Raw genomic sequence first — 55596 nt, 5'->3', positions numbered from 1 at the left:
CCGAATGCCGCCGTGCTCAGCCCCACGCCCACCATCGAGATCATCAGCGCACGCTTGCGGCCGTGCTTGTCGGCATAGGCGCCGAACACGGCCGACCCCAGGGGCCGCACCAGCAGCGCCACCGCGAACGAGGCATAGACCGCGGCCAGCGACAGGGTGGGCTTGTCCGAAGGAAAGAACAGCCGCCCGATGATGGGCGCCACATACAGCAGGATGAACAGGTCGAACAGGTCCAGCGCCCATCCGAAGGTGGACGCCAGGCCCGCCATGAAGGCCTTGCGCGACTGCGCGGGGTCGGCGGCCGAGTCGCGCGGTCCCGCGCCCGGAACGGTATCCGTGGTCGTATTCATGATGTCTCCGTTATTGGAATCGTGCAGCGTTCCGGCTTAGCGGCCCGTCCACTGCGGTTTACGCTTGGCGTGGAATGCCTCGACGCCTTCGCGGAAATCCTCGGATGTGCGCAGGCGGCTGTAGCAGTGCCCCTCGAGCTCGATGGCGATGGACACCGGCGAGTCCTCCGAATCGTTCAGCAGCTTCTTGACCGTGCGCTGGGCCAGCGGCGAGAAACCACGCAGTTCGTCCACCAGCCTGTCGGTGGCGGCCTCGAGCTGGTCATCGGCCACGCACTCGACCACGAAGCCCCAGTCGTAGGCCTGCTGGCCCGGAATGCGGCGCGAGCGCATCACGACGTCCTTGGTGCGGGCGATGCCGATCATGCTTTGCAGGCGCGCCGATCCCCCCGATCCGGGAATCTGCCCCAGCTTCTGCTCGGGCAGCGCGTACTGCGCCGTGACGCTGGCGATACGGAAATCGCAGGCAAGCGAGATCTCGAATCCCACGCCGAAGCAGTAGCCCCGGTTGGCGGCGATCACCGGCTTGGAGCAGCGGGCCGGCGCGGCGATGTTCCAGGCCAGCTTGGAAACGTGTTCGGGGCTGGCCTCCAGGAAGCCGCGGATGTCGCCGCCGCTGGAGAAGTGCTCGCCTTCGGCGCGCAGCACGATCACGCGCACGCGCGGGTCCTCGTCCAGCGCCTCGAACACCAGGCGCAGTTGTTCGCGCTCGTGCATGGTGATGATGTTGAACGGAGGACGCTTCAGGACAATGTCGGCGCGCTCGCGCTCCGCGTCGACGATGACGTCGAAGCCATCGAGTTGTTCGAGCAGGCTGTGGGCCGGATGATTGAGCTTGGGCATGGAGATATCCTTCATTGGGTCATGCACGGGATTTCGGAATCAGGAACGGTCCGGCTCGAATTCGCCGGCCGTCAGCTTGCGGCGCAGGATCTTCCCCACGGGGGACTTGGGAATCTCGCTGACGAAGACGTATTCCCGCGGACGCTTGAAATTGGCGAGATCGGTGCCGCGGCAATACGCATCCAGCGTCTCGCCGTCGACGGCCTCCTTGCGCTTGATGAAGGCGACGACGCGTTGGCCCCAGCGCTCGTCGCGCAGGCCCGCGACGGCGACCTCGTCCACGCCGGGATGCAGGGACAACACCGACTCGATGTCGACCGGCGAGATGTTCTCGCCGCCGCTGATGATCATGTCGTCCACCCGCCCGGTCACGTGCAGTTCGCCGTCCTCGTCCAGATAGCCCGTGTCGCCGGTGAAATACCAGCCGCCGTGCAGCGACTTGGCGTTGGCGTCGGGCCGGTTCCAATAGCCTTCGAACGCCTCGTCCCCGGCCAGGTCGGCGATGATCTGCCCCTCCGTTCCACGCGGCGCGAAATCGTCGGGATCGGTCGTCTCCAGCCGCACCAGGCGCAGGCGCGTGTTGATGCCCGCGCGTCCGGCGCTGCCGGGCTTGCGGCGCGCATCGGGGTTGACCGCCATGGTGTAGACCTCGGAGCTGCCGTAGTGATTGACGAACAGCTCGGGCCGGAACGCCTCGTCCAGGCGCAGCAGCAGCGCGTCGTGCATGGGCGCGCCGGCGAAGCCGAGCTTGCGGACGCTGGAGATGTCGGTGCTTGCGAAATCGGCGTGCGCCAGCAGGTCGTGGTAGAGCGTCGGCACCAGGTACAGGTTGCTGACCCGCTCACGCTGGATCAGCGCCAGCGCGGTTGCCGGCGAGAAGCGCGGCAGGCACACGAAACACCCGTCCACCAGCGCCATGGCCAGCAACGACCGCACTCCCATGGTGTGATAGAGCGGCATCACGCCCAGCGTGCGCTCGCCTATCCCGTACTGGTTCTGCGCCACGTGGCCCAGCGCGGCCGCGCGCTCCTGGCGATGCCGGCGCGGCACGCCCTTGGGCTTGCCGGTCGTCCCCGACGTGTAGAGCATCAGCGAGATGTCGTCCGCCGTGGCGCGCGGGCCGGCCGTCCAGGGCCGGGCGGCAAGCAGGCCGTCGTATGCATGGGTCGCGTGGGCGTCCGCGCCGACCACGATGCGCGGCACGCCGGCGGCCTCGGCGGCCTGCGCCACGGCTTGCGCGCTGGCCTCTTCGTAGACGATGGCCCTGGCCGAGGCGTCGACCAGGCAGTAGTCGATTTCCTCGGGCTTGGCGCGCCAGTTCAGGGGCGTGACGATCACCCCGAGGAACTGGCAGGCCCAGTGCAGCGTCGCCATTTCCAGGCGGTTCTGCAGGACCACGAGCAGATGGTCGCCATGCCCGAGCCCCAGGTCATCCAGCCCTTGCGCCACGCGCAGGATCTGCCCCAGCCACTCGGCGTAGGTCAGGCGGATCTCGCCTTCCACGGCCGCGATCGCCTCCGGGTTGCGCTCCACGCTCTGCAAGAATGTACGTCCCAAATCCAGCATCAGATGCCTCCTTCTATGTGTTCTTGTTGCGCGAGGCGGCCACGTCCAGGACGGCCTGCACGATGGGGGTGTAGCCCGTGCACCGGCACAGGTGCCCCGAAAGCATGTCCCGCACCTGCTGCTCGGTCGGATCGGGCACGCGCTCCAGGAAATCGGCGCACGACATCAGGATTCCCGCCGTACAGAAACCGCATTGCAGCGCGTGGTGCCGCCGGAAGGCCTGTTGCAGATCGCCCAGTTCGCCGTCCCGCGCCAGGCCTTCGACCGTATCCACTCCGCGGCCGTCCACCTGGACCGCCAGCGTCAGGCAGGAGCGGCTGGCCACCCCGTCGATGCGCACGGTGCAGGCGCCGCACACCCCGTGCTCGCATCCCACGTGGGTGCCGGTGGCGCCCAGCTCGTGCCGCAGGAAGTCCGACAGCAGCATGCGGCTCTCGGCCGTGCCCTCGCGCCGCCGGCCGTTCAAGGTGCAGCGGATGCGATGGGTCTTTTCCGTGCTCATGCGGTGTCTCCTTGCGCCCGGGCAGCGGCCGTGGCGATGGCCCGGGCCGCCAGTTGCCGCACCAGCCGCCGGCGGTACGCGGCACTGGCGTGCGCGTCGTCCTGCGCGCCCAGCGTCCAGGCAAAGTCATTGATGGCGATTTCCAGTTCCCGCTGCGGCAGGCGCGGCCATTGCAAGACGGTCGGCCGGTCCGCCACGCCACCCACGCCCAGGCGTATCGCATCCTTGCCGACGGCGGCCGCGCAGGCGGCGATGGCGAAATCCCCATGGCGCAGCGAAAACTCCTCGAACGCGTAGCCCGTGCCCGCCGCACGCAGCGGATAGCGCACGCAGGCGATCAATTCGTCGCTGGCGCGGGCCGTCGTCAACATGCCCTGGAAGAAATCCCGCGCCGGCAAGGTGCGGCGGCCGCGCCTGGATGACAGCACCACTTCGCCACCCAGCAGCGCCAGGCACAGCGGCAGCTCCGCACTGGGGTCGGCGTGCGCCACCGAGCCGCACACGGTGCCCCGGTTGCGCACCTGGAAATGCGAGATATAGGGAAACGCACAGGCCAGCAGAGGCACTTCGCCGGCCAGGCCCGGCCGCCACTCCACGCTGGCCTGGGTGGCCGCGGCCCCCACTTCCAGCATTCCGCCCGCCACCTTCACGTAGTCCAGCGCCTCGCAGCGCGAGACATCCAATAGCACCGATGGCTGCGCCAGGCGCATGTTCAGCACCGTGATCAGCGACTGCCCTCCCGCCAGGATGCGGGCCTCCTCGCCATGGCGAGCGAGCAGCTCGCAAGCCTGCGCCTCGTCCTCCAGGCGCACGTAATCGAAAGCCGCGGGCTTCATGCCGCCCCCTTCCATCCAAACAGCGCCAGCAGCTTGCGCCACCAGCGGCGCGGCGCGGCGGGCGTAGGCTGCCCGCTGGCCTGCCGGCCGAGTTGTTCAAACAATTGCGCCAGGACGATCTTGGCCGCCCCTTCCAGCATGCGGCTGCCGACCGCGGCCACCTTGCCGCTGACCTCGGCGCTGTAGTCGTAGACCAGGCGCGTGCCGCCTTCGCTGGGCTCGAGCCGAACCTTGCCACTGCCACGCGCGGCGCCCAGCGACGAACTGCCCGAACCGGCCAGGCGCAGGGAATGCGGCGGATCCAGCTCCGACAGCTCGATGTGTGCCGCGTAGCGGGCCTTGATCATGCCCACGCCCACCGTCACGTCGGCGCGATAGCGGTTCTCGCCCACCGCTTCCAGCGAATGGCAGCCGGGTACCACCTTGGCCAATGCCTGCGGATCAAGCAGCACGTTGAAGACGACCTCGGGCGCCGCGGCGATCTGCACGCTGCCCGTGGCGGACAAGGCCTTGCCCGATCCGCCGCCCGGCGTCGCGGCGCTCGCGGGCGGTGCCGAAGCCGCTTGCGCGCCGGCGCTGGGCGGCGGATCGTCGAACCCGATCAGTTCCATGATCTTGAGCGGTGTCAGCGGCAGCCTGACGTCGCAGGCGCCCCGGATGGGCGCCAGGGCATCGGCGACGGCATTGGCCACGCATACCGGCGTACTCATGTTGTTGCCCTCGCCCAGGCCCTTGGCCCCCAGCGGCGTGAACGGCGACGGCGTCTCCAGGTGGACGATGACCGGGTCGGGCACCTCGCAGGTCGTCGGCACCAGATAGTCGGCGAAGGTGCCGGACTGGAAGCTGCCGTCGCCCGCATAGCGGAACTCCTCCATCAGCGCAGCGCCCAGCCCCTGGGCGAAGGCTCCGCGGATCTGGCCGTCCGCCAGCGCCGGGTTGAGCAGCTTGCCCGCATCGTGCGTGGTGACGTAGCGGTCGATGCGTACGCGTCCGGTATCGCGGTCGATCTCGACCGCGCAGATGTCGAAGGCGAACCCGTAGGCCGCCGACGTATTGACGCGGTCCTGCTCGTCCGGGGCGGTCAACTCGGGCGGGGTCCAGAATTCGGTCACCCGCAGGCTGGGCGACTCCCCTTCCGGCAACTGTCCCGGCGCCCAATGCGCGCTGCTGGCCGCGCGTGCGAATGGCAGCATCTTGCCCGGCGCGTCCGGCAGCCCCACCTTGCCTCCCGCGAACACCACGTCGGCCGGATCGCACCTGAGCTGATGCGCCACGATGCGCGCCACCTTGTCGCGCAGCCGGCTGGCCGCCAGGTGCACGGTGCCTGCCACCGCGCCGGCAAAGCGGCTGGAGTAATTGCCCGCGGCGACCGACCAGGCATCCTTCTGCGTATCGACATCCACATTCACGGCCACCTGCTGCGGCAAGAGGCCGAACACGTCCGCGACGACCTGGGCGCATACGGTCATGTGCCCTTGCCCGGCAGGCGACGAAGCCACGACCACCGTCACCCCGCCCAGCGGATCGATGCCGACGGTGGCGCTGGCGATGGCGCCGTTCTTGGGTCCGGCCTTGGCGCGCTGCTCCGCCGTCATGACCGTGCTGATGTAGCCCATGTTGGAAATGGACGGCTCCACGATCGCGGCATAGCCGATGCCATACAGCCGCCCCTCGGCCCTGGCCACGTCGCGCCGCCGCAGGAGTTCCTCCAGCCCGCCTTGCCGTTCGGCCATCTCCAGGGCCAGCGGATAGTTGCCGGAATCCAGCAAGGCGCCGGCCGCGGCGCGGTACGGAAACGCCTCGGGCGGCACGAAGTTGCGCCGGTACACCGTCAGCGGATCGATTCCCAGTTGCTGCGCGATGCGCTGCATCAGCCGCTCCAGCGCGAAATACACCTGGGGGCCGCCGAAGCCGCGCACCAGCCCGGCGGGCGTGCGGTTGGTCAGCACCACGCGGTTGCGCACCTTCAGGTTGGGGATGGCATAGGCACCCGTCAGGCAGCCGTGCATGCGATAGAACGTGGCTGGCTCGGGGGCGCGCAGATAACCGCCCACGTCGTCGAACTGGTCGTAGGACAGCGCGCTGATCCGCCCCTCGCCATCCACGGCGGCCTCGATCGTGCACAGGCGGGAGGTCGCGGACGTCGCGGCCACCAGGTGCTCCAGACGGTCCTCCACCCACTTCACCGGCGCGCCCGCCTTGCGCGACGCCAGGCACATCAGCACCACGTAGGGAAACACGCTTTGCTTGACGCCGAAGCTGCCGCCCGAATCACGAGGCAGCTTGTGGCGCAGGCGCGTGCCCGGGATCTTCAGCGCCAGCGCCATGACCGAATGCAGCGAATACGGCCCCATGAAGTTGGAGCTGACCTCGTAGCCATCGTCGCCCGCCAGGTGCTCGGCGATCACCACCGCCCCTTCGATGGGCGTACACGAATTGCGAGGGTAGTGGACGGTCAGCTGGACGCGGTGCTCGGCCGAGGCGAAGGCGGCGTCCGGCTCGCCATAGCTGAAACTGCGGTCGCTGACGATGTTGCTGCCCACCGCCGGATGCAGCACCGGCGCATCCCCGGCGATGGCCGCCTCGATCTCCACGGCCACCGGCAGCACCTCGTAGTCGACGCGGATCAGTTCCAGCGCATCCTCGGCGACATAGCGGTCCTCGGCCACCACGACGGCGACCGGCTCGCCAACATAGCGCACGCGGTCCTGGGCCAGCGACCAATGCTCCATGGGCGACTTCACGCCCACGACGAAGGGCTGCGACCAGCGCTTCACGTCGGCGCCCGTCAGTACCGCCCTGACGCCCGGATGGGCTTCGGCGGCCCCCGTGTCCATGCCAAGCACCCGGGCATGGGCGTGGGGGGATCTCAGGATGGCCGCGTGCAGCGTGCCCGGCTTGACCGGGAGATCGTCGCCATAGGCGCCGCGCCCCGACAGCAGCGCCGCGTCCTCGACCCGTTCCTGCCGGCGCCCGACGAACGGCGCATCGGCCGTGGCCAGAACGCTCGCGTCACTCATGCAAGCACCCCATGTTCCCTGCATGCCGCCTTCAGGCGGTCTGCGCGAGGAGAAAGATAAGCGGCGCCCTGCCCGCGGCCGTTACCGCCGCATCGGCTCACTTACCATAGAGTCTGATTTTTCTGTTTTCCGGCGGGAAATCGGTCCACGGGCCGGTGGTCAGCGCCCGTCCCGGCCGGCGTCGAACACGTCCACCACGCGGCGGTACTCGGTGGGCGTGGTGCCCAGGTGCTCGCGGAAGAAACGGGTGAAATGGCCCGGAGCGGAAAAACCCATGTCGTAGGCCAGGTCGGCGACCGGCGTCTGGCCCGCGGTCAACGCGGTGATGGCCGCTTCCATGCGCAGCACGTTGGCGTACACGCGCGGCGTCAGCTTGGTGGTCTTGCGGAAAAGCTCGAAGAAATGCGCGCGCGACAGCCCGCATTCGGCCGCCAGCGCATCCATGTCCAGCGACTGCCCGATGTTCTCGCGCATGCGGCCGATGGCCCTGCGGATGCGCACGTCGCCATGGTGCTGCCGCAGACTGCCCAGCAGCGACTGGTAGCTGCGCCACTCGGAATGGTGCTCGATCGTGGCGATCATCAGCTGGAAAAGACGCTCTTCCAATTGGCCGGCGGGCAGTTCCGCCGTCAGCAGCATGTCCCGCGCCAGCGCATCGGCCAGCTTGCGCGCCGCCGGCGACAACGCGACGCAGGGCTGCTGGAAGAAATGGGGGTGCGCGCTGACCGTCAGGGCCTGCTGGATGCCGGCCAGCCAGCCGGGCTCGATGTACAGGGCCAGGATCACCGTGCGCTGCACTTCCGCGCCGTTATGGCTGTAGGAATGGGGCTCCCAGGCATTGACCAGGACCGCGCTGTCGTCCGTCAGCGGCTGCGGCTGGCCGCGCACCGAAAAATACGTATCGGCGCCGAAGGCCTTGATCAGCACGTGGCAATGGTGATGCGCATGCGACACCAGGAGCATGTTCATGTCGAGCAGCGCGACACGCCCGAACTTGCCTTGCAGGATCCTGATTGCAGCTGACATGGTGGGAATGCTCCACGTACCCGTATACGACAAGAGCCCCGGGCGCTCCTTGTGTTGCCCGGAAGGTGCCGCGCAATGGAATATTCACGGCGCGCAGACGCGCGGCGAGTCTTGGGATTTTAATATATCCCGTTGAAATCCCTGCCCGCGCCGCCGGTCGCCCGGAACGCACATCCATGCCTCATCTGAACTTGCGCCCGCCACGCCGGACGACGCCCCCATCGTCGTCCTGGCCTTGCTGCCCGGCTACGAGGGCCGGGGCATCGGCAAGAAGCTGCTCGGAATCGTGACCTAGGCATGGCGCACCGCGACGCCTGCCACCGGAGCGAACATTTTGTAATGAATTCGTCCGCGTTGTGCAATCGACATCCCGTCCAGGCACCGCGTCCATTCCGGCCAATTGCTTATCATAGAGGCCGTTCCCGGCATCACAACGACAACAACTCATGGGCCAAGCATTCCAGGAGCTTTCGGCATCGCAGGTCATGCTGGCAGGCCTGCTGTTTTTCGGTGGTATCTACCTGCTGTTCGGCGCCGCGACCTGGCTGCTTACCCGCCACGTCCTGCCCGCACTGGGCGTGGGGCGCCCGCTGGACCCCCGTCCGCTCGCGCCGGGCCAGTTGCGCCGCGAACTCCTCCAGTCGGGCATGTCCATCCTGCTGTTCGGCACCGGCATGATCTTTCCGTGGGGCCTGCTGCAGCTCGGATGGGCCAGGCTGGATCCGGCCGCAGGCGGCTGGAAGATCGCGCTGGAAATCCTGGCCCTGGTGGCCTGGAACGACGTGCACTTCTGGATCAATCACCGCCTGCTGCACACGAAGCCGCTGCGCCGCTTCCACCTGCCCCACCACCGCTCCATCGTCACCACGCCGTTCTCGACCTACAGCTTCCACCCGGTCGAGGCCCTGATGCTGGGCAACGTGATCCTGCTGCCCATGGTGGTGCACGACTTCAGCTTCTGGTCGCTGGCCTCGGTGCCGCTGTTCAGCCTGTTCTTCAACTGCATCGGCCACGCCAACTACGACTTCTTTCCGCGCGTGTCCTACGCCCACTGGTTCGCCGCCAGCCGCCGGCATCACCTGCACCATGCCTGTTTCAACGGAAACTACGGGTTCCAGTTCACCTTCATGGACCGGCTGTTCCACACGCGCCTGCAGGCGGACGCTGCGGCGCTCCTGTTGCAGGCCCACGACCGCAGGACCGCGGCGGGCCATGAATAGCGGGCGCGCTTTCCTGCCCACGCTGCGCAACCGCCGCGACTGGCAGAGCCTGCTGTATCTGGCCGCCTTGCCGGCACTTGCCGCGTGGCAGTGGCACCACGGCTTTTCGCTGCCCCTCTACGCGCTGATGCTGTTCCTGACCCTGGGCATAGGCGTCATCCACCACAACCACACCCACGTGCGGATGTGGCGCGGCCGCAGGGCCAACCGCGCCACCGATTTCTGGATCACCCTGCTGCAGGGGCACCCCACGTTCGTGTTCTATCCCGCGCACGTCGCCAACCATCATCGCCACCGGCACGGTCCGCGGGACATCGCTCGCACCTACCGCTTCGGGGGCGATACCAACCACCTGTGGGGCTACCTGATCCATCCGGTGCAGGCGGCATGGGTCCTCTACCCCGCCTTCGTCCGCTGGCTGCGCCGCCTGTACCGGCACTGGCCCGGCGCCTGGCGCTACTGCATGGCCCAGTACGCCGCGTGGCTGGGCTTGTGGGCCGGGCTGCTGGCGCTGAACCCGGCCAAGGCATTGTTGTTCGTGATCGTGCCGCAGTTGCACGGCCTGCACTGGCTGCTGGCCACCAACTACCTGCAACATGCCCACGCCGACGGCGGCCCCACGCGCAGCCATACATTGGGCTATGCCCGCAATTTCGAAGGGCTGGTCAACCCGCTGCTGTTCAACATCGGCCTGCACACCGCCCACCACGAGCACTCGCGCGCCCACTGGTCCGAACTGACCCGCCTGCACTACCGGCGCTACCGGCATCGCGTGCCGGCCGCGCTGAACGAACCCGGCCTCGTGCCCTACATGTTCCGCGTCTTCGTCCTGGGAAGCTTCAGCGCGCGCTTTCGCACGCGCTCCCTGACGACCCGGACCACCCCACGCTAGGCCGCCGCGCTCCCTCGAGAGAACCCCATGCCCATCGCCTTCGACCGCGTCTACCTGCAAAGCGCCGGCTACTTCATGCCTGGCCAGCCGGTGTCCAACGACGAACTGGACCGCTACATCGCGCCCTTGAACCGCATCTCCGGACGCATCAAGCAGCGCATCCTGGCCGAGAACGGCATCAAGCAGCGCTACTACGCCATCGACGCCGAAGGCGGCACCGTGTACAGCAATGCCAGGATGGCCGCCCATGCCATCCGGGACTGCCTGCGGCGTGCCGACGCCCGGCTGGACGACGTATCGCTGCTGGCCAGCGGCAGTTCGGGCGGCGACGCCCTGATGCCCGGCTTCGCCAACATGATCCAGGGCGAACTGGCCGCCCACCCCATGGAGACCCTGTCGGTGCACGGCATCTGCGCCGCCGGCGTCTCGGCCATCCAGGCCGCGGCCCAGGCCGTGGAAATGGGCGGCCACGACCGCGCCCTGGCCGTGGCCAGCGAACTGCCCTCGCGGCTGTTCAAGCGGTCGCGCTTCACCGCGCGCGGCTACGATGCCGACTTCGATTCCCACTTCCTGCGGTGGATGCTGTCCGACGGCGCCGGCGCGTTGCTGCTGGGCAATGCGGGATCGGCGCTGCCCGGCGCCTCGCAAGGCGTGCGCCTGAAACTGAAATGGGTGCACCAGCGCTCGTTCTCGGGCGACTATCCGGTGTGCATGCAACTGGGCCTGTCCGCGGACCGCGAGCGCGTGCACCTGGACTATCCTTCCTGGACCGACGCGGAAGCCGACGGCGCGCTGGCGCTGCGCCAGGACATCCGCCTGCTGCCCCACCTGTTCGACATCGGCATCCACGAATACGCCGGGCTCGCGCGGGACGGCTGGGTCCGGTCCGACCGGATCGACCATTTCCTGTGCCACTACTCGTCCGAGAAATTCATCCCCGTCGTCAAGGACCTGCTGGAGAAGGCCGGCCTGGAGATCCCGCAGGAACGCTGGTACAGCAACCTGGCCTGGCGCGGCAATACCGGCGCCGCGTCCATCCTGATCATGCTGGCCGAATTCCTGGAGACGCGCGCCGTCGAGCCCGGCCAGCAGATCCTTTGCTACATCCCCGAGTCCGGGCGCTTCACCACCGCCTACATGCTGTGGGAAGTCGAAAGCCTGGATGCCGCGCCCGCCGCGGCCGCCACCCCGCCCGCGGCGCGCGTGGCCGACACGGCCGGCAACGATCTCATCGCCCCGCCCCATGATCCGGCCACCGCGTCGCCCGAACTGGGGCCGCTGCTGACCGAACTGGCCTCCATCTGGCACGACTACCGCTCGCGCGTCTGGCGCACTCCCCTCGTGCACAAGCTGCGCACCCGCCGCTTCCAGACAGGCGACTACCTGAACTGGATGGAAAACTGGATCCCCCAGGTCCGCGAAGGCAGCAAATGGATGCGCGAGGGCGTGGCCTCGCTGGGCCCCGACTACCAGCCCCTGGCGGCCTTGATCGAGACCCATGCGGGCGAAGAGCAGAATGACTTCAGGATCCTGTTCCAGGACTACCGGAACGCCGGCGGGCCCATCGCCGATCTCGATGCCCTGCGCCGCAACCCTGGTGGCGAAGCCCTGAACGCCTACCTGCATGGCCTGGCCGCCACCCGCGACCCGATCGGCCTGCTGGGCGCCATCTACATCATCGAAGGTACCGGCCAGCGCATCATTCCCGCCCTGCTGCCCCTGCTGAAGGCCAGCCTGTCGCTGCCGCCGGACACCTACCGCTTCCTGGAATACCACGGCCACAACGACGAGAACCACCTGGCCCGCTGGCTGGCCGCCGTCGAACTGGCCCTGGACTGCGACCCGACGGGCCGCGCCACCCGACGCATCATCGACACCGCCCGCCACACCGCGGCCCTGTACCTGATGCAATTCCACCACGTCATGGAGAACGAGGCCCCATGAAAAAATCCCCGCCCGACTTCCTGGCCCAGAAGCACGACCCCGCCGACCCCAACCCCTGGCTGGCCCTGTACCTGGACCGCAGCACGCCCCTGCCCGACGCGGTCAAGAAAAGCTGGCTGACCGACTCCAGCAGCAACTCGCGCCAGTACCTGCTGCCCCTGCTGCGCCCCATCGCGCGCGGCTTCATCATCCTGATCCAGCTGCTGAAGATCTTCCTGCCGCGCAACTGGTCGCACTCCCGGCTGCTGCACCGCGTGCTGGCGTGGGGACTGACGCGCTTCGTCTCGCCCGAGGCAAATTGGCTGATCCTGCGGCACTTCCATCTGGGGGCGCAGATCCTGACCTTCATCGCGGCCAACTCGCCGGTGCCGATCACGACCACGCCGCTGGAGCCGCGCAATATCGACGACCTGAAGGACGATCTGTTCGTCAAGCACGACCTGAATCTCTTCAACTTCGTCATCCGCCTGAACCAGGCCCTGCGCGACGCGGGCATCGAGATGCACCCGCCGGCCCGCGTGGATTTCTCCATGATCCGCGATCCCGGCCTGCGCCTGGAGGACATGCCCCGCACGCGTCTGAACTTCCTGGACCTGCAAAGCGCCATCGAGCTGTTCACCCCGCTGTACCAGCTCATGCTGACCGACAACGACTTCTGGCGCGCCGCCAACTCGCTGCAGCTGGACGAGACCATAGGCATCTACGCGGCCAAGCTGATGGGCGCGCCGGAGCACCTCATCCTGGTCAACAATAAGCATCCGCTGGTGCCGATGTCCACTCTGCGGGCGGGGTACCGGCTGGTGCTGCACGGGTTGTCGACGGAGATGCTGCATAGTCTGCTGATGGACCGGAAGGCGGCGCGGGAAAAAGAAGAGGAAGCTGTGGCGGCGTGAACGTTCGTTTATTGCCGTGAACCCGAACCTGCTCAAGGAGGCCTCGGAACTGGATCGGCTGCGGCGGGACGGCACCGTGCTCCTCCTGCATTGCATCCCGCTTGCCGTGAAGGTGTGATCGACGAGCAACCGGCGATCGATCCGATGTGCGGAGCGGCTTGACTTCGCCAGGCGCCTGAGCCAAGGTAAGGCCGTGACTTCCACGCATGAACGACAGCCATGCCGACAATGACGCCAGCCTGGCGCCACGACCGGATCAAGGTCGGATGCGCCGGCTGGTCCATTCCCAGCCGCCATGCCCATTTGTTCGGCCCGGGCGATAGCGCCCTGGCACGCTATGCGACGCGCTTCCCCGTGGTCGAGATCAACTCTTCGTTCTATCGGCCGCACCAGCCCGAGACCTACGCGCGCTGGGCCGCAACCGTTCCCGAAGGCTTCCGGTTCTGCGTCAAGCTGCCGCGCAGCGTGTCGCATGAACGCCGGCTGCAGGACACGGGCGCCGCGCTCGACGCCTTTTTCAGCCAAGTTCGCGAGCTGGGCGAAAAACTGGGAAGACTCCTGCTGCAACTGCCGCCCTCCCTGGCCTACGATGCGCGCACGGCCTCCACCTTCCTGCGCATGCTTCGCCGCCGGACCGACGTCGCCATCGTATGCGAGCCACGGCACGCCAGCTGGTTCACCGACGACGCCACCGGCATGCTCGAGCGCCACGGCATCGGCCGCGCCGCGGTGGATCCCGCCCCCGTTCCCGACGCGGCCCATCCCGGCGCGGACCGCTCGCACAGCTACTGGCGCTGGCATGGCGCGCCCCGGATCTACTACAGCGAGTACGATCGCGACGCGCTGCGGGCCCTGGCCGAGCGCGTCGTCCGGGAACGCGGCCAGGGCGACGCCCCCTGGGTGATATTCGACAACACGGCACAGGGCTTCGCCATCCAGAATGCGGCGCAGATGCAGGATATGGTTGCGGCATAATTCCCTGGCACTGCGCTCCCGCCCTTGCCGAGGAAGGTCCGATATGAAAACGCGTCGCCTTGTTTCCCTCCTGCTGGCCATGTCCGCCGCCGGCCTGTCCGGCCCCGCCCCGGCACAATGCGTGGAATGCGCGCAGCAGATGTTCCAGGCCACCCTGACGACCAACATCTGGTACAACATCAACCAGGATCAGATCGACCAGACCCGCAGCCGCGACGCCAGGAACGGCACCTGCTACGACGCCAACCGCAGCTTTGAAGGATGCCGCGGCAAGGCGACGACGGCCAGGCCGACGGGCATCGCCCCCAACGCCGCCAGCCAGGCGGAAAATGCCGTGCTGGCCGTGCTCAAGACCGAGCACAGGCGCCGGGCGCAGGCTCAGGGAGCCGCGCACGCCAATCAATGGCTGAACAAGGCCGCGGGCGACACCGGCCGCCAGGTCGCCGCGCTGAACGCCGAGTATCGGCGCCGCGTGGACACGGACGGCAGCACCAGCGCCGACAAGTGGTATGTCGACAGCGCAACCCGGATCGCCACGCAATATGTCCATGGCGGCAACGCCCAAGACGCCCTGGTGGGTGGGATTCCGGCCGCGACGCGCCAGCGCGCGGAAGACGCGACCTTTGCCGTATTCGAGCCGGAGCTCGACCGCCGCAGCAAGCGCGACGGTCAAGCGGCAACCATCGCATGGATGCGCGCCATGGGGCAGGCGGTGGGCGCCGGGGTCAGGAATCTCGCGCCCGAGTACCTGCAGCGCGCAAAAGCGGACGGCCAGGCCAGCGCGGACGCATGGTATGTCGAGCAAGCAAGGAAACTGGCCATGCTGCAGATACGCGGCGGACCTTGAGGCGCAAGGCCTGCAGCATCGGACTGAACCGGGGTTTATCTCCCGGGCGGCGCACGTATATTTTTGACATTTCCGCCAGACCATCGAGCAGCTAAGCTAAGACCAACGGCCGATGCCTTCGCTTGGAGAATGCCGATCATGCTCAACCGCCATATCGTCCGGGGTGGACTGGCGCTCGTTCTGCTGGGCCTGGCGGGCTTCGGCGCGTGGCTGTCCAGCCTCCCGCCGGCGTCCGCGCCCGCCCAAGCCCAGCCGGTCGCGGCAGGCGACGTGGACGCCATGCTGGCCTCCCTGCAGCCGCCCGGGCACAAACGCCCGCTGGTCGCCGTGGTCGGCCTGAACGATGCCACCGAAACCACCGATTACCTGATGCCCACCGGCATCCTGCGGCGCGCCGACGTGGCCGAAGTCGTGACGCTGGCGGCCGGGCAAGGCCCGGTCAAGCTTTTTCCGGCGCTGACCGTCCAGGCCGATGCCACCATCGCGCAATTCGACGCCCGGCATCCGGCGGGAGCCGACTACGTCATCGTGCCCGCCATGAGCCGCGACGACGATCCGGCGGTGCTGGCGTGGCTGCGGGAGCAGTCCGGCAAGGGCGCGATCGTCCTGGGCGTGTGCGCCGGCGCCAAGGTCGTGGCCGCGGCCGGCCTGCTGGACGGCAAGCGCGCGACCACGCATTGGTACTATCTGCAGGACATGCTGGACAAGCATCCTTCCATCACCTATGTCGCCAACCGGCGCGTGGTGGCGGACCGGGGGGTCGCGACCAGCACGGGCATTTCCGCATCCATGCCGATGATGCTGACCCTGATCGAGGCCATGGCCGGACGGCAGAAAGCCGAAGCCGTGGCCCGCGACCTGGGCCTGCCCTCGTGGGACCTGCGCCATGCCAGCCAGGCCTTCGTGCTGAGCCGGCCCTTCGCGACGACGGTGCTCGGCAACGTGCTCGCGTTCTGGAACCGGGAGCGGATAGGCGTGGAACTCCAGCCGGGCATGGACGAGGTGTCGCTGGCCCTGGTCGCCGACGCGTGGTCCCGGACCTACCGCTCGCGGGCGTTATCGTTCGCCAGGACACCGCAGGCCGTCGAAACCCGCAACAAGGTTCGCGTCATTCCTGACGCATCGCCGGCCGACCGCCCCTCGGCAGCGCCCATGGCCGCCTTCACCGACCGGCGGCCGGCGCAAGCGCTGGACCAGACGCTGCACGCCATAGCCGGACGCTACGGCGCGCCTACCGCGAGCGCCGTCGCCCTGCAGCTCGAGTATCCCTGGAGAACCTCGCCATGATCCCCACCCTTACCGCCGTTGAACGCTCGCCCGATGGCGGCGGGGGCCGGCGACGGGAATGCAGGCCGCAACGGCAGCCGCGCGGCATACACTGTCGGTCGACCAAGCTACCAGCGCTTTCCGCGCCCGCCCTACCGTGACCGACACGTCCTTTACCTCCCTGCCTCTTTTGCCCGCCTTGCTGGACAACCTGCAAGGCCTGGGCTTCCAACAGATGACGCCCATCCAGGCGCAGGGCCTGCCGCTCATCCTGGAAGGCCGCGACCTGATCGCGCAGGCCAAGACCGGCAGCGGCAAGACCGCGGCCTTCGGCCTGGGCGTACTGCAGAAGCTGGACGTCGACCGCCTGGTTCCACAAGCGCTGGTCGTCTGCCCCACCCGCGAACTGGCCGACCAGGTCGCCCAGGAACTGCGCCGGCTGGCCCGCCTGATTCCCAACGTCAAGGTCCTGACCCTGTGCGGCGGCGCAGCCGCCCGCCCCCAGGCCGAATCGCTGGCCCGCGGCGCCCACCTGGTCGTGGGCACGCCCGGCCGCATCCAGGACCACCTGGAGCGCGGCAGCCTGGACCTGTCCGCCCTGAACACCCTGGTGCTGGACGAGGCCGACCGCATGGTCGACATGGGCTTCTACGACGACATCGTCGCCATCGCCTCGCACTGCCCGGCCAAGCGCCAGACCCTGCTGTTCTCGGCCACCTACCCCGACAACATCCGCAAGCTCAGCGCCCGCTTCCTGCGCAACCCGGCCGAAGTCAAGGTCGAGGCCCAGCACGACGCCAGCCGCATCGAGCAGGTCTTCTACGAAATCGACGAAGGCGAACGGCTGGACGCCGTCGTCACCCTGCTGGCGCACTTTCGCCCCGTCTCCACCCTGGCCTTCTGCAATACCAAGATCCGCAGCCACGAACTGGTCGAACGCCTGCGGTCCGAGGGCATCAGCGCCCAGGCGCTGAACGGCGACCTGGAACAGCGCGATCGCGATGAAATCCTGATCCAGTTCGCCAACCAGAGCTGCGCCGTGCTGGTCGCCACCGACGTCGCCGCCCGCGGCCTGGACATCCAGAACCTGGGCGCCGTGATCAACGTGGACGTGACCAAGGACACCGAGGTCCACATCCACCGCATCGGCCGCAGCGGCCGCGGCGACCAGAAGGGGCTGGCGCTGAGCCTGTGCTCGCCCGAGGAAATGCGCTGGGCCAATCTGATCGAGCAATACCAGGGCTCGCCGTTGAAATGGGGCGATCTCAAATCGCTGCGCGCCAAGGCCGATCGCCCGCTGCGGGCGCGCATGATCACCTTGTGCATCCAGGGGGGAAAAAAGGACAAACTGCGGCCCGGGGACCTGCTGGGCGCACTGACCGGCGATGGCGGCCTGGCTTTCGAGCAGGTCGGGAAAATCAATATCACCGAATTCAGTTCTTATGTGGCGCTGGACCGGCAAATTGCCAAACAGGCATTTGCGCGGATTTCCAATGGCAATATCAAGGGGCGGCGGTTCCGGATGCGGTTTCTGGAGGAGTTCTGAACTCCCCCAGACCGCGTGGCCGGAAAGCGATCACATGGCTTGCGATGGCTTGGCATGGCCGGGAAACCGGGACATGGCGCTGTCCATCATGGTCCGCAACGATTTCCACCACGACGGTATTCGGCACCGCCCACGACGTCACTCTTGCGGAATTGACCCTGGAAAGTTTTTTTCCCGCCGACGCCCACCAGGGATCGGATTGACACGTCGCCCACCCCTTGCCGCGCGAGAAGATCACGAATGCAGGACGAAGCTGTTTTGGATCATCGTCTTTTGGGCGGCCATGGCGCAGGTGGCGCGCTGCCGCAGCAAGGCCGTCGCGGCCCCAGGATGCCCCCCATCGTGCTGCGGATCACCCTGGGCCTGGCCCTGGCCTGGATGGCGCTGGTGGCCGCCCTGGGCTGGTGGACCTCGCAGCGGATCGTGGCCGCGCGGCTGGACAACATAGCCGCCAGCGCCGAATACGAAGCCAGGACCACCGCGCGCGTCGTCGACCGCCTGTTCACCGAAATGGTCAGCGTGGCCAACATGGTGGCGCGCCAGGGCCAGGTCATCCAGCTCGCCGCCCGCTACCGCACCGACCCGCCCGGCGCCGCCGAACTGACGCGCCAGCAGCGCGCCGCGCAATTCACGCAAGACCCGCTGGTGCGCCGGGTCGGCGACTACATGAACGCGCTGGCCAGCGACCTGCGCTATGCCCGCATTTACATGAACAACCTGTCGGACGACACCGTCACCGCCAGCAACTGGGCCGAGTCCGACAGCATCGTGGGCATGATCTACTCCGGCCGCACCTACCTGATCGACGCCCTGCGCCACGGCACGGGCCAGCAGTTCGGCATCGCGCGTCTCAACAACAGCCCCTCCTATTTCGTCAGCAGCCGCATCGAAGACGCCAACGACGTGCCGCAAGGTTCGGTCACCGTGAAATTCGACGCGCCCGAGATGGCGGCCTACCTGACCGGACGACACATCGCCCTGATCGTGAACCGCCAGGGCCGCGTGATCACCGCCTCGTCCGAGCCCTTCATGCTGCGCAACCTGGCGGCGCTCCTGCCGCCTGGCACCGTACTGCCGCCGGACGGCGGCGAAGCGCCCGGCGACCCCATGGACGCGCGCCCGATCGCGAACGCCGGCCCCGATGCGGGCCAGTGGCTGATCGACGGCAAGCCCTACCTGATGCGGCGCCAACCGCTGACCAATCCGCAATACCAGCTGATCACCCTGGCCACGCTGGACTACGTGGCTCCCATGCGCAAGCGCCACCTTTACACGGCCGGACTCGTGGCGGCATTCGGCCTGGTCCTGATCCTGCTGTCCGGCCAGGCCGCCGGACAAATGGTGATGCGCCGCCAGGAAGAACAATACGCGGCCAACTACGATGCCCTGACCGGCCTGCCCAACCGCCGCTCCGTCCTGGCCGAGCTGGACCGCCTGTTCACCCTGGCGAAGGAAACCCGGATGTGGGTGATGGTCGCCTTCATCGACCTGGATGGCTTCAAGACCATCAACGACACCTACGGCCACGTCGTCGGCGACAAATTCCTGATCGAGGTCGGCCAACGCATGTCCGCCGGCCTGCGCAAAAGCGACATGCTGGGTCGCCTGGGCGGCGACGAATTCGTCGTGATCGGCCTGGTCGACCCGCCCCCGCCCGACGATCCGAACGGCCCGGCCGAGGCCATGCGCGGCCGGCTCGCGCCACTGCTGATCGGCACCTACACCTTTACCGAGTGCAGCTTCGACTACCCCGGCGCCAGCTTCGGCATCGCCAGCGTCGACCCCTCGGTCAGCTCGCTGCAAGCCGTGCTCAAGGTGGCCGACCAGCTCATGTACGCCGACAAACAGGCACGGCGGACCCAGCGGACGACATGATCCTGCCGACCGTGCTCGCCCTCCTCGCGGCGTTTACCTTCGCCGCGAACAACGCCACGCTGCGCCGCGGCGTGGTCGGCGGAACGCTGTCCCAGGCCATGGTCGTCACGCTGCTGCTTGGTACGGCAATGGTCTGGATCGCCGTGGCCGTCGGCGGGACCGGCCATCTGCAAGCGTTTCCGCTGCGCTCCACACTGCTCTTCTCCGCTGCCGGCCTGCTGCACTTCGGCTTCGGCCGCTATTGCAACTACCGCGCGACGCGCGCCATGGGCACCGTGCTGGTCGGGCCCGTGCAGCAGACCAGCGTGCTGATCACGCTGGTGCTGGCCATAGTCCTGCTGGGCGAGCGCCTGACCACGCTGCATATCGTCGGCATTGCGCTCATCATTGCGGCGCCGATGCTGGCTGCGCGAGCCCATGCGCCGGCATCCTTCCGTCCGTTCAGGCGCGCGTCCGAAGCAGAATCGACCCAGGTGGAGGCCAGATCCGCCGCGGGTTTCCAACCCAAGCTGGGCGAAGGCTATCTGTTCGCCACCTTCTCGGCGCTGGCGTATGGCTCCAGCCCCATGCTGCTGGCCGTGGCCGAACGCGAAGGCGTGCCGGGCCGCCACATCGCCGCGCTGCGCGCACTGTCCGCCGAAGTAGATGCCGTCTACGGACGGCACATCACCATCAATGCCACCGGCGCCACCGCCGCCCTGCTGGGCGAAATCGCCATTCCGCAGAAAATCATGCGCGGGGTGGCCGTGATCAGCCGCTCCGCCGGCCTGGTCGGCCATATCCTGGAAGAAAGCCGCGAACCCTCGGGCGCCTATATCTGGGAAACCGTGGACGAAGCCATACCGTACTCGGCTTCCTGAGGCCGCGCTTTCCGAAGCGCCGGCGCCCGTCGGGTGCCTGGCGCCGATTCGCCGTGCGCGGCCATGACCCGGAGCACGCTGCCCTCTTCCTTTGCGCCAGATGAAATGCAGGTTTACGCTGCAGGTGATTTTCCATGCCCATCAAGCGGTTTACAGTCAGGCCACTCAGGACATGGAGACAGCAATGGATTTCGGCATTTTCCTTCTGGTTCAGCATCGCGACCGGCACAAGACATCCGGCCAGATCATCCACGAAGCGATCGAGCAAGTAAAAACCGCGGATCGCCTTGGTTTTTCCACCGCCTGGTTTGCCGAGCACCACTTCAATAACTACGGGCTGTGCCCCTCGCCGCTGATGATGGCCGCGCACTGCGCGGGCGTGACCAGCAATATCCGCCTCGGCACGGGCGTCGTGATCGCTCCGCTGTATAGCCCGCCTCGCCTGATCGAAGACATCGCCTTTGTCGACCAGTTGTCGAACGGCCGCCTGAATGTGGGTATCGGCGGCGGCTACCAGCACTACGAGTTCGAGCGGTTTGGCACGACGCTGGAAAACGCCAAGGAACGCACGCTGGAAACGCTCGACATGATCGAGCTGGGCCTGACCCGCAAGAAATTCCAGTTCGATGGCGAATTCCTGAAGCAGCCCACGACCGCCATCAGCGTGCGGCCGGTCCAGCAGCCCATCCCTCCGATCTGGGTCGCCACGGCCGATACCCGGCTGATGGCAAAAGCCATTGCCAACGATTACCACGTATTCGTATCCGGATGGCTGGCCGGGGAAAAACTGCTGAAGAACGTCAGGGACCAGATCGACACCATCGCCGTGCAGGAAGGGAAAAGCACGGACCAGGTGAAAGTCGGGCTGTTGCGCTTTGCCTTTGCCAGCGACAATGCCGCGGAAGTCGACAGGTACATCGAATGCGCGCGTTATCAACAGCGTATCGCCGTCAGCCTGAAGCAACGCACCGAGAGCCTGGAAGACGACTACATGGTCGCGGAAAAACCCTACGAAAACGAGATTTCGCTTGAAAAAATCAAGGACAATCTTCCCGTAGGCAGCGTGGACACGGTCATCGAACGCCTGCTGCGCGACATCAAGACCGTCAACCCGGTGCATGTTGCCATTCAAACCCAGTTCGGCGATCTCGACCATGCGACGATGCTCAAGCAGCTGCAGCTCTGGTCGCAAGAGATCATCCCGGCCGTGAAGGCGGAAATCGCCAATTGGAAGCGGGCCGGGCAGGCCGCCCCGGCCGATGCACAACGGTGAACATCCGCATCATGTCACCACTGAAAGACCTACGCGTCGTTGATATCAGCAGAGTGCTGGCGGGCCCGCTATGCGGGCAAATGCTGGCGGACATGGGAGCCGACGTCATCAAAGTCGAGGCACCCGCAGGCGACGAGAACAGGAAATGGGGCCCGTTCAACCAGGATCGGGAAAGCTGCAATTACCTGAGCGTCAACCGCGGCAAGCGCGGCATCGCCCTGGACCTGAAAAGCGAGCAGGCGCGCGGCATCCTTTATGCACTGATAGCGAAAGCGGATGTCCTGATCTCCAGCTTTCTTCCCGCCACCGCCGACGCCCTGGGCGTGGGCGACGCCTGCTTGCGCGAACGCTTTCCCCGGCTCGTGATCGTCAATATTTCGGCATTCGGCCATCGCGGCGCGCTTGCCGGCAGCCCCGGCTACGACACCCTGGCGCAGGCGTTCAGCGGCATCATGTCGATTACCGGCGAAGCCGATGGCATGGGCGTGCGCGCCGGCGTCTCTTTCGTGGACATGGCCACTGGCGTCTACGCCTATTCCGGCGTGCTCACCGCCCTGGAGCACCGCCGCAAGACCGGCCACGGCACCGTGGTCAGGGTGTCCTTGCTGGAAACCGCGATCAGCATGCTCGGCTACCACGCGGTGGGCTGGCTGGAGGCCGGCGCGCTGCCGTTCAAGCAGGGCTCGGGCATCTGGCACCTGGTGCCCTACCAGTCCTTCAAATGCCAGGACGGCGAAATTCTTACCGGTGCCCTGAACGACCATACCTGGACCAACCTGTGCACGGCGCTGTCGTTGCACGACTTCGCGCAATCGGCAGCCCTGCGCAGCAACGAAGGGCGCGTCCAGAACCGGCAACAGATCGTACAGGCCCTTCAGGATCTTTTCCTGACGCGGCCGGTCGACCATTGGGTCGCCGTGCTGGAACAGCACAGGGTTCCCGTCACGGTGGTGAACACCATCGATAAATCGCTGGCGCATCCCCAGGTCGTCGACAACGAAATGGTCATCGAACTGCAGAAGGCCGGCGGAACCCGCGTGCGGCTGCTGCGCACGCCGTTTTCGCTGGACGATGCGCACTGCCGATCGGATGTGGCCCCGCCCGCGCTGGGGCAGCATAGCGAAGCCATCCTCAGGGACGAACTGGGCCTGGCCTCCGCCGATATCGAGGCCTTGAAAAAACAGGGAGCCGTCAAATGAAGATGTCCCGCACGCTCGACAGCCACGGCGTCCTGGAAATCGTCATCGATAACCAGGAAAAAAGAAACGCGCTTGACGATGAGATGATCGGCTATCTTATCGAGCAACTGCAAACCCGCGCGCGGCTGACCATCCTGCGCAGCGCGGGCAAGTATTTCTGCGCCGGCCGCGACATCGCGAACATCGATCCGGACGACGATCAATCGATGCAACCGTTGCGGGCGCTCGCGCTGGCATTCAGGAACGCCAGCCAGCCAGTACTCGCCATTGTCCAGGGCCCCGCCATCGGCCTGGGGGTCTCGATCGCCTGCTGGAGCGACCTGTGCCTGTCATCGACCGAGGCGCGGTTCGCGATTCCGGAAGGCCGGATCGGCATCGCGCCGACCATCACCGCCGCCAGCCTGCTGGAAATCGTCGGGCGCAAGCGCTGCCTGGACATGTGCCTGACGGCCAGGAGCCTGACCGCCGCCCAGGCCCACGACTATGGCATCGTCCAGTACCTGGCGACGCCGGACCGTATCCATGACGCCAAGCGCGACATCGTCGACAGGGTCCTGCAGGCGGCGCCCGAAGCGCTGGCCCTCTCCCGGTCGCTCATCAACAGCCTGCACGAAGACGCCTTCCACAACCACCTGGAACTGGCGGCCCGGCAAGCGCTCGTGTCCGCCCGCAGCGCCACGGCCGCTGAAGGGCTGAAGGCCTTTCGCGAGAAACAATCCCCCTCGTGGGTTCCCAGGGAGCCGGCATGAAGGCGCTACGCATCCAGAACGTCTATTTCACATTTTCGAAGACGGAAAAGGCCAAGGCGTTCTACCAGGAACTGCTGTCCCTGAACCTGAGGTTCGAAGACGGGGAACGATGGACGCAGTACGACCTGAAGGGGCACAACCTGGCACTGGCCAGCCACGACGAAGCGGGCCCCCTCATGAACGCGATCGTGGTCGTCGAGGTCGATAGCGACGACCATCTTCAGGAACGTGTCGAATCGCTGGGCGGCACATTGGCCGGCACGCGGGACATGGGCAGCCACGGAACCGTGCACACCGTGCTCGACCCGGAAGGCAATATGTTCCAGCTCTTCATCCAAGCCCGGACGGAGCCAAAATGAGTCTCGACCTGGCAAGATACCGCAAGGCACTGGGCGCATTTCCCACTGGCGTGGCGGTCATCACCACCAATGATCCCTCCGGGCAGCCGACAGGCCTGACCTGCAACTCGTTCAGCTCGGTATCGCTGGAACCCCCGCTGGTGTTGTGGAGCCTCAGGACGCAAAGCCGGCTCCTGCCGACCTTCCGCGCGGCCAAGCAGTTCGCCATCAATGTCCTGCGGCACGATCAACACGATATTTCGGCGAACTTCGCCCGCAGCGACGACAAACCACTGGGGGACCTGGACATCGTCACCGGCGAACTTCCCACCGTGCGGGACTGCGTGGCCAGGTTCAAGTGCCGCACCGTGTCGGAATACCTGGAAGGCGACCACGTCATCTTCATCGGCCAGGTCGTTGAATTCGACTACCTGGACGAATTCGAAGCCCTGGTCTTCTATCGCGGTACCTACAAGGCCATTGCCGAATCCATCGACCGCAGAGCCTTCAGCGCGAAAGACATCGACGAGGCCCGCCGCCACATATATACCTTGCTGGCGGAGCTCGCCAGCGAACGGGCCGGCGAGGCCGACCTGCAGGCACTCGAACGCGGGGTCGATGAAATCGCCGGTCTGGAGCGCGAAGGCAAAATGAAAGAACGGGCCTACCAGGCGCTGGAGTTCTTCCACCTGATCGCCCAGGCCGCCCATTCGCCGGTGCTGAGCACCATGGTCAAGACCATCGAGGACATTTCCAAGGATGTCGTGACCGAAGGCGCCAGGCACATGAAGTGGGAAGAAATGCGCCACCCGGTGCTGCAGAAGGTTCGGGCCGACATCGTCCACGCCATCAAGGCCGCCGACAAACCGCGGGTCTCGCAGAAAATGCACGAGTACTTTCGCCATAGCCCCATGCTGCTCTGGCAGGACAGGAAATTCACGGCGCCCTGACCCGCCGGCCAGGCGGCCGTCGGTACAGATGGCCGCGATTTCTTCATAGGACGACCATGAGTCTTTCCGACCAAATCAACACCAGGCGCGACGGCCACGTCGGGATCGTGGAACTCGACAACCCGCCGCACAACTACTTCAGCATCGGCATGCTGAAAGCCATCAATGCCCACCTTGAAGCATTCGAGCACGACCGGACGGTGCGATCGGTCGTGCTCTGCGCGAACGGGAAGTCATTCTGTGCCGGCGCCGACCTGAATTCCCGCGAAACCAAGGAAAAGCGGCGACACAAGCACGAGATCAACCCGCTGTACCAAGAAGCCTACAAGCTGTTTGTCTTCCCCAAGCCCATCGTCGCGGCGCTGGCGGGTTCCGCGGTGGGCGGAGGCCTTGGGCTGGCGTTGACCGCCGATTTTCGCGTCGGCTGCCCGTCGGCCAAGTTCGCCGCGAATTTCACCCGCCTGGGGTTTCATCCGGGGTTCGGCCTGTCGTTTACGCTACCCGCGTTGATCGGCGCCCAGCACGCCGGGCTGCTGCTCTACACCGGCAGGACCATACGAGGCGACGAGGCAAAAGCCATCGGGTTGATCGACCTGCTGGTCGACCAGCAGGACGTCGACGCCGCCGCGCTGGCCCTGGCGCGGGAAATCGCGGTCTGCTCGCCGCGCGCCGTGCAGTCCGCGCGGCAGACGATGCGCCAGGGGTTCAGTGAAAAGGTATGGCTGGCCATGCAACGGGAAAGCCACGTACAAGCGGCCCAGTTCGCATCGGAAGACATCGCGGAAGGCATGAAGGCGATGGCGGAAAGGCGCCCACCGGCATTTCCGGACTAACCTCAACCAAGAGGCCAGGATGAGACTGAAAGACAAGATCGCGATCGTGACGGGCGCCAGCAACGGAATCGGGGAAGCAGAGGCCAGGCTCTTCGCCAGCGAAGGCGCCACCGTCATACTGACGGACATCGACGATCGGCGCGGCCCCATGATCGCGGACCAGATCCAGATCGACAACGGCCATGCGCAGTTCTACAAGGCCGATGCCTCGTCGGCGTCCGACTGGAAAAACCTGCTCGAATACACGCTGCGGCAATTCGGCCGGCTGGACATCCTCGTCAACAATGCCGGCATCTCGTCCAGCGCCTACGAACTCGACGACCTGCAGGCTTGGGATGCGCTGCTGGACATCAACGCCAGAAGCGCCTATCTCGGCACGCAACTGGCCAGCGCCATCATGCAAGGCGCCGGCAAGGGTTCCATCGTCAATACTTCGTCGATATTCGGCATAGCCGGCGGCAACACCGGGCACCCCGGCTATCACGCCTCGAAAGCGGCCGTCAGGAACCTCACCAAGGCGATGGCGGTGCGCCTGGCGCCGCATGGCGTACGAGTCAATTCGGTGCATCCGGGCTACATGACCCCCATGGTCAGCGCCAAGGCCTCCGGCACCGACCGCGCCTCCAAAAGCCCCATGGGCCGGCTGGGCCTGCCGATCGAAGTGGCCTACGGCGTGCTGTTCCTGGCGTCCGATGAAGCGTCTTATGTGACGGGAGCCGAACTGGCCATCGACGGCGGCTTTCTCAGCCAGTAACACAAAAAGGCCTTGCCGGCCGCCACCTTGCGGCGGCGGGCGGCAAGGCCCGGGGGCAGCGGGCAACGCGGGCTATTCAGGCTGGTACCCGATATCCTTGATCACCTTGGACCACACCTTCATATCCGCCTGGATTCTTTCGGCGAATTCGGCGGAGGAAGACGCGATAACGTCGAAACCGCTGGCATTGAGCTTCTGCGCCACCTCGGGGTCGCGCAAGGCGGCCGCAATCGCCTTCTGCACTTTATCGATCTTTGCGGGATCGGCGCCTTTCGGCATGAACACGCCCTGCCAGACGCCCACGTCGAACCCGGGCAGGCCGCTTTCATCCAGGGTCGGCACATCGGGAATATTGTCGTTGCGCTTCAGGCTGGTCACCGCAAGAATCTTGATGCGGCCGGATTCGGCCATGGGCTTGGAGCTGTGGATCGTGTCGAACCCCACCTGGATCTCGTTCGCCATCAGCGCAACCATCATCGGGCCATTGCCCTTGTATGGCACGTGCTGCATGTCTATCGACGACTGGCTCTTGAAGTATTCCCCGACCAGGTGAGGCGACGACCCCGTGCCGGCGGACCCGAAGAACAGCGGCTTCTTGCTCTTCTTGGCGTAGTCGGCAAGCTCCTTGTAATTGCCGACGCCAGTCGGGCTGCTGACCACCAGGGTAAATGGCGTGCTGGTCATGCGGCTGACCGGATCGAAGTCTTTCAGCAAGTCGTATCCCGGGTTCTTCATCAGCCACGGCTGCATCGTCACCGTCGTGCTGTGCATCAGGACGGTATAGCCATCGTTGGGCGACTGCGCCGCATAAGCCGCGCCCACCGCCCCACCCGCCCCGGCCTTGTTCTCGATAATCACCGGCGTGCCCAGCACTTCCGACAGCTTGGGGCTGACTATTCTGGCCACCATGTCGTTGGATCCGCCCGGGGCAAACGGCACGATCAGCTTGATGGGCTTGGCCGGATAATCCGCCGCCTGGCTCGCCATACTGGGAAAACCTGTCGCCATCGACACGGCCAGCACGGCCGACCATCCCTTTTTTCTACTTATCATGTCTCTCCTCCGATACTGCTCTAGCAAGCATCTGGAGGGGGATGGTATCAAGGATCAATATGCGGGACGTTACACAAAATACAAAGATACTTTTATGCTTTTGCAATGAAATCGCGTCGTCCGCTCGCTGACCGCTACCATGTTCAACTGCTGCCTTTCGAGAAAAAATCCAGGAACGAACGAATCTTCTGCGGCATGAACCGGGTGCTCTTGAATACGGCAAAAACCCCGTTGTTGAAAGAGTTTATCGTCACGCTGTAGGCCTTCAGTATATGCACCAGATCGCCCCTGGCGCGCTCGTGCGCGGTACCCCAGTTCGTCTGCAAGCTGATCCCGAGGCCCTTGACCGTCAGGTACTTGATCATCTCGGAATTATTCGAATGAAACCGGCCCGCCAGTTTCAGTTCTTCGCATTTCAGGCCATCGCGGTAGAACTTCCATACGGTCGATTCGGAATTCGGCCGATAAGTAAAACAGTTGTGTTGCAGTAAATCAGCGGGTGTCTGGGGTATGCCGTGGCTTTTCAAATATATGGGGCTGGCCACGATAATGCGCTCGCTGTCCGCCAGCTTTTTCACGATCAGCGAAGAATCCTTCAGCTCGCCCAGCCGCACGTCGATATCGTAGCTTTCTTCGATCAGGTCGACCGGCCGCTCGGAAACCTGCAGATCGAGCGTCAGGCCGGGGTATTCCTTCTGAAAGCCCTCCAGCCGGGGCATGATCATGTGGGTCGCCACTGACGGGTGCGAATGGACCCGAAGCAGCCCTTCCGGATTGGCATTGGAGTTCGACAAATTGTTCTTCAGTTCCTCGACCGATTCGATTATCTGCCTGCTCTTCAGCAGAAAATCCTCGCCGGCCTGGGTCGGCATTATTTTCCGGCTGCTGCGATCAAGCAGCTGGACGCCCATCTTCTCTTCCAGGTTGGCTATCTGCCGCGAAACGGACGCGGTGGAAAGATCCAGTTCCTTGGCCGCCGTGGACATATTCCGGTGGTGAACTACCTTGGCGAAGATTTTCATTTGCTCGAACATGGCTCATGCTCCTGAAGGCCATTTCATACGGGGGGCAACGCGCCGTGCTTTTCGAACGCTCTCATATTTCGAAAGTCCGCGCCAGATCCGCATGGGCCGGCCGGCGCAGCGCCAGGGCAGCCATCGGCCAGGGCAAGCCGCTTCCAACAAGAAAAAAGCCCTTGAAACCAAGGGCTTGATTCTACTTTCACGCCAGGCGGCGGCCGCTTAGGCCGGGCCTGGCGTCATTCCCACTCGGTCATCAATGAATCACGTAAGTCCGCGTGGTTAAAGGGATTTGCGATGATCGAAATGGGGCCTTACCGTCGTCTTTACCGTCTGCATCGGACATCTTTTGCTGGCGCGGGAGATGGGGCGATTAGCGGGGTGACGACGCTGGCGGCACCATCATCAATCGCCTTCTAGCATAGCGCAGATAGCTGCTTGGCGAGCAGGTCAGCCTGCTCGCCAAACTTCCTCGCATCGACCTTCTGCAACTGCGCCAGGTTGCGCAGCTTCCAGCGGATGCCCGGCAGATGTTCGAGGTGCGCGATGCCCAGCAATGACCACTCCGGCGTACCGGCGGCCAGCGACAGCAGGAAGCGCCGCTCGTCGTCGTCCAAGCCCTGATGGATTTCGCGCACCATGCGCTCGCGGGCAGCAAGCAGTGCATCGAGCGGCACGGGCTCGGCCGTCATGCCTTGGAAGTTGTGCTCGTAGTCGTGCCGGATGTCTCGCAACGGCGTGAACAGCACTTCATGGATCGGCCGATTGCTGCTGGACAGATAGACCACGAAGGCACGCCGGATGCCAGGCGTGATGCCCTCATGCGCAAAGAGCTGCATCACGTCGAACAGGTCGCGTGGGTGTTGCCGATCCAGTGCCGCCACCAGCTTGCCGCCGTACACGTCCTCCAGCGACACCACCGGAATCTCCAGATCGGCCATCAACACGTCGCGGGCAACCGGCGTCAGCGAAGCGCGGCGCACCGGCTGAACCGTGCCGCGCATGACGAAGTTGACTTCGACCTTGACCTGAATCGAGCCGCGACGCACCAGCAGCTTCGTCTCCCCTACTGCCGCAGCAGGCGCGTGCGTCTGAAATCCCCGCTTCTTCAGCCGCTCAGCAGCCTGCCGGATGGCCTCGTTGATGCGCGCCAACGCCTCGTCGCGCGGCAGCGTGTGATCGGGAAAAACCAGATCGAGATCGACCGACAGACGCGGCATGTCGCGCACGAACAGATTGATCGCCGTGCCGCCCTTCAAGGCGAAGGTGTCATCCACGAACACCAGTGGCGCCACCTGCGTCAGCAGGCGCGCGGTATCGAGATAGGTCTGGTTCATGGCTTGAGCACCAGCAGGCCGTCGGCCGACCGAGACACCCAAGGCCGCTCGCTGCCCGTCGGCAGCGAGGCCGAGTCGAGCTTGGCCACCCAGGGCAATGACGCCTCGCGGCCGAGTTGCAGGCACAGCCGCACGGTCTTGACGTTCGTGCAGTGCTGCAACAGCTCGCGCAGCACATCGGCACGCAGGCTGTACGCGCCTTCGACGAGTTCGCGGGCTTCCTGCAAGGGCTGGCGCACGCCAACCTCGCTCAACAGTTCCAGCAAGGCGCGCTCCGGCGCCGACACCTGCGGCGCCCCGCCGCGCTTCTCAAACGGGCCGACGTGCAGCATGGCGTCCGGCTGCTCATCGAACAGGCGCTTGCGGTGGTACTCGGCCGGGAAGCGTTCGGTGAACCATTCCGGCAAGCGTGCAGCCTTCCAGCCATACAGATGCAGCACCGGCTGCTGCGGCACGTACTGGCGCACGCCGTACCAGTCCAGCGCCGACTTGCCGCCGACGTGCAGCCCCTCGAATTGGCGCTGCAACAGCAGCAGGCTGGAATGGAGCGCCGGGGAATCGTTCGGGCGGCAGAAAACCCCCCGCGCCAAGCGCGTCAGCCACCCTGCCCGGACGTAGTGAACGGCCAGGTCGGCAGAGATGCCCAACGCCGCCAAGTCCTCCGAGGTCAGCGGCGCTCCCGGTGCCAGCCGGGTGTAGAGCGCGTTTAGCTTGCTTGAATTAGTCGTAGTCATACTACGATTTTTACAACTTTCCCAAGCGGAAGTCAATTTGATATGGCGAACCCAGTCGTAGTTTGGATACGACAACGGCAACATATTCAAAATCTCATCCCTTCGGCGCAGCCGTGCGGGAAGACGATCGGGTGTCGTCTCCCCTGCCCCGCCGGAATCCTCGATCCCCAGCAATGAACGCCTCCAGCATGTGCGGGATCAACGTCGTTGCATCGACGGCCTCGCCATACGCCTGCGCGTGCAGCGCGGCGTAGGCGTCCAGGTCGGCTTTCAGGCTGGCCGGGCAGGTGAACGTCAGCTTCGTGCTACCGCTGGACGGCAACGGGCCGAGGCGGAGTTTTCGGGCGGTACTCATCGCGCACCTCCAAGCTGATAGAACATGGGTTGGTAAGGACGCAACACGAGGTCGCGCGCCACGATCACCCGAACCGGCAAGCCCGGCCGTGCCGTCAACGTCGGCTGGATGTTCATGTTGCGCCGGGTGATCTCTTGCCCGACCTGATTGATGCTGTCCTGGGCGCTGTCGCGCCCGGCGATGACGATGCGGTTGCCGTCCTGGCGGTTCTCCGGCGCGGCCAGCTCGGCGCCGACGCCCAGCAGCGTCGTCAGCACCGCACCGGCAAAGATGCGCTTCCAGTGCCAGTCCACGTCGTCTTCCAGGCCCGCGTAGCCGGCCGGGTCAGTGCCCACGAGGTTGTCGAGCGTCAGCGATGACGTGTCCGGCAGGATGATCCGGTTCCACACCACTTGCACGCGGCTCTGCCCATAGCTGACCTGGCTGTTGTATTTGCCCAGGATGCGCGATCCCTGCGGGATCAGCAGGAACTTGCCCGTGGCCGTGTCATAGACCGGCTCCGTGACGGTGGCGATCACATCGCCCGGCAAGTCCGACTTGATGCCCGTCACCAGCGCCCCGGCGATCACCGTTCCAGCCATGACCTGATACGGCGACGTCGGCAGCGCCAGATTGCCGGAATTACGGGTTTCCGTAGAACCGGCTTTCAGGAACGCCTCTTTCTGGTCTTGCCGGTTCTGCACGGCGGTCGGGTCGGCGGGCTGGGCCGCCGTCGAGGCCGGCCCGGCGGCGAGCGGATCGAAGGCCGCGAGCGTGCTTGCCACGCCAGGTACGCCCGGCGCTGCCTGCGCCACCGTGGCCGCGGCTTGACCACCCGAGCGGAAGAACACCGACGAAGCCGCAGCGGCCTCCGCTTCCTTGCGCAAGGCGTCGTTGGGATCGTGGCCGGGGGCCGCGTAGGCGGCCACGGCTGGCTGCTGCGAGTTCACGATGGCCGGGCCGAGGTCGCCCGGCAGCGGCGGCCCCAGCTCGGGCACCTTCGGCGGCAGCTTCGAGTAGTCGGCCGGCAGGCCGTCCAGCCCTTCGGACTTCGAGACACGATCCACGTTGTAAAGCTCGGTCTGCTCGCCCGCGCCACGCCGCTGCGGCTGCAATGACCAGATCGTGGCCCCAAGCACGGCGACCGACAGGCCGCCGACGAGGATGGCCAGCGTGCGCCGGTTTAGGCGCGTGACCGGGCGCGGCTGGGCGCGCAGCGCCACCGCCTCGGGCGCGACCTTGCCCGCCTGCGGCGTGGCGAGGTCGGGGGTGTTGTCCTGGCTCATGGTCAGTTCCTCCGTGCCACGCCATCCGTGCGCTCGATCCGCACCACGTCGCCCTTGTCACCGCCCAGGCGCAGTTCGGCCGCGCCGAACAGCCGATCCACGATGTAGTACGGCGAGCGGAAGCGGTAGTTCACCAGTTGCCCGTCGCCCTGCGCGCCGATGACAAACAGCGGCGGCAGCTCGCCTTGCGCGATGCCCGCCGGAAACTGGATATAGACCTTTTCGCCGTCATCGAACGCACGCAGCGGCTTCCAGGGCGTATTGCTGCCGCTGATCGCGTAGCGGAAGCGCAGGTTCTCCAGCGCCAGCCCGGTATCGACAGGCGCGGCGGCATTGGCCGCCTGCGCCTGACGCTGTAGCGCCAGCATCCGGTCGCGCGGATACTCCCAGGACACGGACGCCATCCACGTCTTCTCCGTCGAAGCCAGCTCCAGCAGGTACGTCCTGCGGCTGGTGGTAATGACGAGATTGGTCTTGAGGCCCGAGCGGATCGGCTTGACCAGCACGTTCACGCGCAGGTCGGCACCGCTACCGCTGGACGTGTCGCCCACGATCCAGCGCACGGTATCGCCGGCGGCCACCGTCACCAGTTCCTCGCCCGGCTGGAGCGAAACCACGGTCACACGGCCGACGGCCGCATAGACCTGATACAGCGCGCCATCGGTGAAGGGCCAGACCTGAATCGCATTGACGTAGCCCTCGCGCGTGGGCGCGACGCGGGCCTCGGCATTGGCGCGCGAGACGCGCACCTTCTCGTCGGCCGGCTCCGGCGCGGGTTTGGCGTCCTCGAGCGGCTTCAACTGCGCCGGCATTGGCAGCACCTCGGGCACGGCCACCACTTCCACCGGCGCGGGCGGCTCCGGCAGCGGCTGCGCCTGCACCGGCTCATCGAGCGAGATGGTTGGCGGTGGCTTGCCCTGCGAGGCGCAGCCCGCGAGGGCGAGCAGGATCGCCGGCAAAGCGGATTTACGGAAAAGATCATTCATGGCTTGGCTCCTTCGGAAGAATCCAGTTCGCGGCTCCACGACAGGCCGTTGACGTAGATGCCCAGGGGGTTCTTGCGCAGGCGTTCTTCGGTGCGCGGCGGCTGGAGCACGATGGACACCACGGCCGTCCACCGCTCCAAGCCCGCCGCGGCGCCGTTGACGTAGCGGCGTTCCGTCCAGCGCACGTTGAAAGACGTGTCGCTGGCGCGCACGACGCTGGTGATCTGTACCGTCACCGACTCCTTGCCGATGCGCGCGAACGGGTCGTTGACCCGCGCGTAGTCGTTGAGCACGGCCGCGCCCTTGTCGGTCGTGTAGTCGTAGGCGTCCAGCCAGTTCTGGCGGACGACGATGGGGTCGATGGACAGCGAGCGCACCAGCGTCACGAAGCGCGCGATGTGGTGCGCGGTCTGCGCATCGTTGGGCCGGTACGGCGTGGCGGCTTCGCCCACGGCGCGCACCTGGCCCGCGTTGTCCACCTCCACGACGTAGGGCGTCACGAAGGACTGCGCCGAGCGCCACACCAGGCCGCCAGCCATCAGCAACGCGAGCGTCAGGCAGCCGAAGGCCATGAGGCGCCAGTTCTTCGCCTGCACGCGCGGCGAGCCGATGCGCTCGTCCCACACCTGGCCGGCAGCTTGGTACGGCGTGGCAGGCTGCGGCGTGTCGGCATAGCGCACCTGCGGTTTCTTGAATCGCATGGTCAGTTCTCCTTATGAATCGGAATCGCGCAGGCTCGGCCCCTGGCCGGAGCCGCCGCCATCGCCACCGCGTAGCGTGTGGGCGGTGGTGGTCGCGGCATGGGTGAGTTGCTGGCGGCGATGCAGGCGTTTGGCCCAAGCGGGCTGTTCCTGTTTCTGTGCGGTAGCGGCGCTGGCTGCGGCCTCGCCTGCGCCACCCTGACCGGATGCCGCACTGCCATCGGCAGCAGCGCCATTCCAGCCAGCGCGGAAGGGAGCGGCCATGCGCTGCCCGGCAGCGGAGGCGCGGGATGCCGCGCCTCGCCCGGCTGCCTGCGCGCCGGTCTTGGCGACGTTGCCCAGGCCCGCCATCGCGCCCTTCGCGCCGCCGCCAGCGGCGGCGGAACCGGCCTGAAACGCCGACTTCGCACTGCTGGCCGCCGACGTAGCGGCGCGCGCACCGCTGCCGGCCAGCTTGGCGGCGGCCGGGGCCATGCGCGCGCCAGCAGCCACGGCGCCACCCACGCCCGTCGCGGCGGCGCCGATGGCGACGGCCGTGCCGGCAGCGCCGACTGCAGCACCGGCCATTGCGCCCGCGCCGAGTTGCGGCGCACCGGAGACGAGGCCCGTGGCGATGCCGGGGCCGAAGATCCCGAGCGCCAGCAAGGTGAGCGAGGCCAGCATGATGACCAGTGCGTGGTCGATGGACGGCTCGGCGGGATGGACTTGGAACTGAGCGAACAAGCCCGAGCCGATACCGACGATCACGGCCAGTACCAGAACCTTGACGCCGGAGGCCACCACGTTGCCCAAGACCTTTTCGGCGAGGAACGCGGTCTTGTTCCAGAGCGCGAATGGCACCAGCACGAATCCGGCGAGCGTGTTCAGCTTGAACTCGATCAGCGTGATGAACAGTTGGATCGCCAGCACGAAGAAGCACAAGACCACGACCAGCCACGCGAGGAACATCACCACGATGGGGTCGAGGTTCACGAACACTTCGGGAAAGCCCGCCATCTCGCCGATCTGCTCCAGAATCGGCGCTCCAGCGTCGATGCCGGTTTTCGCCAGCCGGCCCGGCTGCAAGAAGTTCTCCATCGTGATGGCCGAGCCGGTGGCGGTGATGCCCAATCCCGCAAACGAGCGGAACACGATGCTGGCCAGCCAGTTGAAGTTATTGATGATGTAGGCGAAGGCACCGACGTAGAGCACCTTGCGCAGCAGCTTGGCGATCACGTCCTCGCCCTGGCCGGTGGCATGGCTCATGGCCCAATACAGGCCGACGATCGTCATGTCGATGACGATCAGCGTGGCCGTGAGGAACGCCACTTCGCCCCGCAGCAGCCCGAAACCCGAGTCGATATAAGCGGCAAAGGTGTTGAGGAATTGGTCGATGATGGTCACGTCATTCATGGCGTGTCCTCCGGTTCGGCGGGAACGGCCGCCGCCATGTCATCGGCCGGTTCCTCGAAGCTCGGCGGGATCGGCGGCAGGTCGGCCAGCGTCTGGTATTCATCCGGCCCGGCCCGGCCGGAGAAGAAGCGCCGCCGGAAGGCTTCGGCGGCGGCACGGCAAGCGTCCTCGCCCGTGGCCTGCATGACCTGTCGTGGATGGGCCGTGCATTGCTCGCGCAACGCCTTGAGCCGCACTGGATCGGCGGCCAGGGCATCCGCAAGGTGGCCGACCGGCTGCTCGCCGCAAGCGGCCAGCAGCGCGGTACACAGGACGAGGACGCATCGCATGGCGGCCTCCCGTCAGTTGCCGTAGAAGTTCACGGACTGCGGTGTGTACGGCGTGCCGTCACCCAGGAAGCGCCGCCGCACCTCGCGGGCGCGCTCCGTGGCCGCCGCCTGCCGCGCCAGCTCCAGCGAGGCCGCACGGTCTTGCGTGATCTGAAGCCGCTGCGCTTGGATCGACTGCTTGGCCTGCAAGGCCAGCAACTGGTTCATGGCCTGCATGGCTTGGAGCGCGCCTTGGGCCGACTGGCTCTTGCCCACGAGATCGGCCAGCACGCTTTCGTCTTCGCCCAGGTTCTGCGACACCTGCGCCTGCATCTGCATGGTGGTCTGCAAGCCGTTGAGCGTGTTCCGCCAACGCTCCTGCGTGTCGCGGACCATCTGGTCGCCGCTGACGGTGGCGGCGTACTGCTCGGGATACAGACGTGCGAACTCCCGATCCAGATTCGTCACGTCGTAGGCCAGGCCTCTGGCCTGGGCGATCAGCCGCTCGGTCGTCGCCAGGTTGGCGCGCAACTGGTTCACCACGCTGGACGGCAGGCTGGCGAGGTTGCGCGCCTGGTTCATCAGCATCTGCGCTTCGTTTTGGAGCTGACGAATCTGGTTGTTGATCTGCTCTAGCGTGCGGATCGCGGTCAGCGTGTTTTGCACATAGTTGCTCGGATCAAAGACGATGCGCCAGGCCAATGCTGGTGAAGGCGTCAATATCGTCAGCGACAGTGCGGCAGCAAGCGAAATGGAAAGCGCACGGATCTTCATGGCTGGTTCTCCTATGAGTGGTCGGCGGTACGGAGGGAATCCGGCGCGAGGCCGGGGAACGAGGGCAGCAGGTCGGCCGCCCAATCGAGGCCGCGATGGCGCAGCCAGGCGCCCGCGAAGCCGGGCACGCCGGCGTCCAGCAGCACGCGGTCTATGTCGCGCTGGTCTTGCGGCGTGGATGCGCCTGCGAACGCCAGCGCCGCCGGCCCCAGGTCGAGGTCGAACAGGCGGTTGCCGAGCCGGGATTGGTAGTAGTAGTCGCGCTTGGGCTGCGCGGTGGCGACGATTTCGATCTGCCGCCTGTTGAGGCCGAAGCCCTCGTAGATCGTGCGAATCTGCGGCTCGGTCGCCTGCGGGTTGGGCAAGAAAATCCGACTCGCGCAGCTCTCGATGATCGCGGGCGCGATGCTCGAATCCTTGATGTCGGCAAGGCTCTGCGTGGCGAAGATGACGCTGACGTTCTTCTTGCGCAGCGTCTTGAGCCATTGCCGGATGCGCGCGGCAAACACCGGGTCATCGAGGAACAGCCACGCTTCATCGAGGATCAGCAGCGTGGGCGCCCCGTCGAAGCGTTCATCGAAACGCGCAAAGAGGTAATGCAGCACGGCCATGACGGCGGCCTTGCTGTGCATCAGCTCCTCCATCTCGAAGCACTGCACGTCGGCCATGCCCAGACGGTCGTGGTCGGCGTCCAGCAGCTTGCCGTGGGCGCCACCCAGCACATAGGGCGACAGCGCCTGCCGCAGCGTGTTCGATTGCAGCAGCACGGAAAGTCCCGTCATCGTGCGCTGCTCCACCGGCGCGCCGGCGAGACTTCCCAGCGCCGACCAGATAGCCGCCTTCTCGTCGGGGCCGACCGCCACGCCTTCGTGCAGCAAGCGGCCTTCGATCCATTCGGCGGCCCAGGTGCGGTAGCCCTCACGGTCGATGCGCGCGAGCGGCTGGAAGGCGATTTCGCCATCCGAGCCCAGGTCGTAGTGTTCGCCGCCCAGGCCGAGGATGGCGGCCCGCATGGAGCGGCCCATGTCGAAGGCGAAGATGCGCGAGCCGCGATAGCGGCGGAACTGCATCGCCAGCGTGGCGAGCAAGACCGACTTGCCCATGCCGGTCGGGCCTGCGACCAGCGTGTGGCCCACGTCGCCGATGTGCGTCACCAGCCGGAACGGCGTCGCGCCATCGGTGCGCGTGACGATCAGCGGCGGGCCGTCGAGGTGGTCGTTCTTCTCTGGCCCGGCCCATACCGCCGACACCGGCATCATGTGCGCCAGGTTCAGCGTCGAGACGATGGGCTGGCGCACGTTCGCATAGGCGTTGCCAGGGATCGAAGACAGCCAGGCATCCACGGCATTGAGCGTTTCGGGGATGGTGACGAAGCCCCGGCCCTGGATGGCGCGCTCCACCATGCGCAGCTTCTCGTCTGCGACGGCGGCGTCCTCGTCCGTGACGGTGACGGTCGCCGTCAGATAGCCGAAGGCAACTTGATCGCTGCCCAGCTCCTGCAAGGCAGCGTCGGCGTCGGCGGCCTTGTTGTTGGCGTCGGTATCGACCAGCGGGCTTTCCTGCTGGAAGATCGTTTCGCGCAGCAGCGCGATGACGTTCTTGCGCTTGGCGAACCACTGGCGGCGCAGGCGTGAAAGTTCCTTTTCCGCCTCGGCTTTGTCGAGGCAGAGAAAGCGCGTGCTCCAGCGGTACGCAAAACCGAGGCGGTTGAGGTCGTCCAGAATCCCCGGCCAGGTCGAGGTCGGGAAGCCGCGCACCGACACCACCCGCAGGTGCTGATCGCCTAGCATGGGCGCCAGGCCGCCGACCAGTGCGGAATCGGTGAGCAGCGCGTCGATGTGAAACGGCACTTCGGGCACGCCGACGCGGTAGCGCCGCGTCGAGATGGTCGCGTGCAGGTAGGTCAGCGTCTGCGCGTCATCGAGCCAGTCAATTTCCGGCATCACGCCGTCGAGCAGGTCAAAGACGCGATCCGTTTCCGCGACGAAGGCTTGCAGCCGCTCGCGCCAGTCCACGCCATTCGTCGGCGTGTTCTCGTAGAGCATCTTGGCTGCACGAGCGCGGGATTCCTCCGGCGGCAGGTACACCAGCGTCAGGTGATAGCCGCTCTCGAAGTGATGGCCGGATTCCTCAAACGCGGCCCGGCGTTCTTCCTCCACCAGCCACGAAAGCGGCTCGGGAAACTCCGAGCGCGGATAGTCGGCGGCCGCATGGCGCTCGGCTTCGATGAATAGCGCCCAGCCCGATCCCATGCGGCGCAGCGCGTTGTTCAGTCGCGCCGACGTGGCGATCAGTTCGCCTTGCGTCGCGCTGTCGAGGTCAGGCCCGCGAAACCGGGCCGTGCGCTGGAAACTGCCGTCCTTGTTCAGAACGACGCCCGGGGCGATCAGCCCGGCCCACGGCAGCCAGTCGGCAAGCAAGGCCGGGCGCTGGCGGTATTCGGCAAGGTTCAGCATGTCGGCATCCCCTCACACGTCCAGCAGCGGCTTGTGCTTGATGTGCCGGGCGAAGACCTGCATGAACTGCGGATCGACGCGAGCGCCCCACACGGCCAGCGAATGGCCGACGATCCAGAGCACCACGCCGGGAATCCACAGTTGCAGGCCCAAACCGACAGCGGCGGCCAGCGTGCCGTTGGCGATCGCCACGGTGCGCGGCGCACCGCCCAGCAGAATCGGCTCGGTCAGCGCGCGATGCAGCGGCACCTCGAAGCCGTCCGCAAAGGTGTCCGGGCCATTCATACGACCGCCCCGCCGGAGAAGCTGAAGAACGACAGGAAGAAGCTCGAAGCCGCGAAGGCGATGGACAGACCGAAGACGATCTGGATCAGCTTGCGGAAGCCGCCGGACGTGTCGCCGAAGGCGAGCGCAAGGCCGGTGGCAATGATGATGATGACCGCGACGATGCGTGCCACCGGCCCTTGAATCGACTCCAGAATCGACTGCAAGGGGCCTTCCCACGGCATCGAGGAACCGGCGGCCTGCGCGGTTCCGGCCAGGAACAGCAGCAGCGCGGCCAGCAGCAGCCCTTGCCCCGCAGGGCGGGCCAGGCAGCGCAGCCGCGCAAGACGCAAAGCCGGATTTACAGAAAAACGGAAAGCAGGAATGGTCATATGCGTCATGGCAGTTCTCCAAGTGAGTCAGGGGTTGGGGAAGTCGCCGCAGCGGGTGCGGCATTGGGAAGTGGCGGCAGCTCGGGAAACGGCGTTTCCAGCGCGTCCGCCAGTTGGTAGCCCACGCCGTCGAAGCCGACAACGCGAGCGATGCTCTCGATGCGGCGCTTGCGTCCGCGCCCGGCGATGTGGATCACCACGTTGACCGCCTCTGCGATCAGCGCACGCGGCGGGTTCACCGCCACTTCGAGAATCAGTTGCTCCAAGCGCAGCAGCGCGCCAAGCGCGGAACCGGCGTGGATCGTTGCGATGCCGCCCGGATGGCCGGTGCCCCACACTTTGATGAGATCCAGCGCCTCGGCGCCGCGCACTTCACCGACGACGACGCGATCTGGCCGCAGACGCATGGACGAGCGCACCAGCTCCGTCATGGACACCACGCCTACGCGCGTGCGCAGCGGAACGTGGTCGCGGGCCGCGCATTGCAGTTCCACCGTGTCTTCGAGCACCAGCACGCGGTCGCCGGTGGCGGCGATTTCCGCGAGCAAGGCATTGGCGAGCGTGGTCTTGCCGCTGCTGGTGGCGCCAGCGATCAAGACGTTCTGCCGCTCGCGCACGGCGCGAACGAGAAAGCCCGCCTGGGCGCTGGTCATCATCCCGTCGATGACGTACCGCTCCAGCGGGATCACGCCGATGGCGCGCTTGCGCAGCGCGAAGGCCGGCCCTGGCGCTGCCGGTGGCAAGATGCCCTCGAACCGTTCGCCCGTTTCGGGCAACTCGGCGGACAGCAGCGGCTGGCCGCGATGGACTTCTGCACCAACGTGGGCCGCGACCAGGCGGATGATTCGTTCGCCGTCCGCCTCGGGCAGTTCCACGCCCATCGGCGCGCGTCCACTGGAAAGCCGATCCACCCACAGGGTGCGATCAGGATTCAGCATCACCTCCACCACGTCCGGGTCTTCGAGCGCGGCGGCGATCAGCGGCCCCATTGCCGTGCGCAGCATCTGGATGCGGCGGTCGAGCGACGTGGCACTCATGGACTGCGGAACGGCGCTCATGACGCACGCTCCTGCGCTTGCGCGGCTGCCGCCGCGTCTTCCATCCTCATTGGGTCGGGATGCAGTTCCTCCACCACGTCGCGCACCAGGCTCCGGCCCCGCAGCAGGTGACGGCCCAAATGCTCAACGAACTGCTCGAACCGCGCCTTGCCCTGGGCGCGTGCGGCCTCTTGGTGCGCCTCGGGGACTGGTGTGCTGACCGTGAGGTAGTAGCGAATAAACAGCGCCAGCGTCTCGATCTGGATGTTCTGGTCGCGCTCCATGCGCTCGGCCTGGCGCGATAGGCGATCAAGCCGCTTGGCGATGGCTGCCTCGCGCTGGTCGGCGGCATCGGGCGACAGCCACGATGCGAGCGCCGCCGCGACGATGGATGACTTGGACACGCCTTTCTTGGCGGCAAGTTCGTCGAGCCGCTTGGCGTGCTCGGGCTGGATAAAGAGGTTCAGGCGATAGTGGCTCATAGCTCGATTCCGTCGTTGGGGTCGAGGGAAGCCAGCCGGGCCGTGCGCTGCATGGCTGGATCGAGCTGGCGAGGAAGCGGAAGCGGTAGGTCGTCGTCGTCATCGAGCAGCCCAAGGTCGGCCGCGGGAGCGGCCAACTCGGGGTCGTAGGCGACGGTTTCGGATAGCTCGGGCTGGCGGCGCGGGCCGCCGTCGTCAGCCGTACCCAAGTTCTCCAGGCCATCGGCGGATGCCGTGGCTGGTGCGGCAGGCACGGCAGGAATCGCCAGCCCGCTCCAGTCGTCGGCGCGTGCCGGCGGCGCGTCGGCATACTGCCCGTCCGCCAGCGCGGGCGGCGGCAGCACGCGACGCTTGAAATTGGCATCCGCGTAGTAGCGCAGCTTCTTCGCCTTGATCGGCGCCACGCTGGACACCATCACCACGGCCTCGTCGGGCGGAAGCTGCATGACTTCGCCCGGCGTCAGCAGCGGGCGCGCGGTTTCCTGGCGCGACACCATCAGGTGGCCCAGCCACGGCGCGAGCCGGTGGCCCGCGTAGTTGCGCTGGGCGCGCAGCTCGGTGGCCGTACCCAGCGTCTCGGAAATCCGCTTGGCGGTGCGCTCGTCGTTCGTTGCGAACGTCACGCGCACATGGCAGTTGTCTAGAATCGAATGGTTCTGGCCGTAGGCTTTGTCGATCTGGTTGAGCGACTGCGCGATCAGGAAGCTGCGGATGCCGTAGCCCGCCATGAAGGCCAGCGCCGTCTCGAAGAAGTCCAGGCGCCCCAGCGCCGGGAACTCGTCGAGCATCAGCAGCAGCTTGTGGCGGCGCGCGATGCCATCGGAACCATCGAGCGATTCGGTGAGGCGCCGCCCGATCTGGTTGAGGATCAGACGAATGAGCGGCTTCGTCCGCGATATGTCCGAAGGCGGCACCACCAGATACAGCGATACCGGATGCTCGGCCGCGATCAGGTCAGCGATGCGCCAGTCGCAGCGCGACGTGACTTCGGCCACCGTGGGATCACGGTAGAGGCCGAGGAACGACATGGCGGTGCTCAACACGCCGGAACGCTCGTTGTCCGATTTGTTGAGCACTTCGCGCGCCGCCGAGGCCACGACCGGATGCGGCCCATCGCCCAGGTGGGGCGTGGTCATCATCCGGTGCAAGGTCAGCTCGAACGGGCTGGCCGGGTCGGAGAGGAAGTTGGCGACGCCGCGCAGCGTCTTGTCTGCACCCGCGTAGAGCACGTGCAGGATGGCCCCGACCAGCAGCGCGTGCGAGGTCTTCTCCCAATGGTTGCGCTTCTCCAGCGCGCCTTCGGGATCGACCAGAATGTCCGCGATGTTCTGCACGTCGCGCACTTCATGCGCACCGCGCCGCACCTCCAGCAGCGGGTTGTAGGCTGCCGACTTCGCATCGGTTGGGTTGAACAGCAGGCAATGCGAGAAACGTGAGCGCCAGCCTGCGGTGATCTGCCAGTTCTCGCCCTTGATGTCGTGGATGACGGCCGAGGCCGGCCAGGATAGGAGCGTCGGCACCACCAGGCCGACACCTTTACCCGAGCGCGTGGGCGCGAAGGTCAGGACGTGTTCTGGGCCTTCGTGACGGAGGTACTGCCGATCATGCTGGCCCAGGAACACGCCGGCAGGCTGCGTGAGGCCGGCCTGGCGAATGTCCTGCGCGTTCGCCCAGCGCGCAGAGCCGTAGGTCGTGACCAGGCGCGCTTGACGCGAGCGCCATACCGACATGGCAATGGCGACGACCACCGCGACCATGCCGCTGGCGCCGGCAATGGCACCGCCGGTGTCGAAGACCTCCGGCGCATAGGCACCGAAGAAGAACCACCACTCAAACAGCTTCCACGGGTGGTAGATCGGCCTGCCAAGAAGATCGAACCAGGGCGAGCCAAGGCGTAGCTGATAGCCAAGGGCGGCTGCTGTCCATTGTGTGGCGCCCCACACGCCGGCGATCACGATGCCGAATACCACGGCAATCTGACCGAACAGCACGTTCGTCCCTTGCATGACCTAGCCTCCGATTTCTCCTGCGCTTTTTCCTCATGGAAAGCGCGGCACAAGGACGTGCCGCAAGCGTCAGAATCGGTGCCGGGTCAGTGCCGGTCAAAGACCGTTTAGAGCAGAAAGGTCGAGGAAAAAGAAAGAATGAGTGCGGTGGCGAGCCAAAGAAAAACGCCGCAAGCGCGGGCGCATTGCGGCGTGTCGAGAAAAAAAGTGAAGGCGAATCGGCGAGCGACCAACAGTCAGAACTTTGGCGACTCTTTCGGCGGTGTATAGGGCGTTTCGCCGTCCCCATAGAATCGCTTGCGCGTGGCTTCCGCCACTCGATTGCAGAGCACGTCTCCCACCTTGGGGCGGTCGGTTTTGCACTGCTGGCGCAGTTCTTTAAGCCGTTCGGGATTGGCCGCCAGTTCTTCCACCGTTGCAATATCCGCCTCCGACGTATTGGCCTTCTGAGGCACCTCAGATTGGCCGCAGGCAGTCAAGGCGACACCTAGCAACAGCGGAACGATCTTCTTCATGGCACAGCTTCCTCGGGTGGATTGGGGCGGTGGCCCATTGCGGATCGAGGGGTATCAGGTACTTCGATGGCTTGCACGCGCTCAATAAAGCGAGCCAATACATCTGAGGGTTCGCCTTCGGTGTGAAGCAGGTAGGTCGTCAATGGTGGCACGCGCGAAGCCAGTGGTCGTGCTACGACACCTGGTTCACGGCTCGCAGCAATATGAGTCGCGCCCGTCAGTGCTAACGCAAAGCCAGCCGATACCAGCGCCATCATTAAATTGCCAGTAGCAACCCGTTCAGCAATCAGCGGCTCCATGTCTGCCTGACGTAACACTCTATCAACGTGCTTTGCGTGACCTTCGCAGATCTGCGGATCGCAGAGGACCAACGGATAGCGCAATAGCTCATCCAAAGGTATTCGCTTGTGAGCCAGAAGTGGGTGTCGGGCCGGCACTGCCACCATAAGCGCATCGCTCCACACAGGTATTGCCACAATTCCATCGCCGACTTCATCGGACTGCGCGAAGCCGACGTCATACAAATCATTTTGAAGGCCTTTTATCTGTTGCGAAAGCGTCACCTCAAAAAACCGGAGTTCAATTTCCGGCTCTTCTTGCCGACAGAGCGCAAGCAATATCGGTAGACGCGACGGTGTGATGCCATCCGATAACGCAATGCGCAGTTGTCCCTGGAAGCCGTTGGCGACAGCCTTGACACTGTCCTGGGCTTGTTGAAAGGCAGCCATCACCCTGTATGCGCTCTCCAAAAAAAGTTGCCCCACGCGAGTCAATCTAGTGCTGCGCGTGGTACGTGAGAAGAGTGTCACCCCCAACTCTTCTTCTAGTTCTTTTATGGCTCGCGATAGCGGCGATTGCTCGATATGCAGTCTTTCCGCGGCACGGGCAAAATGCAGCTCTTCGGCTACGGCAATAAAGTACCTAAAATGCCTAAGATCCATACAAGCCCGCCGTAGGGAATCGCGCCCTGAGGTCATTCGTATCAGTCAAGCCTTGCAACCTGCTCTTCTATTTGCCGCTCAAGGCTTCACGTCACACGGGCTTGATCGTCATAAGGGCAGCTACTGCCAAGAAGAGCGCCGGCTTTACGCTGGATATCAAAATCCCGCCCAGCCGCCCTGGTACGTGTCGGCGCATTTGGCTTTCCAGCCACTCACTTCTTCTTGATTTGCCGGCTACCAATCCAAGCGCAATGAGAGTTAATGACGCAATTAACCAAGGTGACGCCATTATTTCCCAGCCAATCACGCTCACCAGCGCAAAGCCAGATAGGGTCAGCGCGATTCCGCTGATGGATATCATTCGACTAATTAGAGTCGTTGCCCTTTGCCAATCTGCCGAGGCCATTTTTGGTCGCGTATATGCCAGCACCGGAAGCGCCATCATGCTCCCGACAGAAACTATCGCCATCAAGACGTGAATGGTTTTAATTGATAAGTACACAAAACTACTCCTTGGCTACATCCCAATAATCTCCGCCCTGACCGACGCGAGCTATTTCATCAAATGCAGCCGCCTCGCCGGGAAGAGTGTGTGATTTGAATTTATTTGTATCCGGGTACTCCACAATGTCGATTGTTGGGTTAGTGCCTATGGCTATGTAACGCAATTCTTCGGTGCCGTCGTTGCGAATTTGATGCGCTGTTTCTGGGCCGCCGGCATGACATGAAATGAAATCGCCCTCGCGAATTGGATATGCCTTTTCCCCGTAGCGGAGCACTCCGCTACCAGAAATAATGAAGAAAAGCTCGTCGCTTCCTCTATGCGAATGAAAGGGAAAAGCGCATTTCCCGGGCGCAAGAACGAGCAAGTTGGCACCGAGTCTGCTGCTACCAGGCGTGCCGGCTAAGCGGGCCAACCGTGGCTCATAGCAAACGGCGCCTGCGCCCGTAGGTGCGTAGGGCGCCGGAAGAGGTTCGGGCTCAAGATTGAAGACATTGACAATTACAGACATGGCACGTTTGCTCACGAAAATAGTTATGTTGCCGGGTAAACCAGAAGATTGATATTGTTAAGATTGAACCTCTTACTAGACAGTTTTGTTCACCATGCCTGTACCCTACTGGGACGACCAGCGCATCTTGCTTGCGGTGCTAAGAGCGGGCAGCCTTCTGGGCGCTGCTCGCGTTCTTGGCGTAAGCCAGCCGACAATTCGAAGGCGCATTGAAGCCCTAGAAATCGCCTTGGGGGTAGCGCTTTTTACTCGCTGCGCTGCCGCGGTTGTACCCACACAGACAGCACTCGACCTTGTTCCCCATTTAGAGGCTATGGAACGAGCGTCTTCCGCTTTTCAACGTGGGGTCAGTGCAGACGCCAATGCACTTGCAGGCACTGTTCGCCTTGCAGCCAGCGAACTGTTGGGTGTCGAACTTCTTCCCACTATGCTGGAGTCATTGCGGACAGATCACCCTATGCTGTCGATCGAGTTGGCACTTTCTGATCGAGTCGAGGATTTGATCGAGCACGAGGCTGATATAGCCATTAGAACCGTAAAGCCGACTCATGATTCTTTGATTGCTCGACGTCTTGGAGTTTCCAAAGTCGGCCTCTATGCTAAGCCTGAATTTCTTGAGGCAAACGGAGAGCCAAGGAGCCTTGAGCAGCTCCGGGAGTGCCCATTGATTACGCCAGATAGAGCATCAGACGACTGGGCAACTCTTTTGCAGCTCGGATATCCATCTCATAGTCCGAAAGTAGTCCTCAGGGCTGACAATCATTTAGCACAGTTGGCAGCGGTTCGATCAGGTCTTGGCATAGGGCCGTGCCATAGCATGCTTGCCAAGCGTTATCAGCTCACCCGTGTGCTTGAGCAGGATTTCAACCTGGATGTAGATGTGTGGATTGCAATGCCTGAAAGCTCGCGAAATATAGCGCGAGTAACAGCGGTATTCAGATGTCTAGCTAACGCAATGAGTGACCTTCTTGCGGAGAGCTAACATAGAATTGCGAAAACCAATTCCACAGCGGATGAAAATACCCTAATCAACTCTAACCTCAAACCCAAGAGCTTGAGCAACAATTATTGTTTGGTCGATCGTAATAATTGCGCCTTTAAGCTGAACGTTTTCCGGCTCCAAAGAACTCAGATCACTTCCTCTAAGGTCACATTCGGAAAAATCCGCACTATGCAGCCAAGCACCCGATAAGTCTGTGTCGCGAATTGTTCCACCTTGGCATCTTGCCCCTGTGAGGTCGGCCTCCCTCAACCTGATACCCAAGAGCGATGCTCGGCTCAAATCGGCACCGGGTAATCCCACAAAGCCCCAATCGCCTCCGATGACTTGCATGTGGTGAAATTGGCAGTCATCAAACATGCTGCCCAAGAGTTTACATTCCAAGAACTTGCTGTCGAAGAAATTGCACGACACAAACGTGCAATTTACAAAAGCGCTGTCTTTGTGGATCGATGCGTTAAAGCGTGCTCGCCGGAAGGTACATTCATTAAAGACGCAGCCACTGGACTGCACTTCAGTTAAGTCAATGTCGACAAAAAGCGTATTGCTATATTCTTTTCTTAGCAACTCTTGCCCATACCAATCTGCGCCCGAAATCCTGTCGCTAGTTGGGGGTGCAGGCTCTCCATATTTTCTATCCGCCATTATCGGGTTCCGTTTCTTTTTTTAGCAAATGTGCAATTTGTGTGGATAGGTTCTGCCCTGACGCGACAATTGATTTATCCCCAATCGTGAAATTTCCTGATTCTGCATTAGTGACCAATGCGCCGGCCTCTTCAGCCAAAAGCGCACCTGCCAGCCAGTCCTCTACGTCACCATCCATAGACCAGTAGGCGTCGAGTCTTCCCGCCGCAACATATGCAAGCTGAAGTGATGACGACGCCATAATCCGTAAGGAAAACACAGCCGGGACGACCTTCTGTATAGACGCAATGGTCGCGTCGGTTGCATCCCTTCCGTCGAATTTAAAAGATGGCATCGTCGTAGCGACAACTGCGGCTTCAAGCAGCTTTCGATCTGACGATCTAATTTCTCTTCCATTCAGTGACGCCTGTTCGCCTTTGACCGCTGTGAACATTTCGTCCAGGACAGGATCGTAGACAAAAGCAGCCCTGGTTTCTCCATTCACTACCAGCGCGAGAGACGACGACCACAACGGGAGACCCATAAGATAATGGTATGCGCCGTCAATTGGATCATAGATCCAGGACGCCCCGGAACCCGAGCCGTTGCTGAACGACGCACCTGTGCGCTCAGAATATCCCCAAGAAATATCCGGGTATGCCTCTGCCAGTGCGGTCTTGAGTAAAGAGCACGCCCGAGAGTTGGCTTCTTTGACGTAGGAAATCATTCCCCCTGCATCTCGAAGGTTTCTTTCTGCTGGATTTTCTCTTAGTAGTTGAGTAACCGTTTTTAGGTGCTGGCTGCACAAATCCATATCCAGTTGCATAGCATTTTCCAACTATTCGCAGGACGTCCATGATCGCTCCGAACGATGTTGCCTGATACACTCACTGGGTCAATAAGTATGCGTATCGGGCCAAAAGATGCTATCCACTGGTGGTTCACGCGTTGGCGAGGACGTCTTGTTTTCCCTAAGCCATCAAACACAGGTCTGGGGTTCGACGTACGTAGAAAATAACGCGGTACAATGCCTGGTCTGCAGTATTCATTATCAGTTCTTGACTATCAAAACTGACTTTCCCGCCACTGCTCCCAGTTTGATTGCATTTAATATCTCAGAGGTCTGGCTCCAGCTGGCTTCTCTGGAAACATCGATAGTTAGAACGTTTTTGGTCACGAGATCGACAAGATGGCTAAGGTCTAAGTAATCATCCCCGCCAACTTCATTATAGACGAAGTGCTTTATGGTGAAACTCGAGCGATCAGGGAAGAAGCTGAAAAAGTCGATACTGGCTGCCTGTCCACTGGCGGCACCGAACCACATAACCAAGCCCTTGTGTGACAGTTTCAGGAGGGCCTGAGTTAAAGTATCTCCACCAATCGATTCGAGAATTACGTCAAACGGTTCTGATACATCATCGAGCGAATGGATGACTCTGGCCCCGCGTGCCTCAATGCTGTCTGTCTTCTCGATGGGTCGAGCCAGAGCTGTTACTGTTGCGCCGATATTCAACGCGAGTTGGACAGCCAAATGACCTACGCCGCCCGTTGCCCCGGTGATTAAGACACGATGCCCTCGACGAATGCCGGCCTCTCTTACCAAGCGCAAGGCAACCAGGCCAGCTAAGGGGAGTGCCGCCGCTACGGGATTGCTGATTTCAGCGGGGAGCGTGACCGCCTGCCGCGCGTGTGCGACTGCAAATTCCGCGCCGCCACCGCCATGGGGCGCATGAACCATGACCCTGTCCCCTCGTGCGGGGCCTGTCCCATCGCGCGCCGGTTCAGTAACGCGTCCAACGAAGTCGATCCCAACGCGCCACTGCGAGCCAGGTGCGGCGAGCCACAGGAAGTCGGGCCGATTAAGTGAGAATGCCTCCACCTCTACCAGAATTTCGTGTTCAGATGGTGAGGGCACAGCCACCTCTCCCATTTCTACTAAACGGTCAATGTTTCCAGTCGCGATCAATGCACGCATGTTGGTCACCTTTGGTTATATCACTTTCTGTAAGAGAGTGAACCGCCCCGGGAATCCCGGAGGCTGTTTGGTTTGAGTCACGCTGCCAAGGGCAGCGCGGCCTGTTGCCGATAGTAAGCCGCTTCAGCTTCTGCTGGCGGGATGTCCCCGATCGGTCCCAGCAGTCTGCGATGGTTGAACCAGTCCACCCAATCGAGCGTGGCCAGTTCGACCGCCTCCAGATTCTTCCACGAGCGCCGGTGAATGACTTCGGCCTTGTACAGCCCGTTGATCGTCTCGGCGAGTGCGTTGTCGTAGGAGTCGCCGACGCTGCCCACCGAGGGCTCGATGCCGGCCTCGGCCAATCGCTCGGTGTAGCGAATGGAGACGTACTGCACGCCGCGATCGCTGTGGTGGATCAGCCCGCCTTCGGTGGGCCGGCGCGCATGCAAGGCCTGCTCCAGCGCGTCGAGCACGAAGTCCGTGCGCGCCGAGGCCGACACCTTCCAGCCGACGATCCGGCGCGCAAACACGTCGATGACGAAGGCCACGTACACGAAGCCGGCCCAGGTCGAGACGTAGGTGAAGTCGGCCACCCACAGCGCGTCCGGCCGCGCGGCCTTGAACTGCCGGTTCACCTGGTCGCGCGGACAGGGCGTGGCCTTGTCGCTGATCGTGGTCTTCACGACCTTGCCGCGCACCACGCCGCGCAGGCCCAGACGCCGCATCAGCCGCGCCACCGTGCAACGGGCCACATCGAAACCTTCACGTCGCAGCTGCTTCCAGACCTTGCGCACGCCATACACCTGCCTGTTCTCGTCGAAGACGCGACGAATCTCGGCGCACAGCGCCGCGTCGCGCAGCGAGCGATTCGACGGCTCGTCCCGGCGCGCCGCCTGTGCGTAGTACGTCGACGGGGCGATCGGCAACACCTTGCAGATCGGCTCGACCCCGTACACCGCGCGGTGCGCGTCGATGAACGCCGTCATGGCTTGAACCGGCGGTCGAGCTCCGCCTGGGCAAAATACGCGCTGGCCTTGCGCAGGATCTCGTTGGCCTGCCGTAGCTCGCGATTCTCGCGCTCCAGCTGCTTGATCCGGTCCTGCTCGGCCGTCGTCACGCCGGGCCGCAGTCCGTGGTCCCGCTCATGCCGCCTAACCCACAGCCGCAGCGTCTCGGCCTTGCAGCCGATTTTGCCCGCGATCGACTGGATCGCCGCCCACTGTGACCCATGCTCGCCTCGATGCTCGAACACCATCCGCACCGCGCGCTCCCTTACTTTGCCAGCACCAAGTTCGCCAACGCAAACAGACTGAACAACTGCGCGGTGTTTTTTAACAGACCCCGATAACGCACCTTGCGGTGGCGAAAGAGATTCTTGATCACATGGAAAGGATGCTCAACCTTGGCCCGGATCTGCGCCTTGGCGCGCTCCACCTGTTTGACCAACTCCTTCCGTGGCCCCTCCGGCAGCGCCTTGACTTGTCCCCGCTTGCGGGCAACCCGCCAATCCACGGGGAGGTCTTTCAGCTCTTCGCGCTTTTCCACACCCACATAGCCGGCATCCGCGTAAACCTCTTGCTCCTGGCCGTGTAGCAGGTTTCCGGTCTGGCTGATATCCGACACATTCGCCGCCGTTCCGACCAAACGATGCACCAGACCGGAGGCGGCATCCACACCAATATGGGCTTTCATGCCGAAGTACCATTGATTGCCTTTCTTGGTTTGATGCATCTCCTGATCGCGCTCCTTGGCGCGGTTCTTGGTCGAGGGCGCGGCGGCAATCAAGGTGGCGTCCACGATCGTACCTTCCCGCATCAGCAGGCCTCGTTCCTCCAGCAGGGCGTTCACTTCGGCAAACAACTTCTGCGTCAGCTCATGCTTCTCCAGCAAGCGGCGAAACTTGAGCAGCGTGGTGGCATCCGGCACCGACTCCACCGCCAGATCAATCCCCACGAAGTTGCGTAGCGCCTGACTGTCGTAGATCGCGTCTTCCAGCGCTTCGTCCGCCAAGCCATACCATTGCTGCAAACAATAAATCCGCAACATCCGTTCGGCACCAATCGGTGGGCGTCCACGCTTGTGGGTGCCATAAACCGGCTTGACCACCTCGGTCAGACGCTCCCACGGAACCAGTTGCTCCATCTCCGCCAGAAAGCGCTCCCGGCGAGTTGTCTTTTTCTTGTGGGCATACTCGGCTTGGGCGAACGAGGTTTGTTTCATGGTTCCATCACACCGGTTGATTTCGACTGACGCTATGATAGCGGGATCGGCAAACCGCCGGAATTATTCAGCGTTTCCCTAGCAAATGTGCAATTTGTGTGGATAGGTTCTGCCCTGACGCGACAATTGATTTATCCCCAATCGTGAAATTTCCTGATTCTGCATTAGTGACCAATGCGCCGGCCTCTTCAGCCAAAAGCGCACCTGCCAGCCAGTCCTCTACGTCACCATCCATAGACCAGTAGGCGTCGAGTCTTCCCGCCGCAACATATGCAAGCTGAAGTGATGACGACGCCATAATCCGTAAGGAAAACACAGCCGGGACGACCTTCTGTATAGACGCAATGGTCGCGTCGGTTGCATCCCTTCCGTCGAATTTAAAAGATGGCATCGTCGTAGCGACAACTGCGGCTTCAAGCAGCTTTCGATCTGACGATCTAATTTCTCTTCCATTCAGTGACGCCTGTTCGCCTTTGACCGCTGTGAACATTTCGTCCAGGACAGGATCGTAGACAAAAGCAGCCCTGGTTTCTCCATTCACTACCAGCGCGAGAGACGACGACCACAACGGGAGACCCATAAGATAATGGTATGCGCCGTCAATTGGATCATAGATCCAGGACGCCCCGGAACCCGAGCCGTTGCTGAACGACGCACCTGTGCGCTCAGAATATCCCCAAGAAATATCCGGGTATGCCTCTGCCAGTGCGGTCTTGAGTAAAGAGCACGCCCGAGAGTTGGCTTCTTTGACGTAGGAAATCATTCCCCCTGCATCTCGAAGGTTTCTTTCTGCTGGATTTTCTCTTAGTAGTTGAGTAACCGTTTTTAGGTGCTGGCTGCACAAATCCATATCCAGTTGCATAGCATTTTCCAACTATTCGCAGGACGTCCATGATCGCTCCGAACGATGTTGCCTGATACACTCACTGGGTCAATAAGTATGCGTATCGGGCCAAAAGATGCTATCCACTGGTGGTTCACGCGTTGGCGAGGACGTCTTGTTTTCCCTAAGCCATCAAACACAGGTCTCCGATGTGGAGATGCCCCCGCACACTCACCGCGAAGGTCAACTCTACGTGGTGGCAGAAGGCTCAATGATTGTCGCAACAGCCCATGAAACGTGGCTAGTAGCGCCTGGGCAAATTGGGTGGATACCACCCGAGGTGACACACAGCGCACGTGTTCACGGGACAATGTCAGGCTGGGTGGGCCATCTTGCCCCTGAGCTATCTTTGGACCTCCCTGGCCGGCCGACGGCCTTCAGGCAAAGTGCCTTATCAGCCGCAATCCTTGAAAGATTGCCTGGGAGCGGAGTGTCCACCGCGAGCGACAAACGTGAGCTTCGTCTGCTAGAGGCCCTCGTCGATGAGTTGGGTTTGCTCCCGCCCCAGCCTATGTGCTTGCCGTACCCTAAGACTTCTAGGCTCGCGGATATCGCAAGAAAAATTATTGATGACTTGGCAGTAGCAAATTCTCTTGACGACATGGCCGCGCTAGCATTCATGTCCAGGCGAAGTCTCACGCGCCAGTTTCGGGCGGAGACTGGGATGTCAATCGTGGAGTGGCGTGATGCCGCTCGCATGCAGCGGGCTGTGCAATTGTTGGCAGCGGGGCATAGCGTGACCAGCATCGCGTATACGCTCGGATACGATGGAGCAAGCAGATTCATAGATAAATTCAGTGCAACTTTCGGCGTCACACCGAAGCAGTTCTCCCTTAGATCCATCAGAAATCCGCTGCGCGAAGATGCTGATTGATGCTTACGTCACGCTAAACCACGCTCCCGGCCAAATCCCCAAGACACTCCACCGTTGCGCACGGTGGCGGTGAGTTGCTGTCCCAGCCTTTGTTCGATTATTGGTTTCCACGGCACCAGGCTGAACCCCATGCCGTCATCGAGCATGGCGTAGCGTCCGCTGGCGAGCATGACGGAGCGCCGGTAGATGCCAGCCACGCGCTGGCCGTCGGACACGGGCCGATGCTCCAGGCCGGTGTCGGCGGCAATGTCCTTCGCGGCCTGCGCCAGCTCCCGGTTGCGCAGCGTGCCCAGCAGGTTGCGCGCCAGGATCACGCGCTGCCCGCGCCGCTCGGCCAGTCCCTGTTCGGCCAGGAAGTCGGCGCGCTGCTGCATCGCCTGCTTGGCCTCGCCGCCAAAGCCCAGGTCGCCCAGACCCGAGCCGCCGCCGATCAACTGCTGGTCGAGCCAGGTGGCCCCGATCACTCGGGCCTGCCGCTCGATGGGCAGGTGCGATTTCAGCTCCACGGCCACGCCGCCCAGGCGCTGCGCGTCGTAGCGGCGGCCCTGCTCGGGCAGATCGTCCGGCACCTTCCATAGACCTTCGGCCACGCGCTCCACAATGCCGGCGCGGCGCAAGGCTTCCAGCCGACGGACATGGGCTGAGACGACTTCCTGTGGATCGCGGCCGGGCATGGCCTGACCCTGCGCGATGGCGAGGTGGTGGTCGGTGCGGTACAGGCCATCGCTCGCCAGCGCGGCGATGTTCTTGTCGGCCGCGCGCACGTCGGCCGATCCCTTCACCTCCACCACGGCACCGGCTGGGTAGTTCGCCAGCTCGTCGCGGGCGTTGAGCGCGACGTAGTGGGCTTTGCCATCCGCCCCGTCAATGACCAGATAACCCCGGTCGCGCAGCTCGTCGGCCAGCCCCTTCGCGGCCACGCGGCCGAGAATGGTTCGGCCATCCTCGCGCGGCTCGAATACCGCCAGCTCGCGCGGCTCGCCGCGCATGGCACGCTGCATGGTGCGGATGATGTCGCCACGCTCGCCCAGGGCGCGCAGGGTCTTTTCCGCGTCGGCATGGACGGCCCAGGTGCCGGGCTGCATTTCGTCGGCCAGGCCCAGGCGCTGCAAGCGTTGCAGCCGGCCGATCAGCAGCAGGCGCTGGCGTTGCAGCTGCGGTTCGTTGAAGCATTCGATCTGCACTCGGCCGTCCTCGCCGGCCTCGCGTTGCAGGGTGCGATCCAGGCTCGTCCACCGCTCTTGCTCCACCTCGCGCTGCAAGGTCTGCTGGATCTCCAGCTCGGTACGCGGCCCCAGCCATTCGGTCGCCAGCTCGGCGGCGCGATGGCGGAAGCCATCGGCGATGTAGTCGCCCGCGATGATGAGGTCTTTGCCGGTGTCGTCGCGCCCGCGCACGACGATGTGCGTGTGCGGGTTGTCGGTGTTCCAGTGGTTGACGGCCACCCAATCGAGGCCCGTACCCAAGTCGGCCTCCATGCGGCCCATGAGGTGCCGCGTATAGGTGCGCAGGTCTTCCAGCTCCGCGCCATCCTCGGCCGAGAGGATGAAGCGGAAATGGTGTCGGTCATCGGCGCAGCGTTCCTTGAAGGTGTCGAGGTCGGCGGCATCGGTCTGCGGCCCGTAGGCTTGGCCCGGCTCGCCATCGCGGCCCACGCCATCGCGCTCGATGTAGCGCAGGTGCTTGGCGAGCGACTGCGGGCTGACCTGGCGCTGGTTGACCAGCAGGGTCTTGATGGTCACGCGCCGCGACATGGGCGTCAGCTTCGCCCCGGCGAAGCGCGCCGCCGTGTGGCCGCGCCCCAGGCGCGAGCCGGGCCGCTGGCCAGTGCCCCTCCCGGTGCCCCCAGCCGTCCCAGGACGGCGCACCGAGGACTTGCCGCTGCTGGCCTTGCCTGCCTGCTGGAGCACCTTGGAAACGAAGCCCTGGCCTCGGTTCTTCGGGGCATTGGGGCGGATGCGGAAATCGTCGTCGCGGCGGTCGGTCATGGCTGCGCTCCCTGCAAGCTCTGGCGCGCCCGGTCGTGCGAAGCACGCGGATATGCCTGCATTGGCGCGGGCCTCGCGCCCCACACGGCACGGTGGCGAAGCCGCTCCGTGCCGCGCCACCCCCATGTGCAGACAGGCTTTCGACGCGGCCCGGTGCCGCGTCCTTTTGTCTTGCCTTCCGCTTTTGCCCTTCGCTGGCGCTCCGGGCAGCGGCGGCCCGGCGGCGCTGCGCGAGCAGCCAGCGCGCCGGCGAACGCGCGAACAAGCGCGATGAGGGCCGCAGGCCGGGCGCGTTCGAGGCAAGACGCCTGCACATGGGACGGCTGCGCCGGAGGCAGCGTGAAGTGCGGTAAGAATGCACCCGCACTGCACGCGCGACGACACGCCGACGAACAGCAGAACGTCACGCCCGATGGCACGACAAGATGCACGGCAACGTGCAGCGAGTCGGCGGCCATCATGG

At 64.4% G+C, this 55596-nt stretch carries 56 protein-coding genes and 1 other annotated feature (2 of these 57 running past the window's edge); of the genes, 20 read left to right on the top strand and 36 right to left on the bottom strand.

All coding sequences use genetic code 11. From position 1 onward, the window contains the following. From ABD104_RS01405 to ABD104_RS01375, 7 genes are all read right to left on the bottom strand, one after another. Window positions 1–350, bottom strand: partial view of an MFS transporter gene (locus ABD104_RS01405; RefSeq protein ID WP_087840020.1) — the 5' end (the start) only. Its footprint begins 1006 nt before the window's first position; 350 of the gene's 1356 nt are visible here — the first part of the coding sequence; its start codon is at window positions 348–350; its stop codon lies off the left edge, out of view. Window positions 351–386: 36 nt separating this feature from the next. Continuing rightward, complete coding sequence (locus tag ABD104_RS01400; RefSeq protein ID WP_338615227.1) at window positions 387–1193, bottom strand: enoyl-CoA hydratase/isomerase family protein; 807 nt, start codon at window positions 1191–1193, stop codon at window positions 387–389. A gap of 39 nt (window positions 1194–1232) precedes the next feature. After that, a complete protein-coding gene (locus ABD104_RS01395) occupies window positions 1233–2759 on the bottom strand; it encodes an AMP-binding protein (RefSeq protein ID WP_343927038.1) in 1527 nt (508 codons plus the stop codon). A gap of 13 nt (window positions 2760–2772) precedes the next feature. Continuing rightward, window positions 2773–3261 carry a (2Fe-2S)-binding protein gene (locus tag ABD104_RS01390; protein WP_343927037.1) on the bottom strand — a complete coding sequence of 163 codons (489 nt, stop codon included), beginning with the start codon at window positions 3259–3261 and terminating at the stop codon, window positions 2773–2775. Beyond that, complete coding sequence (locus tag ABD104_RS01385) at window positions 3258–4097, bottom strand: FAD binding domain-containing protein (protein ID WP_343927036.1); 840 nt, start codon at window positions 4095–4097, stop codon at window positions 3258–3260. Before ABD104_RS01385 ends, ABD104_RS01390 begins: the two co-directional genes overlap by 4 nt. Then, window positions 4094–7117: a xanthine dehydrogenase family protein molybdopterin-binding subunit gene (locus tag ABD104_RS01380; protein WP_343927035.1), complete on the bottom strand. Its 3024-nt coding sequence runs from the start codon at window positions 7115–7117 to the stop codon at window positions 4094–4096. Before ABD104_RS01380 ends, ABD104_RS01385 begins: the two co-directional genes overlap by 4 nt. 159 nt (window positions 7118–7276) lie before the next feature. Beyond that, a complete protein-coding gene (locus ABD104_RS01375) occupies window positions 7277–8143 on the bottom strand; it encodes an AraC family transcriptional regulator (protein WP_338615232.1) in 867 nt (288 codons plus the stop codon). 446 nt (window positions 8144–8589) lie between these two features. Between ABD104_RS01375 and ABD104_RS01370 the strand changes: the two genes are divergently transcribed. The 18 genes from ABD104_RS01370 to ABD104_RS01285 all read left to right on the top strand — a co-directional run bounded on the left by ABD104_RS01370 (window position 8590) and on the right by ABD104_RS01285 (window position 26557). Beyond that, window positions 8590–9363, top strand: coding sequence for a sterol desaturase family protein (locus ABD104_RS01370; protein ID WP_338615233.1), 774 nt, complete (start codon window positions 8590–8592; stop codon window positions 9361–9363). After that, window positions 9356–10255, top strand: a complete 900-nt coding sequence (locus ABD104_RS01365) for a fatty acid desaturase (RefSeq protein WP_338615234.1) — start codon at window positions 9356–9358, stop codon at window positions 10253–10255. Before ABD104_RS01370 ends, ABD104_RS01365 begins: the two co-directional genes overlap by 8 nt. 27 nt (window positions 10256–10282) lie before the next feature. Then, a complete protein-coding gene (locus ABD104_RS01360) occupies window positions 10283–12199 on the top strand; it encodes a 3-oxoacyl-[acyl-carrier-protein] synthase III C-terminal domain-containing protein (RefSeq protein WP_343927034.1) in 1917 nt (638 codons plus the stop codon). Further along, window positions 12196–13092 (top strand): DUF6999 family protein, encoded by an 897-nt coding sequence (locus tag ABD104_RS01355; protein ID WP_338615236.1) that lies wholly within the window; start codon window positions 12196–12198, stop codon window positions 13090–13092. The genes ABD104_RS01360 and ABD104_RS01355 overlap by 4 nt, the downstream gene beginning before the upstream one ends. 16 nt (window positions 13093–13108) lie before the next feature. Continuing rightward, window positions 13109–13210 (top strand): amidase, encoded by a 102-nt coding sequence (locus tag ABD104_RS01350; RefSeq protein WP_217896323.1) that lies wholly within the window; start codon window positions 13109–13111, stop codon window positions 13208–13210. A 101-nt stretch (window positions 13211–13311) separates the two neighbouring features. Further along, on the top strand, window positions 13312–14067 hold the full coding sequence (locus ABD104_RS01345; protein ID WP_338615237.1) for a DUF72 domain-containing protein: 756 nt from the start codon (window positions 13312–13314) through the stop codon (window positions 14065–14067). Window positions 14068–14110: 43 nt separating this feature from the next. Further along, complete coding sequence (locus ABD104_RS01340) at window positions 14111–14914, top strand: hypothetical protein (protein ID WP_132978795.1); 804 nt, start codon at window positions 14111–14113, stop codon at window positions 14912–14914. A gap of 138 nt (window positions 14915–15052) precedes the next feature. Continuing rightward, the gene (locus tag ABD104_RS01335; RefSeq protein ID WP_087840262.1) at window positions 15053–16201 is read left to right on the top strand and encodes a DJ-1/PfpI family protein; all 1149 of its coding nucleotides are present in this window, start codon (window positions 15053–15055) and stop codon (window positions 16199–16201) included. Between the two features lie 136 nt (window positions 16202–16337). Beyond that, on the top strand, window positions 16338–17726 hold the full coding sequence (gene dbpA / locus ABD104_RS01330; protein WP_087840261.1) for an ATP-dependent RNA helicase DbpA: 1389 nt from the start codon (window positions 16338–16340) through the stop codon (window positions 17724–17726). A gap of 330 nt (window positions 17727–18056) precedes the next feature. Then, window positions 18057–19601 (top strand): sensor domain-containing diguanylate cyclase, encoded by a 1545-nt coding sequence (locus ABD104_RS01325; RefSeq protein ID WP_343927064.1) that lies wholly within the window; start codon window positions 18057–18059, stop codon window positions 19599–19601. Next, entirely contained in the window at window positions 19598–20461 is an 864-nt protein-coding gene (locus tag ABD104_RS01320; RefSeq protein ID WP_343927033.1) for an EamA family transporter, read from the top strand. Before ABD104_RS01325 ends, ABD104_RS01320 begins: the two co-directional genes overlap by 4 nt. A gap of 184 nt (window positions 20462–20645) precedes the next feature. Continuing rightward, window positions 20646–21734, top strand: coding sequence for an LLM class flavin-dependent oxidoreductase (locus ABD104_RS01315; protein ID WP_343927032.1), 1089 nt, complete (start codon window positions 20646–20648; stop codon window positions 21732–21734). An 11-nt stretch (window positions 21735–21745) separates the two neighbouring features. Next, entirely contained in the window at window positions 21746–22933 is a 1188-nt protein-coding gene (locus tag ABD104_RS01310) for a CaiB/BaiF CoA transferase family protein (RefSeq protein ID WP_343927031.1), read from the top strand. Continuing rightward, window positions 22930–23682 (top strand): enoyl-CoA hydratase/isomerase family protein, encoded by a 753-nt coding sequence (locus tag ABD104_RS01305; protein WP_343927030.1) that lies wholly within the window; start codon window positions 22930–22932, stop codon window positions 23680–23682. The genes ABD104_RS01310 and ABD104_RS01305 overlap by 4 nt, the downstream gene beginning before the upstream one ends. Beyond that, on the top strand, window positions 23679–24041 hold the full coding sequence (locus ABD104_RS01300) for a VOC family protein (protein ID WP_343927029.1): 363 nt from the start codon (window positions 23679–23681) through the stop codon (window positions 24039–24041). Before ABD104_RS01305 ends, ABD104_RS01300 begins: the two co-directional genes overlap by 4 nt. Then, window positions 24038–24970, top strand: a complete 933-nt coding sequence (locus ABD104_RS01295) for a flavin reductase (RefSeq protein WP_343927028.1) — start codon at window positions 24038–24040, stop codon at window positions 24968–24970. Before ABD104_RS01300 ends, ABD104_RS01295 begins: the two co-directional genes overlap by 4 nt. 56 nt (window positions 24971–25026) lie before the next feature. Continuing rightward, window positions 25027–25803 (top strand): enoyl-CoA hydratase/isomerase family protein, encoded by a 777-nt coding sequence (locus tag ABD104_RS01290; protein ID WP_343927027.1) that lies wholly within the window; start codon window positions 25027–25029, stop codon window positions 25801–25803. Between the two features lie 19 nt (window positions 25804–25822). Further along, the gene (locus ABD104_RS01285) at window positions 25823–26557 is read left to right on the top strand and encodes an SDR family NAD(P)-dependent oxidoreductase (RefSeq protein WP_343927026.1); all 735 of its coding nucleotides are present in this window, start codon (window positions 25823–25825) and stop codon (window positions 26555–26557) included. Window positions 26558–26629: 72 nt separating this feature from the next. On the opposite strand, the gene ABD104_RS01280 is transcribed toward ABD104_RS01285, so the two are convergent. The 21 genes from ABD104_RS01280 to ABD104_RS01180 form a co-directional block, all read right to left on the bottom strand. Then, window positions 26630–27580, bottom strand: a complete 951-nt coding sequence (locus tag ABD104_RS01280) for a Bug family tripartite tricarboxylate transporter substrate binding protein (protein WP_343927025.1) — start codon at window positions 27578–27580, stop codon at window positions 26630–26632. A 173-nt stretch (window positions 27581–27753) separates the two neighbouring features. Next, complete coding sequence (locus tag ABD104_RS01275) at window positions 27754–28644, bottom strand: LysR family transcriptional regulator (RefSeq protein ID WP_343927024.1); 891 nt, start codon at window positions 28642–28644, stop codon at window positions 27754–27756. 401 nt (window positions 28645–29045) lie between these two features. After that, window positions 29046–29966 (bottom strand): nucleotidyl transferase AbiEii/AbiGii toxin family protein, encoded by a 921-nt coding sequence (locus tag ABD104_RS01270; RefSeq protein WP_114482134.1) that lies wholly within the window; start codon window positions 29964–29966, stop codon window positions 29046–29048. Further along, window positions 29963–30700, bottom strand: coding sequence for a type IV toxin-antitoxin system AbiEi family antitoxin (locus ABD104_RS01265; RefSeq protein ID WP_114482135.1), 738 nt, complete (start codon window positions 30698–30700; stop codon window positions 29963–29965). The genes ABD104_RS01270 and ABD104_RS01265 overlap by 4 nt, the downstream gene beginning before the upstream one ends. 94 nt (window positions 30701–30794) lie before the next feature. Then, window positions 30795–31055: a DUF2274 domain-containing protein gene (locus ABD104_RS01260; RefSeq protein WP_011516297.1), complete on the bottom strand. Its 261-nt coding sequence runs from the start codon at window positions 31053–31055 to the stop codon at window positions 30795–30797. Then, on the bottom strand, window positions 31052–32320 hold the full coding sequence (locus tag ABD104_RS01255; protein ID WP_114482136.1) for a TraB/TrbI/VirB10 family type IV secretion system protein: 1269 nt from the start codon (window positions 32318–32320) through the stop codon (window positions 31052–31054). The genes ABD104_RS01260 and ABD104_RS01255 overlap by 4 nt, the downstream gene beginning before the upstream one ends. Window positions 32321–32322: 2 nt before the next feature. Then, entirely contained in the window at window positions 32323–33306 is a 984-nt protein-coding gene (gene trbG, locus ABD104_RS01250) for a P-type conjugative transfer protein TrbG (protein WP_062832703.1), read from the bottom strand. Further along, window positions 33303–34007: a conjugal transfer protein TrbF gene (gene trbF / locus ABD104_RS01245; RefSeq protein WP_031656899.1), complete on the bottom strand. Its 705-nt coding sequence runs from the start codon at window positions 34005–34007 to the stop codon at window positions 33303–33305. Before trbF ends, trbG begins: the two co-directional genes overlap by 4 nt. 12 nt (window positions 34008–34019) lie before the next feature. Further along, window positions 34020–35399: a P-type conjugative transfer protein TrbL gene (gene trbL, locus ABD104_RS01240; protein ID WP_066695124.1), complete on the bottom strand. Its 1380-nt coding sequence runs from the start codon at window positions 35397–35399 to the stop codon at window positions 34020–34022. Continuing rightward, window positions 35396–35728 carry a hypothetical protein gene (locus ABD104_RS01235; protein ID WP_066695122.1) on the bottom strand — a complete coding sequence of 111 codons (333 nt, stop codon included), beginning with the start codon at window positions 35726–35728 and terminating at the stop codon, window positions 35396–35398. Before ABD104_RS01235 ends, trbL begins: the two co-directional genes overlap by 4 nt. 12 nt (window positions 35729–35740) lie before the next feature. Then, window positions 35741–36481 (bottom strand): P-type conjugative transfer protein TrbJ, encoded by a 741-nt coding sequence (gene trbJ, locus ABD104_RS01230; protein ID WP_066695120.1) that lies wholly within the window; start codon window positions 36479–36481, stop codon window positions 35741–35743. 11 nt (window positions 36482–36492) lie between these two features. After that, window positions 36493–38937 carry a conjugal transfer protein TrbE gene (gene trbE / locus ABD104_RS01225; RefSeq protein WP_343927023.1) on the bottom strand — a complete coding sequence of 815 codons (2445 nt, stop codon included), beginning with the start codon at window positions 38935–38937 and terminating at the stop codon, window positions 36493–36495. A gap of 12 nt (window positions 38938–38949) precedes the next feature. Beyond that, on the bottom strand, window positions 38950–39222 hold the full coding sequence (locus ABD104_RS01220) for a VirB3 family type IV secretion system protein (RefSeq protein ID WP_343927022.1): 273 nt from the start codon (window positions 39220–39222) through the stop codon (window positions 38950–38952). After that, on the bottom strand, window positions 39219–39602 hold the full coding sequence (locus ABD104_RS01215) for a TrbC/VirB2 family type IV secretion system protein (RefSeq protein ID WP_343927021.1): 384 nt from the start codon (window positions 39600–39602) through the stop codon (window positions 39219–39221). Before ABD104_RS01215 ends, ABD104_RS01220 begins: the two co-directional genes overlap by 4 nt. Then, on the bottom strand, window positions 39599–40651 hold the full coding sequence (gene trbB / locus ABD104_RS01210) for a P-type conjugative transfer ATPase TrbB (protein ID WP_343927020.1): 1053 nt from the start codon (window positions 40649–40651) through the stop codon (window positions 39599–39601). The genes ABD104_RS01215 and trbB overlap by 4 nt, the downstream gene beginning before the upstream one ends. Next, window positions 40648–41112: a CopG family transcriptional regulator gene (locus ABD104_RS01205; protein ID WP_343927019.1), complete on the bottom strand. Its 465-nt coding sequence runs from the start codon at window positions 41110–41112 to the stop codon at window positions 40648–40650. Before ABD104_RS01205 ends, trbB begins: the two co-directional genes overlap by 4 nt. Beyond that, the gene (locus ABD104_RS01200; RefSeq protein ID WP_343927018.1) at window positions 41109–43118 is read right to left on the bottom strand and encodes a conjugal transfer protein TraG; all 2010 of its coding nucleotides are present in this window, start codon (window positions 43116–43118) and stop codon (window positions 41109–41111) included. The genes ABD104_RS01205 and ABD104_RS01200 overlap by 4 nt, the downstream gene beginning before the upstream one ends. A 236-nt stretch (window positions 43119–43354) precedes the next feature. After that, window positions 43355–43633, bottom strand: coding sequence for an EexN family lipoprotein (locus tag ABD104_RS01195; RefSeq protein WP_011516286.1), 279 nt, complete (start codon window positions 43631–43633; stop codon window positions 43355–43357). Then, the gene (locus ABD104_RS01190) at window positions 43630–44574 is read right to left on the bottom strand and encodes a LysR family transcriptional regulator (protein WP_079767689.1); all 945 of its coding nucleotides are present in this window, start codon (window positions 44572–44574) and stop codon (window positions 43630–43632) included. Before ABD104_RS01190 ends, ABD104_RS01195 begins: the two co-directional genes overlap by 4 nt. 91 nt (window positions 44575–44665) lie before the next feature. Beyond that, window positions 44666–45076 carry a SirB2 family protein gene (locus ABD104_RS01185; RefSeq protein ID WP_153995487.1) on the bottom strand — a complete coding sequence of 137 codons (411 nt, stop codon included), beginning with the start codon at window positions 45074–45076 and terminating at the stop codon, window positions 44666–44668. 4 nt (window positions 45077–45080) lie between these two features. Then, on the bottom strand, window positions 45081–45587 hold the full coding sequence (locus tag ABD104_RS01180; protein WP_079767690.1) for a cupin domain-containing protein: 507 nt from the start codon (window positions 45585–45587) through the stop codon (window positions 45081–45083). A 94-nt stretch (window positions 45588–45681) separates the two neighbouring features. On the opposite strand from ABD104_RS01180, the gene ABD104_RS01175 reads away from it, so the two are divergent. Beyond that, window positions 45682–46569 (top strand): LysR family transcriptional regulator, encoded by an 888-nt coding sequence (locus tag ABD104_RS01175; RefSeq protein ID WP_343927017.1) that lies wholly within the window; start codon window positions 45682–45684, stop codon window positions 46567–46569. 42 nt (window positions 46570–46611) lie between these two features. Here ABD104_RS01175 and ABD104_RS01170 read toward each other — a convergent pair whose 3' ends face one another. The 6 genes from ABD104_RS01170 to ABD104_RS01145 form a co-directional block, all read right to left on the bottom strand. Beyond that, a complete protein-coding gene (locus ABD104_RS01170; RefSeq protein ID WP_343927016.1) occupies window positions 46612–47232 on the bottom strand; it encodes a pentapeptide repeat-containing protein in 621 nt (206 codons plus the stop codon). Then, window positions 47222–48037, bottom strand: coding sequence for an anti-phage protein HrsA (locus tag ABD104_RS01165; RefSeq protein ID WP_234569302.1), 816 nt, complete (start codon window positions 48035–48037; stop codon window positions 47222–47224). Before ABD104_RS01165 ends, ABD104_RS01170 begins: the two co-directional genes overlap by 11 nt. A 225-nt stretch (window positions 48038–48262) precedes the next feature. Next, a complete protein-coding gene (locus ABD104_RS01160) occupies window positions 48263–49186 on the bottom strand; it encodes a zinc-binding dehydrogenase (protein ID WP_082737185.1) in 924 nt (307 codons plus the stop codon). A 77-nt stretch (window positions 49187–49263) separates the two neighbouring features. Further along, window positions 49264–50423, bottom strand: a protein-coding gene (locus ABD104_RS01155) for an IS3 family transposase (RefSeq protein ID WP_425543304.1) whose coding sequence is annotated in 2 segments (ribosomal slippage) — window positions 49264–50189 and window positions 50189–50423 — 1161 coding nt in all. Because the reading frame shifts where the segments join, the coding sequence is not laid out codon by codon here. Beyond that, window positions 50080–50196: a sequence feature (AL1L pseudoknot), on the bottom strand. Its footprint overlaps the gene before it by 117 nt. A gap of 17 nt (window positions 50424–50440) precedes the next feature. Continuing rightward, window positions 50441–51388, bottom strand: a complete 948-nt coding sequence (locus ABD104_RS01150) for an IS5 family transposase (RefSeq protein ID WP_343927014.1) — start codon at window positions 51386–51388, stop codon at window positions 50441–50443. A 67-nt stretch (window positions 51389–51455) separates the two neighbouring features. Then, window positions 51456–52250 (bottom strand): anti-phage protein HrsA, encoded by a 795-nt coding sequence (locus ABD104_RS01145; protein ID WP_343927013.1) that lies wholly within the window; start codon window positions 52248–52250, stop codon window positions 51456–51458. Window positions 52251–52347: 97 nt separating this feature from the next. Between ABD104_RS01145 and ABD104_RS01140 the strand changes: the two genes are divergently transcribed. Further along, window positions 52348–53145: a helix-turn-helix domain-containing protein gene (locus ABD104_RS01140; RefSeq protein WP_079767693.1), complete on the top strand. Its 798-nt coding sequence runs from the start codon at window positions 52348–52350 to the stop codon at window positions 53143–53145. An 8-nt stretch (window positions 53146–53153) separates the two neighbouring features. Here ABD104_RS01140 and ABD104_RS01135 read toward each other — a convergent pair whose 3' ends face one another. Together ABD104_RS01135 and ABD104_RS01130 are read right to left on the bottom strand one after the other, a co-directional pair. Then, on the bottom strand, window positions 53154–55133 hold the full coding sequence (locus ABD104_RS01135; protein ID WP_343927012.1) for a relaxase/mobilization nuclease domain-containing protein: 1980 nt from the start codon (window positions 55131–55133) through the stop codon (window positions 53154–53156). A gap of 457 nt (window positions 55134–55590) precedes the next feature. Continuing rightward, window positions 55591–55596, bottom strand: partial view of a S26 family signal peptidase gene (locus ABD104_RS01130; RefSeq protein ID WP_343927011.1) — the 3' end only. It continues 591 nt past the right edge of the window; the window shows 6 of its 597 coding nt (coding positions 592–597); its start codon lies off the right edge, out of view; it ends in the stop codon at window positions 55591–55593.

The organism is Pigmentiphaga daeguensis, from assembly GCF_039523035.1.
Lineage (GTDB): Bacteria > Pseudomonadota > Gammaproteobacteria > Burkholderiales > Burkholderiaceae_B > Pigmentiphaga > Pigmentiphaga daeguensis.
The sequence above is the reverse complement of the archived record's forward strand: the minus strand, read 5'-3'. Positions and strand labels throughout refer to the sequence as shown.

Excerpts from the sequence above, each read along its gene's own strand:
- ABD104_RS01400 (WP_338615227.1), bottom strand. The coding sequence starts at position 1,193 with ATGCCCAAGCTCAATCATCCGGCCCACAGCCTGCTCGAACAACTCGAT.
- ABD104_RS01395 (WP_343927038.1), bottom strand. The coding sequence starts at position 2,759 with ATGCTGGATTTGGGACGTACATTCTTGCAGAGCGTGGAGCGCAACCCG.
- ABD104_RS01390 (WP_343927037.1), bottom strand. The coding sequence starts at position 3,261 with ATGAGCACGGAAAAGACCCATCGCATCCGCTGCACCTTGAACGGCCGG.
- ABD104_RS01385 (WP_343927036.1), bottom strand. The coding sequence starts at position 4,097 with ATGAAGCCCGCGGCTTTCGATTACGTGCGCCTGGAGGACGAGGCGCAG.
- ABD104_RS01380 (WP_343927035.1), bottom strand. The coding sequence starts at position 7,117 with ATGAGTGACGCGAGCGTTCTGGCCACGGCCGATGCGCCGTTCGTCGGG.
- ABD104_RS01375 (WP_338615232.1), bottom strand. The coding sequence starts at position 8,143 with ATGTCAGCTGCAATCAGGATCCTGCAAGGCAAGTTCGGGCGTGTCGCG.
- ABD104_RS01370 (WP_338615233.1), top strand. The coding sequence starts at position 8,590 with ATGGGCCAAGCATTCCAGGAGCTTTCGGCATCGCAGGTCATGCTGGCA.
- ABD104_RS01365 (WP_338615234.1), top strand. The coding sequence starts at position 9,356 with ATGAATAGCGGGCGCGCTTTCCTGCCCACGCTGCGCAACCGCCGCGAC.
- ABD104_RS01360 (WP_343927034.1), top strand. The coding sequence starts at position 10,283 with ATGCCCATCGCCTTCGACCGCGTCTACCTGCAAAGCGCCGGCTACTTC.
- ABD104_RS01355 (WP_338615236.1), top strand. The coding sequence starts at position 12,196 with ATGAAAAAATCCCCGCCCGACTTCCTGGCCCAGAAGCACGACCCCGCC.
- ABD104_RS01345 (WP_338615237.1), top strand. The coding sequence starts at position 13,312 with ATGCCGACAATGACGCCAGCCTGGCGCCACGACCGGATCAAGGTCGGA.
- ABD104_RS01340 (WP_132978795.1), top strand. The coding sequence starts at position 14,111 with ATGAAAACGCGTCGCCTTGTTTCCCTCCTGCTGGCCATGTCCGCCGCC.
- ABD104_RS01335 (WP_087840262.1), top strand. The coding sequence starts at position 15,053 with ATGCTCAACCGCCATATCGTCCGGGGTGGACTGGCGCTCGTTCTGCTG.
- ABD104_RS01325 (WP_343927064.1), top strand. The coding sequence starts at position 18,057 with ATGCCCCCCATCGTGCTGCGGATCACCCTGGGCCTGGCCCTGGCCTGG.
- ABD104_RS01320 (WP_343927033.1), top strand. The coding sequence starts at position 19,598 with ATGATCCTGCCGACCGTGCTCGCCCTCCTCGCGGCGTTTACCTTCGCC.
- ABD104_RS01315 (WP_343927032.1), top strand. The coding sequence starts at position 20,646 with ATGGATTTCGGCATTTTCCTTCTGGTTCAGCATCGCGACCGGCACAAG.
- ABD104_RS01310 (WP_343927031.1), top strand. The coding sequence starts at position 21,746 with ATGTCACCACTGAAAGACCTACGCGTCGTTGATATCAGCAGAGTGCTG.
- ABD104_RS01305 (WP_343927030.1), top strand. The coding sequence starts at position 22,930 with ATGAAGATGTCCCGCACGCTCGACAGCCACGGCGTCCTGGAAATCGTC.
- ABD104_RS01300 (WP_343927029.1), top strand. The coding sequence starts at position 23,679 with ATGAAGGCGCTACGCATCCAGAACGTCTATTTCACATTTTCGAAGACG.
- ABD104_RS01295 (WP_343927028.1), top strand. The coding sequence starts at position 24,038 with ATGAGTCTCGACCTGGCAAGATACCGCAAGGCACTGGGCGCATTTCCC.
- ABD104_RS01290 (WP_343927027.1), top strand. The coding sequence starts at position 25,027 with ATGAGTCTTTCCGACCAAATCAACACCAGGCGCGACGGCCACGTCGGG.
- ABD104_RS01285 (WP_343927026.1), top strand. The coding sequence starts at position 25,823 with ATGAGACTGAAAGACAAGATCGCGATCGTGACGGGCGCCAGCAACGGA.
- ABD104_RS01275 (WP_343927024.1), bottom strand. The coding sequence starts at position 28,644 with ATGTTCGAGCAAATGAAAATCTTCGCCAAGGTAGTTCACCACCGGAAT.
- ABD104_RS01270 (WP_114482134.1), bottom strand. The coding sequence starts at position 29,966 with ATGAACCAGACCTATCTCGATACCGCGCGCCTGCTGACGCAGGTGGCG.
- ABD104_RS01265 (WP_114482135.1), bottom strand. The coding sequence starts at position 30,700 with ATGACTACGACTAATTCAAGCAAGCTAAACGCGCTCTACACCCGGCTG.
- ABD104_RS01260 (WP_011516297.1), bottom strand. The coding sequence starts at position 31,055 with ATGAGTACCGCCCGAAAACTCCGCCTCGGCCCGTTGCCGTCCAGCGGT.
- ABD104_RS01255 (WP_114482136.1), bottom strand. The coding sequence starts at position 32,320 with ATGAGCCAGGACAACACCCCCGACCTCGCCACGCCGCAGGCGGGCAAG.
- trbG (WP_062832703.1), bottom strand. The coding sequence starts at position 33,306 with ATGAATGATCTTTTCCGTAAATCCGCTTTGCCGGCGATCCTGCTCGCC.
- trbF (WP_031656899.1), bottom strand. The coding sequence starts at position 34,007 with ATGCGATTCAAGAAACCGCAGGTGCGCTATGCCGACACGCCGCAGCCT.
- trbL (WP_066695124.1), bottom strand. The coding sequence starts at position 35,399 with ATGAATGACGTGACCATCATCGACCAATTCCTCAACACCTTTGCCGCT.
- ABD104_RS01235 (WP_066695122.1), bottom strand. The coding sequence starts at position 35,728 with ATGCGATGCGTCCTCGTCCTGTGTACCGCGCTGCTGGCCGCTTGCGGC.
- trbJ (WP_066695120.1), bottom strand. The coding sequence starts at position 36,481 with ATGAAGATCCGTGCGCTTTCCATTTCGCTTGCTGCCGCACTGTCGCTG.
- trbE (WP_343927023.1), bottom strand. The coding sequence starts at position 38,937 with ATGCTGAACCTTGCCGAATACCGCCAGCGCCCGGCCTTGCTTGCCGAC.
- ABD104_RS01220 (WP_343927022.1), bottom strand. The coding sequence starts at position 39,222 with ATGAATGGCCCGGACACCTTTGCGGACGGCTTCGAGGTGCCGCTGCAT.
- ABD104_RS01215 (WP_343927021.1), bottom strand. The coding sequence starts at position 39,602 with ATGACGCATATGACCATTCCTGCTTTCCGTTTTTCTGTAAATCCGGCT.
- trbB (WP_343927020.1), bottom strand. The coding sequence starts at position 40,651 with ATGAGCGCCGTTCCGCAGTCCATGAGTGCCACGTCGCTCGACCGCCGC.
- ABD104_RS01205 (WP_343927019.1), bottom strand. The coding sequence starts at position 41,112 with ATGAGCCACTATCGCCTGAACCTCTTTATCCAGCCCGAGCACGCCAAG.
- ABD104_RS01200 (WP_343927018.1), bottom strand. The coding sequence starts at position 43,118 with ATGCAAGGGACGAACGTGCTGTTCGGTCAGATTGCCGTGGTATTCGGC.
- ABD104_RS01195 (WP_011516286.1), bottom strand. The coding sequence starts at position 43,633 with ATGAAGAAGATCGTTCCGCTGTTGCTAGGTGTCGCCTTGACTGCCTGC.
- ABD104_RS01190 (WP_079767689.1), bottom strand. The coding sequence starts at position 44,574 with ATGGATCTTAGGCATTTTAGGTACTTTATTGCCGTAGCCGAAGAGCTG.
- ABD104_RS01180 (WP_079767690.1), bottom strand. The coding sequence starts at position 45,587 with ATGTCTGTAATTGTCAATGTCTTCAATCTTGAGCCCGAACCTCTTCCG.
- ABD104_RS01175 (WP_343927017.1), top strand. The coding sequence starts at position 45,682 with ATGCCTGTACCCTACTGGGACGACCAGCGCATCTTGCTTGCGGTGCTA.
- ABD104_RS01170 (WP_343927016.1), bottom strand. The coding sequence starts at position 47,232 with ATGGCGGATAGAAAATATGGAGAGCCTGCACCCCCAACTAGCGACAGG.
- ABD104_RS01165 (WP_234569302.1), bottom strand. The coding sequence starts at position 48,037 with ATGCAACTGGATATGGATTTGTGCAGCCAGCACCTAAAAACGGTTACT.
- ABD104_RS01160 (WP_082737185.1), bottom strand. The coding sequence starts at position 49,186 with ATGCGTGCATTGATCGCGACTGGAAACATTGACCGTTTAGTAGAAATG.
- ABD104_RS01150 (WP_343927014.1), bottom strand. The coding sequence starts at position 51,388 with ATGAAACAAACCTCGTTCGCCCAAGCCGAGTATGCCCACAAGAAAAAG.
- ABD104_RS01145 (WP_343927013.1), bottom strand. The coding sequence starts at position 52,250 with ATGCAACTGGATATGGATTTGTGCAGCCAGCACCTAAAAACGGTTACT.
- ABD104_RS01140 (WP_079767693.1), top strand. The coding sequence starts at position 52,348 with ATGCTATCCACTGGTGGTTCACGCGTTGGCGAGGACGTCTTGTTTTCC.
- ABD104_RS01135 (WP_343927012.1), bottom strand. The coding sequence starts at position 55,133 with ATGACCGACCGCCGCGACGACGATTTCCGCATCCGCCCCAATGCCCCG.